Origin of the sequence: Kitasatospora papulosa, from assembly GCF_000717245.1 — a bacterium.
GTDB lineage: Bacteria > Actinomycetota > Actinomycetes > Streptomycetales > Streptomycetaceae > Streptomyces > Streptomyces papulosus.
Map to the genome: position 1 here is coordinate 1 of NZ_JNYQ01000012.1, position 56358 is coordinate 56358.

General features: G+C 72.3%; 50 protein-coding genes, 1 pseudogene and 1 riboswitch. Of the genes and pseudogenes, 25 read left to right on the top strand and 26 right to left on the bottom strand.

Annotation, left to right across the window (positions count from 1 at the left end; genetic code table 11):
- Positions 1-1003 (top strand): RICIN domain-containing protein (locus IA22_RS0125650; RefSeq protein ID WP_030124970.1); only part of this gene is annotated, 1003 nt, incomplete at its 5' end.
- 276 nt (positions 1004-1279) lie between these two features.
- Here IA22_RS0125650 and IA22_RS0125655 read toward each other — a convergent pair.
- Positions 1280-1918 (bottom strand): Dps family protein, encoded by a 639-nt coding sequence (locus tag IA22_RS0125655; RefSeq protein WP_030124971.1) that lies wholly within the window; start codon positions 1916-1918, stop codon positions 1280-1282.
- A 132-nt stretch (positions 1919-2050) separates the two neighbouring features.
- Positions 2051-2938 carry an SDR family oxidoreductase gene (locus IA22_RS0125665; RefSeq protein ID WP_030124972.1) on the bottom strand — a complete coding sequence of 296 codons (888 nt, stop codon included), beginning with the start codon at positions 2936-2938 and terminating at the stop codon, positions 2051-2053.
- A gap of 508 nt (positions 2939-3446) precedes the next feature.
- Here IA22_RS0125665 and IA22_RS0125670 point away from each other — a divergent pair.
- Positions 3447-4739, top strand: coding sequence for a YeeE/YedE family protein (locus IA22_RS0125670; protein ID WP_030124973.1), 1293 nt, complete (start codon positions 3447-3449; stop codon positions 4737-4739).
- Positions 4740-4895: 156 nt separating this feature from the next.
- On the opposite strand, the gene IA22_RS0125675 is transcribed toward IA22_RS0125670, so the two are convergent.
- The 3 genes from IA22_RS0125675 to IA22_RS0125685 all read right to left on the bottom strand — a co-directional run bounded on the left by IA22_RS0125675 (position 4896) and on the right by IA22_RS0125685 (position 7524).
- A complete protein-coding gene (locus IA22_RS0125675) occupies positions 4896-6074 on the bottom strand; it encodes an oxygenase MpaB family protein (protein ID WP_030124974.1) in 1179 nt (392 codons plus the stop codon).
- A 126-nt stretch (positions 6075-6200) separates the two neighbouring features.
- On the bottom strand, positions 6201-7256 hold the full coding sequence (locus IA22_RS0125680) for a polyprenyl synthetase family protein (protein WP_030124975.1): 1056 nt from the start codon (positions 7254-7256) through the stop codon (positions 6201-6203).
- Positions 7246-7524: a hypothetical protein gene (locus tag IA22_RS0125685; protein WP_030124976.1), complete on the bottom strand. Its 279-nt coding sequence runs from the start codon at positions 7522-7524 to the stop codon at positions 7246-7248. The genes IA22_RS0125680 and IA22_RS0125685 overlap by 11 nt, the downstream gene beginning before the upstream one ends.
- A gap of 227 nt (positions 7525-7751) precedes the next feature.
- On the opposite strand from IA22_RS0125685, the gene IA22_RS0125690 reads away from it, so the two are divergent.
- The 4 genes from IA22_RS0125690 (at position 7752) to IA22_RS0125705 (ending at position 11696) form a co-directional block, all read left to right on the top strand.
- The gene (locus IA22_RS0125690) at positions 7752-8519 is read left to right on the top strand and encodes a response regulator transcription factor (protein ID WP_014152511.1); all 768 of its coding nucleotides are present in this window, start codon (positions 7752-7754) and stop codon (positions 8517-8519) included.
- Positions 8500-10521 (top strand): sensor histidine kinase, encoded by a 2022-nt coding sequence (locus IA22_RS0125695; RefSeq protein WP_014152510.1) that lies wholly within the window; start codon positions 8500-8502, stop codon positions 10519-10521. Before IA22_RS0125690 ends, IA22_RS0125695 begins: the two co-directional genes overlap by 20 nt.
- Positions 10522-10622: 101 nt before the next feature.
- Positions 10623-11009 carry a hypothetical protein gene (locus tag IA22_RS0125700; RefSeq protein WP_030124977.1) on the top strand — a complete coding sequence of 129 codons (387 nt, stop codon included), beginning with the start codon at positions 10623-10625 and terminating at the stop codon, positions 11007-11009.
- Positions 11010-11096: 87 nt separating this feature from the next.
- Complete coding sequence (locus IA22_RS0125705) at positions 11097-11696, top strand: class F sortase (RefSeq protein WP_015579998.1); 600 nt, start codon at positions 11097-11099, stop codon at positions 11694-11696.
- A gap of 37 nt (positions 11697-11733) precedes the next feature.
- Here IA22_RS0125705 and IA22_RS0125710 read toward each other — a convergent pair whose 3' ends face one another.
- A complete protein-coding gene (locus tag IA22_RS0125710) occupies positions 11734-12900 on the bottom strand; it encodes a PP2C family protein-serine/threonine phosphatase (protein WP_030124978.1) in 1167 nt (388 codons plus the stop codon).
- A gap of 196 nt (positions 12901-13096) precedes the next feature.
- Between IA22_RS0125710 and IA22_RS0125715 the strand changes: the two genes are divergently transcribed.
- Entirely contained in the window at positions 13097-15445 is a 2349-nt protein-coding gene (locus IA22_RS0125715; RefSeq protein WP_030124979.1) for a GH92 family glycosyl hydrolase, read from the top strand.
- 77 nt (positions 15446-15522) lie between these two features.
- On the opposite strand, the gene IA22_RS0125720 is transcribed toward IA22_RS0125715, so the two are convergent.
- The 4 genes from IA22_RS0125720 to IA22_RS0125735 all read right to left on the bottom strand — a co-directional run bounded on the left by IA22_RS0125720 (position 15523) and on the right by IA22_RS0125735 (position 22347).
- Positions 15523-16350 carry an aldo/keto reductase gene (locus IA22_RS0125720; RefSeq protein ID WP_014152505.1) on the bottom strand — a complete coding sequence of 276 codons (828 nt, stop codon included), beginning with the start codon at positions 16348-16350 and terminating at the stop codon, positions 15523-15525.
- A 333-nt stretch (positions 16351-16683) separates the two neighbouring features.
- Positions 16684-19002, bottom strand: a complete 2319-nt coding sequence (gene metE / locus IA22_RS0125725; RefSeq protein WP_030124980.1) for a 5-methyltetrahydropteroyltriglutamate--homocysteine S-methyltransferase — start codon at positions 19000-19002, stop codon at positions 16684-16686.
- Positions 19003-19161: 159 nt separating this feature from the next.
- A riboswitch (cobalamin riboswitch) is annotated at positions 19162-19382 on the bottom strand.
- 73 nt (positions 19383-19455) lie between these two features.
- On the bottom strand, positions 19456-20352 hold the full coding sequence (locus IA22_RS0125730; protein ID WP_038273003.1) for a polysaccharide deacetylase family protein: 897 nt from the start codon (positions 20350-20352) through the stop codon (positions 19456-19458).
- Positions 20353-20451: 99 nt separating this feature from the next.
- Complete coding sequence (locus IA22_RS0125735) at positions 20452-22347, bottom strand: ABC transporter ATP-binding protein (RefSeq protein ID WP_051694844.1); 1896 nt, start codon at positions 22345-22347, stop codon at positions 20452-20454.
- Between the two features lie 453 nt (positions 22348-22800).
- Between IA22_RS0125735 and IA22_RS0125740 the strand changes: the two genes are divergently transcribed.
- Positions 22801-24339: a glycoside hydrolase family 43 protein gene (locus IA22_RS0125740; RefSeq protein WP_030124983.1), complete on the top strand. Its 1539-nt coding sequence runs from the start codon at positions 22801-22803 to the stop codon at positions 24337-24339.
- A gap of 21 nt (positions 24340-24360) precedes the next feature.
- Here the strand turns inward: IA22_RS0125740 and IA22_RS0125745 are convergent, their stop codons facing one another.
- Both IA22_RS0125745 and IA22_RS0125750 read right to left on the bottom strand, forming a co-directional pair.
- Positions 24361-24699 (bottom strand): GNAT family N-acetyltransferase, encoded by a 339-nt coding sequence (locus IA22_RS0125745; RefSeq protein WP_015580013.1) that lies wholly within the window; start codon positions 24697-24699, stop codon positions 24361-24363.
- The gene (locus IA22_RS0125750) at positions 24696-25673 is read right to left on the bottom strand and encodes a pirin family protein (RefSeq protein WP_030124984.1); all 978 of its coding nucleotides are present in this window, start codon (positions 25671-25673) and stop codon (positions 24696-24698) included. Before IA22_RS0125750 ends, IA22_RS0125745 begins: the two co-directional genes overlap by 4 nt.
- A 123-nt stretch (positions 25674-25796) precedes the next feature.
- On the opposite strand from IA22_RS0125750, the gene IA22_RS0125755 reads away from it, so the two are divergent.
- The 5 genes from IA22_RS0125755 to IA22_RS0125775 all read left to right on the top strand — a co-directional run bounded on the left by IA22_RS0125755 (position 25797) and on the right by IA22_RS0125775 (position 31148).
- A complete protein-coding gene (locus tag IA22_RS0125755) occupies positions 25797-26285 on the top strand; it encodes a carboxymuconolactone decarboxylase family protein (protein ID WP_014152498.1) in 489 nt (162 codons plus the stop codon).
- 162 nt (positions 26286-26447) lie between these two features.
- Positions 26448-27626, top strand: coding sequence for a polyprenyl synthetase family protein (locus tag IA22_RS0125760; RefSeq protein ID WP_030124985.1), 1179 nt, complete (start codon positions 26448-26450; stop codon positions 27624-27626).
- The gene (crtI, locus tag IA22_RS0125765; protein ID WP_030124986.1) at positions 27623-29161 is read left to right on the top strand and encodes a phytoene desaturase family protein; all 1539 of its coding nucleotides are present in this window, start codon (positions 27623-27625) and stop codon (positions 29159-29161) included. Before IA22_RS0125760 ends, crtI begins: the two co-directional genes overlap by 4 nt.
- Positions 29158-30144 (top strand): phytoene/squalene synthase family protein, encoded by a 987-nt coding sequence (locus IA22_RS0125770; protein WP_030124987.1) that lies wholly within the window; start codon positions 29158-29160, stop codon positions 30142-30144. The genes crtI and IA22_RS0125770 overlap by 4 nt, the downstream gene beginning before the upstream one ends.
- Positions 30141-31148 (top strand): DUF5914 domain-containing protein, encoded by a 1008-nt coding sequence (locus IA22_RS0125775; RefSeq protein WP_030124988.1) that lies wholly within the window; start codon positions 30141-30143, stop codon positions 31146-31148. The genes IA22_RS0125770 and IA22_RS0125775 overlap by 4 nt, the downstream gene beginning before the upstream one ends.
- Positions 31149-31151: 3 nt before the next feature.
- Here the strand turns inward: IA22_RS0125775 and IA22_RS0125780 are convergent, their stop codons facing one another.
- The 5 genes from IA22_RS0125780 to IA22_RS0125800 form a co-directional block, all read right to left on the bottom strand.
- Entirely contained in the window at positions 31152-32714 is a 1563-nt protein-coding gene (locus tag IA22_RS0125780) for an FAD-dependent oxidoreductase (protein ID WP_030124989.1), read from the bottom strand.
- Positions 32711-33445, bottom strand: a complete 735-nt coding sequence (locus tag IA22_RS0125785) for a methyltransferase domain-containing protein (protein WP_014152492.1) — start codon at positions 33443-33445, stop codon at positions 32711-32713. The genes IA22_RS0125780 and IA22_RS0125785 overlap by 4 nt, the downstream gene beginning before the upstream one ends.
- Entirely contained in the window at positions 33445-34650 is a 1206-nt protein-coding gene (locus IA22_RS0125790) for a lycopene cyclase family protein (protein WP_030124990.1), read from the bottom strand. Before IA22_RS0125790 ends, IA22_RS0125785 begins: the two co-directional genes overlap by 1 nt.
- A complete protein-coding gene (locus IA22_RS0125795) occupies positions 34647-35912 on the bottom strand; it encodes an NAD(P)/FAD-dependent oxidoreductase (protein WP_030124991.1) in 1266 nt (421 codons plus the stop codon). Before IA22_RS0125795 ends, IA22_RS0125790 begins: the two co-directional genes overlap by 4 nt.
- A gap of 153 nt (positions 35913-36065) precedes the next feature.
- A complete protein-coding gene (locus IA22_RS0125800) occupies positions 36066-37583 on the bottom strand; it encodes an alpha/beta hydrolase (RefSeq protein ID WP_030124992.1) in 1518 nt (505 codons plus the stop codon).
- A gap of 92 nt (positions 37584-37675) precedes the next feature.
- Between IA22_RS0125800 and IA22_RS0125805 the strand changes: the two genes are divergently transcribed.
- Positions 37676-38647: a MerR family transcriptional regulator gene (locus IA22_RS0125805; RefSeq protein WP_030124993.1), complete on the top strand. Its 972-nt coding sequence runs from the start codon at positions 37676-37678 to the stop codon at positions 38645-38647.
- 77 nt (positions 38648-38724) lie between these two features.
- Here IA22_RS0125805 and IA22_RS0125810 read toward each other — a convergent pair whose 3' ends face one another.
- Together IA22_RS0125810 and IA22_RS0125815 are read right to left on the bottom strand one after the other, a co-directional pair.
- Positions 38725-39153, bottom strand: coding sequence for a hypothetical protein (locus tag IA22_RS0125810; RefSeq protein ID WP_015580025.1), 429 nt, complete (start codon positions 39151-39153; stop codon positions 38725-38727).
- A 141-nt stretch (positions 39154-39294) separates the two neighbouring features.
- Positions 39295-40509, bottom strand: a complete 1215-nt coding sequence (locus tag IA22_RS0125815) for a phospholipase D-like domain-containing protein (RefSeq protein WP_030124994.1) — start codon at positions 40507-40509, stop codon at positions 39295-39297.
- Positions 40510-40647: 138 nt separating this feature from the next.
- Here IA22_RS0125815 and IA22_RS0125820 point away from each other — a divergent pair, with 138 nt between their 5' ends.
- The 5 genes from IA22_RS0125820 to IA22_RS0125840 all read left to right on the top strand — a co-directional run bounded on the left by IA22_RS0125820 (position 40648) and on the right by IA22_RS0125840 (position 45961).
- Positions 40648-41820 (top strand): epoxide hydrolase family protein, encoded by a 1173-nt coding sequence (locus IA22_RS0125820; RefSeq protein WP_015580027.1) that lies wholly within the window; start codon positions 40648-40650, stop codon positions 41818-41820.
- A gap of 130 nt (positions 41821-41950) precedes the next feature.
- Positions 41951-43363 carry a PepSY-associated TM helix domain-containing protein gene (locus IA22_RS0125825; RefSeq protein ID WP_030124995.1) on the top strand — a complete coding sequence of 471 codons (1413 nt, stop codon included), beginning with the start codon at positions 41951-41953 and terminating at the stop codon, positions 43361-43363.
- Between the two features lie 133 nt (positions 43364-43496).
- Positions 43497-44030, top strand: coding sequence for a putative immunity protein (locus tag IA22_RS0125830; RefSeq protein WP_030124996.1), 534 nt, complete (start codon positions 43497-43499; stop codon positions 44028-44030).
- A gap of 181 nt (positions 44031-44211) precedes the next feature.
- Positions 44212-44976 carry a hypothetical protein gene (locus IA22_RS0125835; protein WP_245229602.1) on the top strand — a complete coding sequence of 255 codons (765 nt, stop codon included), beginning with the start codon at positions 44212-44214 and terminating at the stop codon, positions 44974-44976.
- A 217-nt stretch (positions 44977-45193) separates the two neighbouring features.
- Complete coding sequence (locus IA22_RS0125840; RefSeq protein ID WP_030124997.1) at positions 45194-45961, top strand: sigma-70 family RNA polymerase sigma factor; 768 nt, start codon at positions 45194-45196, stop codon at positions 45959-45961.
- Between the two features lie 17 nt (positions 45962-45978).
- On the opposite strand, the gene IA22_RS34275 is transcribed toward IA22_RS0125840, so the two are convergent.
- Both IA22_RS34275 and IA22_RS0125850 read right to left on the bottom strand, forming a co-directional pair.
- Complete coding sequence (locus tag IA22_RS34275; RefSeq protein ID WP_030124998.1) at positions 45979-47025, bottom strand: DMT family transporter; 1047 nt, start codon at positions 47023-47025, stop codon at positions 45979-45981.
- Positions 47022-47630, bottom strand: coding sequence for a TetR/AcrR family transcriptional regulator (locus tag IA22_RS0125850; RefSeq protein WP_014152479.1), 609 nt, complete (start codon positions 47628-47630; stop codon positions 47022-47024). The genes IA22_RS34275 and IA22_RS0125850 overlap by 4 nt, the downstream gene beginning before the upstream one ends.
- A 146-nt stretch (positions 47631-47776) precedes the next feature.
- On the opposite strand from IA22_RS0125850, the gene IA22_RS0125855 reads away from it, so the two are divergent.
- Entirely contained in the window at positions 47777-48478 is a 702-nt protein-coding gene (locus tag IA22_RS0125855; protein WP_030124999.1) for a 2-phosphosulfolactate phosphatase, read from the top strand.
- A 26-nt stretch (positions 48479-48504) separates the two neighbouring features.
- Here IA22_RS0125855 and IA22_RS0125860 read toward each other — a convergent pair whose 3' ends face one another.
- From IA22_RS0125860 to IA22_RS0125875, 4 genes and pseudogenes are all read right to left on the bottom strand, one after another.
- Positions 48505-49041, bottom strand: a complete 537-nt coding sequence (locus IA22_RS0125860; protein WP_014152477.1) for a cysteine hydrolase family protein — start codon at positions 49039-49041, stop codon at positions 48505-48507.
- 118 nt (positions 49042-49159) lie between these two features.
- On the bottom strand, positions 49160-49531 hold the full coding sequence (locus IA22_RS0125865) for a VOC family protein (protein WP_014152476.1): 372 nt from the start codon (positions 49529-49531) through the stop codon (positions 49160-49162).
- A gap of 185 nt (positions 49532-49716) precedes the next feature.
- Positions 49717-50110, bottom strand: a pseudogene (locus IA22_RS37680) (ornithine decarboxylase); the annotation flags it as partial.
- Between the two features lie 39 nt (positions 50111-50149).
- Positions 50150-51037, bottom strand: coding sequence for an SDR family oxidoreductase (locus tag IA22_RS0125875; RefSeq protein WP_014152474.1), 888 nt, complete (start codon positions 51035-51037; stop codon positions 50150-50152).
- A gap of 152 nt (positions 51038-51189) precedes the next feature.
- Between IA22_RS0125875 and IA22_RS0125880 the strand changes: the two genes are divergently transcribed.
- The 4 genes from IA22_RS0125880 to IA22_RS0125895 all read left to right on the top strand — a co-directional run bounded on the left by IA22_RS0125880 (position 51190) and on the right by IA22_RS0125895 (position 54777).
- Positions 51190-52095, top strand: a complete 906-nt coding sequence (locus IA22_RS0125880) for a metallophosphoesterase family protein (RefSeq protein WP_014152473.1) — start codon at positions 51190-51192, stop codon at positions 52093-52095.
- A complete protein-coding gene (locus tag IA22_RS0125885) occupies positions 52092-52763 on the top strand; it encodes a 4'-phosphopantetheinyl transferase family protein (protein WP_030125000.1) in 672 nt (223 codons plus the stop codon). Before IA22_RS0125880 ends, IA22_RS0125885 begins: the two co-directional genes overlap by 4 nt.
- A 451-nt stretch (positions 52764-53214) precedes the next feature.
- A complete protein-coding gene (locus tag IA22_RS0125890) occupies positions 53215-53964 on the top strand; it encodes an SDR family oxidoreductase (RefSeq protein WP_014152471.1) in 750 nt (249 codons plus the stop codon).
- A 117-nt stretch (positions 53965-54081) separates the two neighbouring features.
- Positions 54082-54777: a TetR/AcrR family transcriptional regulator gene (locus IA22_RS0125895; protein WP_014152470.1), complete on the top strand. Its 696-nt coding sequence runs from the start codon at positions 54082-54084 to the stop codon at positions 54775-54777.
- A gap of 72 nt (positions 54778-54849) precedes the next feature.
- Here the strand turns inward: IA22_RS0125895 and IA22_RS0125900 are convergent, their stop codons facing one another.
- Positions 54850-55227, bottom strand: coding sequence for a tetratricopeptide repeat protein (locus IA22_RS0125900; RefSeq protein WP_014152469.1), 378 nt, complete (start codon positions 55225-55227; stop codon positions 54850-54852).
- A gap of 120 nt (positions 55228-55347) precedes the next feature.
- On the opposite strand from IA22_RS0125900, the gene IA22_RS0125905 reads away from it, so the two are divergent.
- Complete coding sequence (locus IA22_RS0125905) at positions 55348-56313, top strand: pirin family protein (protein ID WP_014152468.1); 966 nt, start codon at positions 55348-55350, stop codon at positions 56311-56313.
- Positions 56314-56358 lie beyond the last annotated feature (45 nt).

A 56358-nucleotide genomic window follows, 5' to 3' on the forward strand; every position in this document is an offset into this window, starting at 1 on the left:
GCAGGCCGACAAGTGTCTGGACGTGTCGGGTGGCAGCAGTGCGAACAGCACGCGGCTGCAGATCTGGACGTGCACCGGCGCCGCCAACCAGAAGTGGACCGCGCCGAGCGCCGGCGGGGAGACCCCCGGCCCGGGGGCGATGGCCGTCGCCCCGTACCTCTACAACGGCTGGGGCAGCCCGCCCAGCCCCACGACCGTGATGAACGCGACCGGCGTCAAGTGGTTCACGCTCGCCTTCGTCCTCAGCAACGGCTACTGCAACCCGCAGTGGGACGGGAACCGGCCGCTGACCGGGGGAGTCGACCAGCAGACCGTCAACACCGTGCGCGCGGCCGGTGGCGACGTCATTCCGTCCTTCGGGGGCTGGAGCGGCAACAAGCTGGAGAGCTCCTGCTCCAGCGCGGGTGAACTGGCCGCGGCCTACCAGAAGGTCATCAACGCCTACGGGCTGAAGGCCATCGACATCGACATCGAGGCGGCGGCATACGACAGTCCGGTCGTCCAGCAGCGCACGGTCGACGCGCTGAAGACGGTCAAGACCGCCAACCCCGGGATCAAGGTGTACGTCACCTTCGGTACCGGCCAGAACGGGCCCGACAGCAGCCTGATCGGCAAGGCGGCGGCCTCCGGGCTCACCGTGGACAGCTGGACCATCATGCCGTTCAACTTCGGCGGCGCGGGCCAGAACATGGGCACGCTGACCGTCCGCGCCGCCGAAGGGCTCAAGACGGCCGTCAAGAACGCCTACGGGTACTCCGACGACCAGGCCTACCGGCACACCGGAATCTCCTCGATGAACGGTGTCACCGACAACGGTGAGACCGTGACCGTGGCCGACTTCCGCACGATCCTCGGCTATGCGCAGCAGCGCCACCTCGCCCGGCTGACCTTCTGGTCGGTCAACCGCGACCGGCCCTGCACGGGAGGCGGAGCCGACACCTGCTCGGGAGTCTCCCAGCAGCCGTGGGACTTCACCCGGGTCCTCGCCTCCTACACGGGCTGACCCGCCCGAGGCGCACCCCCGCGTCCTCGCCGTGCACCGGGGCGAGGACGCGGGCGTGCCGGGTGACGGGAAGCGGGACCGCGCGGGCCCGGCACTTCTCCTGCGCGGCGCCTGCCGGCCCGACCGTCCGGCGGCCGTCAGACTCTTCCGGCGTGCTCCGAACGGGTGAGAGCAGAGGTGTCCGCGTCCGGTTCGGACCAGGAGCGGACCGGACGTGTCCGACAGCGCCAGGCCCGCCTCCGTGCCGTCCGGACCGGGCGGATCACCCGGTCCGGGTCACTTGCCGCGCTTGGTGACGGCGGACTTCTTGGCCGTGCGCCGGGGGCTGGCCGTCTGCTTCGCCGGGATCGTGTGCGACGTCCCGGCCGCGGCGGCTGCCTGCTTCTCGCTGCGGGCGTCCGTCGTGGCGAGCACCCCGGCGCTGTTCTCCAGGTGGGCGCGGACGAACCACTGGAACTGCTCCAGGGAGCGGAGGTGCTCGATGAGCAGGTCCTCGGTGACGGGGTCCAGGGAGGCGGCCTTCGCCGCGGCCTTGCGGTGATCCTCGATGATGCCGGTGTACACGAGGTCCAGCGCGCCGAGGTGGGCGATCGCGTCGGCCCTTCCCACGCTGTAGTCCTCCCACGTCCGCTCGGACACGAGAACGCCTGCGGTGCCGTGCGGCACACCGCCCAGCGCCGAGATGCGTTCGGCCGTGCCGTCGGCCATGTCCCTGACCGCGAGCGTCTGGGGGTCCAGCATCTCGTGCACGGCGATGAAGTGCGGGCCTGTCACGTTCCAGTGGATGTGCTTCAGCGTGAGCGCCAGGTCGTTGAGGGCGTGCAGGCGCATGCGCAGCACGTCGATCATCCGCCCGCCGTCCTTGGTGCTGAGGCCGGGAACGGTGTAGCGCGGGGTGGAGGTCTGAGGCGGCATGATGCTCCTGCTGCAGGGGACGGTCTACGCCATACCCCTGCCCTCGGACGTCATGCGACTACGCCTGTCCGCGCCGGACACCACTTGACCGGCGTATCAGGGACGACGCCGGCCGGCGCTCCCGCACGCGGTCTACCCCCCGGCGCGGCCTCCGGCGCCCAGGTCCGCACGGCCTCCGGCCCCCAGCAGCCCGGTGCCCTCGAACGACGTCTCCCGTTGCAGCCTGGGGATCTCCCGCTTCGAGAGGGCGGTGACCACCGGAGGCATCGCGGCACGCACCAGCTGGGTGACACGGAGCCACGCGGGCGCGTACACGGCGGCACTGCGCCGTTCGACCGCACGCGCGAGCGATTCCGCGACGGTCTCCGCCGGGTAGACCTTCCGTGCGGGCTTCGGCATGTGCGCCCTCAGCTCCCGCAGCACGGGGTGCTCGTCCGCGTCACGGATCATGTCCGTGTCGGTCCAGTTCAGATAGGCGATCCCCACCCCGACGTGCTCATGGGCGAACTCGGCGCGCAGCGAATGGGCGAACGACTCCACGCCCGCCTTGGAGGCGCAGTAGGCGCTCATCATGGGCGCGGCCCCGATGGAGGCCAGCGAGGCGATCTGCAGGTAGTACCCGCCTGTCGCCCTGAGATGGGGCAGGAAGGCGCGGGCGCTGATCGCGCTGCCGATCAGGTTGACCTCGATGACACGCCGCCAGGTCACCGGGTCGGACTCGGCGAAGGGACCGCCCTCGGCCAGGCCCGCGTTCGCCACCACGACGGACGCGGGCCCCATCCGGTCCCGGACCTCGTCGGCCACCCTGGCCATTCCGGCGTCGTCGGTCACATCGACCTCCCAGCACCGGGCCCCGGGGAGCGTCTCCCGTACCTGGGCCAGGGTCGACTCCTCACGTCCGAGCAGGGCCACCCTGGCTCCACGCCGTGTCAGTTCCCGCGCCATCGCCGCGCCCACACCTCTCGCGGCACCGGTCACGACGGCGACACGGCCTTGCAGGGGACGAGCTGAGCCGGACAAATGAACCTCCTCGACGGGTGCCACCCCAGCGGGTCCGCCTGCCACCGGGCTCACGAGCGGCCCGGAGCCGGCAGGGACCGTAGGGCGACGACCGGAAAACGTTGCATCTACGACATGTCCCATCTTGGTGCACAAGTGGGAAAGGCGCGTCTGCGGAGTGCTCCGGGGACCCGTTCCGTGGGGGAGCCCTCCCGGTCCGCCGCGGCGGGAGCACGACGCCCGGCCGTGCGCGACGACGTCGGCCGCGGCAGGATCGGGTTCCTGCGCTCCGGGGCGCTTGTCCAGGAAGCCTTCCGCATTCCGAGACGCCGGAACATCCGGAGCAGAAGCGTCCGTATATTCGCACGCATGTCTGTACCGGCCCCGACCCTGTGCCTCGCGCTGTTCGCGCACTCGGCATGGTGCGTCGACGACGGACTCTGTAGCGGCTGACGTCTCGCCGGCGGCACGTCCCGTGCTGCCGGCTCCCCAGCCCGCCGTCCGCCGCGCATCACCCCGGAGACCTCTCGTGACCACCGCGCCACCTGCCGGGCCGGCCGCGCCCCCGCGCGCTCTGCCCGCCCTGTTCGCCCCCTCTCCCACCTCGGCCCCGCGACCGGAGGCGCCGTCCCTGCCACCGGTGCGCAGGACGCCGCTCGTCGTGTCCGGGCTGCTCGCCGTCGCCCTGACCGCGTACGTCTGGTCGGCACACGGGACGAAACCCGGCGTACTGCTCCTGCTCGGGCTCGGTCTGGGCGTCGCCCTCTTCCACTCGCGGTTCGGCTTCACCTCCGCCTGGCGTCAGCTCATCGCCGTCGGCAACGGCACCGGCCTGCGGGCGCACGCTCTGCTGCTCGGTACCACCGCCACGCTGTTCGCGCTGCTCATCGGCAGCGGCACCGGACTGTTCGGCTCCCAGCCCGCGCCGTCCGCAGGGCCGATCGGGGTCGGACTGGTCGTCGGGTCCCTGCTCTTCGCCGTCGGGATGCAACTCGGCGGTGCCTGCGCCTCCGGCACCCTCTTCGCCGTGGGCTCGGGGCAGACCTCCGTGCTCCTGACCCTCGGCGGGTTCATCGCGGGCGCCACGCTCGCCGCCTGGCAGTTCGACCTCTGGAAGGACCTTCCCGCGTGGGAGCCGGTCGTCCTCTCCGAACACATCGGCTGGGCCGGTTCGTGGGCGGTGACGATCGCCGCGCTGCTTCTCGTCGTCCTCGTCACCCGACGCGTCCAGGCCCGCCGCAACCCGCCTCCCCTCGGACCTGTCCCCTCGGCCCGCACCGCGGCGGTACGGGCCCTCCGGGGGTCCTGGCCGCTGGCCGCCGGCGCCCTGGTGCTGGCCGTCCTCGGGGCCGGCGTCCTGGCGGTGTCCGGTGGCGCCTGGGGCGTCACGAGTGCGTTCAGCCTGTGGGGTTCGGAGCTGGTGGGCGCGCTGGGCGGCCACCCCGAGAACTGGACCTGGTGGCGGCAGCCCGGCAACGCGGAGATGCTCGCCGGCCCCGTACTGGCCGACAAGACGAGTCTCACCGACATCGGCATCATGATCGGTGCGGCCGTGGCCGCCGCCCTCGGCGGTACGTGGGCGCTGCACCGGGGGATCCCCTGGCGTACCGCCGTGGCCTCGGTGCTCGGTGGAGTGCTGATGGGCATCGGCGCCCGGCTGGCCGGAGGCTGCAACATCGGTGCCTACCTGGCCGGCGTGGCATCGGGCAGCCTCAGCGGCTGGCTGTGGGGCGCGGTCGCCCTGGCCGGGACCTGGCTCGGACTCAGGCTGCGGCCGCTCTTCGGCCTCGGTAATCCCAAGCCCGGCGACGGCGTCTGCTGAGCGGATCCGGACCGGCAACCGGCGGCCACGGTCCCCTCGGACGGGATGCTCCAGGACGGACGACGGGAGTGCACGGGGGCGGAGTCACCGATTGCGGGCCGGCCGAGCTGACGCGACGACCGTGGGCGGTCGGTCTCCCGGCCGGCGTGCGGCCGTCTACTGCCCGGGCGCCCGCCCGCGGACCGTGGGTGCCGGTGGGACCCACCGCCTGGTGCGTGGTACCGAGCCGGCGACGCCGTAGTCCTTCTTGAGGTGTTCGGGGATGGCGTAGTGCATGACGCGTCCACGGGTCAGCGAGGACAGCTCGAGAACGGTGGTGAGGTGGCCGAGCCGGTCCAGAGCCCAGGCTCCCAGCGGTGAACGGTCCTCGACGGTCTCCAGTACGCCGATCAGACGCGGCACGGCCTTGACGAGGGTGTCCCACGACGTGCGGGGCACGCCGAGCCAGTCGCCGCAGGTGTCGCCGACGAGGTGCCGGACGAGGGCGGACACGACCGGGTCGAAGAACGTGCCCGGCACGACCTCCTCGTAGAGGTCGATCAGTTGGCGGGTCAGGTGCGCGCCCTCCGGCGACGGGCCCATGTGCCGGAGCATGTACAGGTCGAGGAAGTGGCGGGCCTCGTCCAGGGTGCCGGGCACCGCGTCCTGGTCGACACCGAGCATGGCACCGACCACGCGCCAGGCGTAGTAGTACGACCGGGCCCCCTCCTCCGACATGTGGACACCGAGACGGTGCAGGCTGTCGAGCACGAGCAGGGAGAAGAACATCTGCCCGCCGATCATGTCCTCCTGGCAGATCGGCGTTCCGAGGGCCGCGGTGTCCCAGCGGCCCTCGCGCTCCAGATGGTGCCGGATGGAGGCGTGGAGGAGCCTCACCTTCTGCGCGGCGGGAAGGAAGCGGCCCCCGGCCTCGAAGGCGTCCGGCTGCATCAGATGGACGGTGAACTGGCCCGTCTCCGCCATCCGTTTCGAGGGGTAGTCGAGACCGTGGGTCGCGGACAGCAGTTTCGCCACGTGGGGGACGACGTAGCAGGCCGGCATGGAGGCGAAGGACAGGGCGGTGGAGATGTGCACGTTGTTGTCGATGAAGAACAGCCGTGCCCTCTCCATCTCACCCCAGTCGACCCAGGCCGGTGGTGCGCCCGTCACCTCGAGGTACTCGCGGGCGACGTCGGGCAGGCCGTCCGGCAGGGGAGCGCCGGCGGTGGAGACGTAACGCATCAGGGTGTTGAACTTCCCCACCTCCCCGCGTTCGAAGAGGGTGGCGACGGTGGCGTCGGCGAGTTCGTCACCAGCTCGGCGCATGGTGTCCAACGACGACTCGGTGTAGCGCACGGTGAGGCTCCCTGGGGCTGTGGGGGTGGTTCACGACGGGTACGGACGGGGGACGGGCTCCCCGAGGGCGAGGGCGAGGGCGAGGGCGAGGGCGGCGCGCGCCCGTGCCGCCCGCCGTGCGTGCGATCAGGCCCCACGGACCGCGACCGAGTGCGCCAGCGTGGTGAGAGCGGTGGTGGCGGGGGTGGACAGGCTCAGCGCGTCCAGGGCGGTGAGGGCTTCCTCGACCCGCTCTGTGATCATCTTCTCGACGCGTCCGGGAGCGTCGAGCCGGAGCATCAGCTCGCGAGCCGCGCGCAGACCGTCCGGCCCCGGATCACCCCGGCCCAGGAGGGCACGCAGCTGTCGGCGTTCGCCGTCGTCGGCGACCCGCCAGGTCTCCGCCAGAAGGGCCGTCGGGCGGTTGCCCCGCAGGTCGTCGGTGGCGGCCTTCCCGGTGTCCTGCGGGCTCCCGAACAGGCCGAGCAGATCGTCCCGCAGCTGGAACGCCTCACCCAGGGGGAGCCCGTACGCGGAGTATCCGGAGCGCACCCGTTCACCGGCTCCCGCGAGGGCACCGCCGATCAGCAAGGGCTGTTCGACCGTGTACTTGGCCGTCTTGTACCGGATCACCTTCAGCGAGTCGGCGGTGTCCGGAGGCGCTCCGGTGCGCAGGATCTCCAGACACTCCCCGGCTATCAGGTCCCGGGCCAGGGCCGACCACAGCGGCCGGGCCCGCGCGAGATACGCCGCTGGCAGACCGCTGGTGGCGAACAGCTGCCCCGCCAGGCCCATCAGCAGGTCTCCGACGAGCATCGCCAGCGACCTGCCGGCCGAGACGGAACGCGGGCGGCCGCGCACGGCACCCCGCAGCGCCATGTGCGCGGCGGGGAGCCCGTGGCGCAGCGGACTGTCGTCGATCAGGTCGTCGTGGACGACCGCGGCGGCGTGCACCAACTCCATGGACGCCGCCGCCCGGACCAGCGACTCGTCGTCCGGCTGCCCGGTCGCCCGCCAGCCCCAGTAGCAGAACGCCGCCCGCAGCCGCTTTCCGTGCGCGGCCGAGGACTCCAGTTGCCCGGCGACCGGATCCAGCACCGGGTCCACGGCTGCGAACCGCTCCGCCTCCCGGGCGACGAACACTCGCAGTACGTCGTCGACGCGTTCCTTGAACTCGGCCATGTCCCAACGGTCATGCGTCATCGGCGGCCCGCCGGACGACGGCTTCCCGAGCGAGAACCTCGAGGTGGGCCGGGGGAGCGGTGGACCAGCGGCCCAGCACCAGGCGGCCCCGGGCGATCAGGTCGCGCTCGGCCTCCGCCGCCAGTTCCGCGGTGTCGGAGCGCCGGAGCAACCCCCTCACCGCGCCCAGGGCCGAGCCCGCCGTGGTCACCGCCAGATCGGCCAGCCCCGCCACCAGCAGCACGGCCCGCCCGTCCGGCCCGGTGCGCCACTCCGCTTCCCGCGTCATGCCGTCTCCCCTCACCCGCAGAAACCCGGCGACGCCGGTCGCAGCGCCGTACTTCCGAGGATCGGGCCGCGGGCGGCACGCGGAAGGCGGAAGTCACCAACGAGTGAGGGCATCGCCCGGCCGTACGGTTCACGCCCACCACGCAGGCGTGGCGCCGAAACCTCGGCGTCCGCGTGTCGTCGAGCCGAACGGGCCCGGTGGGCGGGGGAATCGGCCCCGGCACCGGAATGGCCGGGGGCACCCGGGGCTCCCTTACGATCGTCCCCGTGTGCGCAAACGTCATAGTCGCGGAAGACGACGCGAAACAGGCCGAGCTGGTCCGCCGTTACCTCGAACGCGAGGGCCACGCCGTCACGGTGGTCTCCGACGGGCTCTCCGCGCTGGAACAGGCGAGGCAGGGGGCACCCGACCTGCTCGTCCTCGATGTGATGATGCCGCGGGCCGACGGGCTCGACGTGGTCCGCATCCTGCGTGCCGAGGAGCGCGAGCTGGCGGTCCTCATGCTCACCGCCCGGGCCACGGAGGACGACCTGCTGCTCGGGCTCGACCTGGGCGCGGACGACTACATGACGAAGCCCTACAGTCCGCGGGAGCTCATGGCACGGGTCCGCACCCTCCTGCGGCGCACCCGCCGGGACGGGGCCCGCGAGGACGGCGGCCAGGTGCTGCGGGTGGGCACACTCGCCGTCGACCCCGTGCGCCACGAGGTCTCGGTGGACGGCGTCGGGGTCGAGTGCACGCCGGGGGAGTTCCGCCTCCTCGCCACGATGGCGGCCGAGCCCGAACGCGTCTTCTCCCGTGAGCAGCTTCTCGCCGAACTGCACGGCTTCGACCGGTACATCAGCAGCCGCACGGTCGACGTACACATCATGAACCTCCGGAAGAAGATCGAGCGAGCGCCCCGGCGTCCGGTCCGGCTGCTCACCGTCTTCGGGGTCGGCTACAAGCTCATGGACCCGCAGAAGGGAGCCACGCGTGGCGCGGCGCGCCGATAAGGGCGGGCAGCGCCTGCGACCGCCGCTGCGCAAGAGTCTCCTCGGACGGTTCCTGGCGGTCTCGGCACTGGTCGCGGCCTGTTCGGTCGCCGCGACCGCGTGGCTGGCCGTGCAGACCACGTCCGGCGCGATCGAGCAGGAGCAGGGCCGCAACCTCGCCGCCGACACCCGGGTCCTCGACACCCTGCTCGCCTATGCCGCCCGGCACCCCACCTGGGACGGGGTGGGCGCCACGGTGGACGAGCTCGCCGACGCGTCCGACCGGAGGATCACGCTGACGACGCAGAGCCGGCAGATCCTCGCGGACTCCGCCGGTTCCTCCCCGCCCCCACCCAGCCTGCCGCCCCAGGCGTCGGCGGTCGTGGACCCGTTGTCCGTGGCGGACGTCTCCTCCGGTTCGGGCTCGGGGGCCGGCTCGGTGACGATCGCGGCACCCGGAACGGACGGGACGCAACGCCCGGGGACCGACCGGGTCGACCCGCGGGCCGTAGGGCCGTTCGAGCTGTCCGAGGCCGAGCGCACCTCGCTCCGGCGCACCGCGGACGAGGCGGTGCAGTGCCTCAGCCGGACCGGGATAGCCTCCGACGTCGTCGAGGGGCCGAGCGGCCGGCCCCGCATCCAGGTCGTGGGAAACGACCCCGACCGCCTGGACGGCAGCCGGTGTTCGACGGATGCGCTGGACCGCCCCACCGGGACCGAGGCCAAGGCGCTGGTCGCTCTCAACGAACTCGTCAACGCGTGCCTGGACCGGCAGGGACGCGAAGCCGTGGAGCTCGATCTCGACCTGTCGTGGAGGACGGGCGAGGAGCCTCTTCCCGCGACCGCCGTACCCGTGCCGACGCCCGCACCGAGCCTCAGTGTCCCGAGGGAGGCCATGCCGACCGAGGTGGCCACGCCCGCGCCCCTCGACAGCGACAACGACCGTGACATCGCCTCCTGCGTCGGCATCGCCCGCCAGGAGCAGCTCAGTTCGTACGTCGCCTCACCCGCCCTGCTCTTCATCAGCGACCCGGGCGGCGGCGAGGTGCCCGGCTTCGACCTGTCCCCCGGGAACACGGCGAAGATCACCGGGGTCGCCGCCCTCGTCCTCGCACTCACCGTGGGCGCCTCGGTGTTCGCGGGGGTCCGGCTCGTGCGACCGCTCCACGCCCTCACGGGAGCGGCCCAGCGCATGCGTGACGGCGAGGCCCCGTCGCAGGTCGTGGTCGCCGCGGACAACGAGATCGGCCGGCTGGCCACGGCCTTCAACGACATGTCCGCCCACCGCGCGCGGATGGAGGAGCAGCGCAAGGTCATGGTCAGCGACGTCGCGCACGAACTGCGCACCCCGCTGAGCAACATCCGAGGGTGGCTGGAGGGCGCCCAGGACGGCGTCGCCGACGCGGACGCGACGTTCGTCTCCTCGCTCCTGGAGGAGGCGGTGCAGTTGCAGCACATCATCGACGACCTCCAGGACCTGTCGGCCGCCGACGCCGGAGCCCTGCGTCTGCACCCCGAACCCGTGCGGATCGGGGACCTGCTCGCCCATGTCGTGGCGGCCCATCAGGCGCAGGCCGACGCTGCCGGCGTCGACCTCACCGTGACCGTCGCCGAGGAGCACGGAGCGGTCCCCGTGGTCGAGGCCGACCCGGTCCGGCTGCGGCAGGCGATCGGCAACCTGGTGTCCAACGCCGTGCGCCACACGCCCGCGGGAGGGCGGGTCACGCTGCGCGCGCACGCGACGGGGCCCGGGGGACCGGACGACGAGGTGCTGCTGGAGGTCGCCGACACCGGCAGCGGAATAGCTCCGGAGGATCTGCCGTACGTGTTCGACCGGTTCTGGCGTGCGGAGAAGTCACGCAGCCGGCGGACCGGAGGCAGCGGCCTGGGGCTGGCGATCGTCCGCAAGCTCGTCGAGGCGCACGGCGGAACGGCGGGTGTGGTCAGCACGGTGGGCAGGGGTTCGGTGTTCACCCTGCGGCTGCCCTGTTCCGGCCCTGATCCGATGAACACGGCGGCCTGACAGCTTCCTCACAACTTCACTCCAGTCTGAGGGCATGCCCGGCGCCCGACGCGCATCCGTGCGCGGGCACCACCAACGCCGGGCTGGAATCGGAGTCCTTCATGTCCCTTCGTCCCACCCTGAGGACCGCGGTCCTCGCCGCAGCCACCATGGGCGCGGTCCTCTTCCCGTCCATGGCCGCCGTGGCCGACAGCTCGCCCACGGCGGTACCCGCCGAGCGCCCGACCGAGCCTCCGGCAGCGTCCGAGCCCTCGCGGGCCACCCCCGTGCCCGAGCCGACCGACGCCGCCGAGTCGGCGACCCCGGCCCCCGCCGAGCCCGTGCCCGCCAGGACGGTGCCGCGCGGCGGTGTCGACGCCGGGGAACGTCCGGCCGGCGAGGCCGGGGGCACCGCGCTCTACGGGTCCGCGGCCGGTGCCGTGCTGCTCGCCGGAGCGGGTGTCCTCGTGATGCGCCGCCGCACCGCGGCACAGCGCGACCACGGCTGATCCTCTCCCTCTGGCGCCGCTCCCCGGACGGGAGCGGCGCCATCCGTCGTTCGACCCCCTTCGCCCGACCCCGCACCGGAGTACTCCATGCCCTTCACACCGAACTCGTCGTGGCGCACCGCGCTGTCCGCCGCCGCGGCCGGTCTGCTGATCACCCTGGCCGGCTGCGGCGCGCCCGACGCGCCCGAACCGTCCACCGGGGCGAAGGCCTCACCCGCACCCCGGGACGCGGACGTGCCCAAGGCACCCGCGCCCACGCGGCTGTCAGTCCCGTCGCTGGGCATAGACAGCGAGCTGCTGCGGCTGGGGCTCAACGAGGACGGCACGGTCGAGGTCCCTCCGGCCGAGAAGGGCATGACGGCCGGCTGGTACGCGGGCGGAGCCGTCCCCGGCGAACCCGGTGCGGCCGTGCTCATCGGCCACAACGACACGCGCTTCGGCAAGGCCGTCTTCCACGACCTGCACAGCATCACCAAGGGCGCGGACATCGCCGTGGCGGGCGGGGGAGGGAAGGAGACCCACTTCACCGTCACCGGGACGGAGACCGTCCGCAAGGACGAATTCCCCACCGACAAGGTCTACGGAGCCACCGGCGAACGCGTGCTCCGGCTGATCACGTGCGACGGGGAATTCGACGCAGCCGGCCACCCCGTGGACAACCTCATCGTGTACGCGACGCTGCGCTGACGGGGCGCGGGGAGTCGGTCCGCCCGCCCCCGAGTCCTCACGGCGACGCCTTCCCGCCCGACGGCGCATGCTCCACACGGGTGACGGCGACCAGAGCCAGATCGTCGGCGAGCACCCCGTCCGTATGGGTGTGCACCGCCCCGGCGAGCCTCTCCACGACGGCCGGTGGCCCGTCGCGCCAGCTCTGCCGCAGATCCTCGCCCGGTGTGTAGAAACGCCCGTCGGCGTCGCGGGCCTCCAGGAGGCCGTCCGTGCACAGCAGGAGCAGATGCCCCGGCCCGAACGGACGGGACTCGTCCTGCCACGGGCCGGTGTCCAACTCGCCGAGGCCCAGGGGGAGCCCGGCGTGCTCGGGCTCCCAGACCCGCAGCGCGTCCTCGCTCACGAGGAAGGCGGGACAGTGCCCGCGGCTGATGAGACGTACCTCCGTGCCGTCGTCCGGGATCTGTGCGATGGCCGCCGTGATGAAGTGCTCGCCGTCCACGTCGCTGCCACCGCTCACCGAGGCGGTCTCCCGTGTGTGACGGGACACCGCCTCGTCGAGGCGACGGGCCAGCTCCGGCAGGGTCGGCGTGTGGTGGGCGGCTTCGTGGAAGCTGCCCACCAGGGCGGCGACCCCGGGGATGGCGTTCAGCCCCTTGCCGCGTACGTCACCGATGAGCAGGCGCACGCCGTACGGGGTGTGCTCCGCCGCGTAGAGGTCACCTCCGACGGATGCCGCGGCGGACGCCGCCTCGTAACGGACCGCGATCCAGGTCTTCCCCCACCAGGCCCGCACGGGCGGGAGCACGGCGCGCTGGGCGCTCTCCGCCACCCGCTCGGCTCCCTGGAGCCTGCGCCGCAACGAAAGCCGCAGCCGGCACAGGGGCACGGTCGCCCAGGCGAGGACCACCATGGCGATGTAGTCGACCACCGCGTGACGGCCGTCGGACGACAGGTGTTTTCCGAAGAGGAGCACCAGCCCGGCCAGGCTGTTGAGGACGGCCACCCGGACCACGGCGCGCAGCGCGTACACACAGGCCGCGATCATGGAGCTCAGGATCAGGAAAACGTCCCCGCTGAACGCCCCCGGCGTCGGCAGGTCGACCGCGAGCGCCAGTACCACCAGGGCCAGGGGTGCGATCCGCGCCCACCAGGGCAGCAGTTCGCTCTCGTTCTGCGGTGCGTGCGACGTCAGCCCGGTCGTGGTGCGGTACGGGCTCACGTCATCGCCTCCGGGGTGCAGCGCGCGGACCGGTGCCCGGCAGGCCCCGTTTCCTCACTCGACCTTGGTGCCGGAAGCCCCGCCCCGCACGCCGAAGCCCGATGCCGCAACCCTTGACGAGTACACGTAGACGGGCAAAGAATGATCGCGAAGCACGCCTGACAACGTTGTCTACGTCTCGAGAGGCGCTCATTCCATGAGATGGACCCAGTGGATCCGCGGTGCGGGGACGGCGGCCGCCGCGGCGGCTCTCCTCGGTGGCGCCGTCGCCGCACCCGCCTCGGCGGACGGAGCGGGGCACGCCGGACGCGGCCGGCTCACCGATCTCGTCAACCCCTTCATCGGAACCGAGAACGAGGGCAACACCTACCCCGGCGCCGCGGTGCCCTTCGGCATGGTGCAGTTCTCGCCCGACACCGGGCACAACACGGGATACGACTACTCGGAGACCCATATCAGGGGTTTCTCCACCGTCCACATCTCCGGCGTCGGCTGCGGCCTCGGCGGGGACCTCCCGGTGCTCCCGACGACCGGTGACATCACGTCGACGGACAACGCCGTGTACGCGGCCGGGTTCAGCCACGACGACGAGAAGGCGGGACCCGGCACCTACCAGGTCGGCCTCGACACGGGCATCAAGGCCGAGCTGAGCGCCACCGAGCGCACCGGAGTGCAGCGGTACACCTTCCCCGCCACGGACAAGGCCAACGTCCTCATCAACGCGGGCCAGTCGCTCCACAGGACCGTGAACACCGAGGTCGAGATCCTCGACGACAGGACCGTACGCACGGCCATCACCGGCAGCGGCTTCTGTCAGGACACCAAGCCGTACACGGTGTACACGGTCACCCGCTTCGACCGGCCCTTCACCGTCTCCGGCACGTGGAAGGGCGAGACGGTCACCGAGGGGTCCACCGCCTCGTCCGCCGGGGCCGAGCGCAACGGCGCCTTCGTGCGGTTCGACACGTCCAAGGACCGCACCGTCGAGGCGACCACCGCGATCTCGTACGTGGACGCCAAGGGAGCGGCGCTCAACCTCCGCGCCGAAGGCGGCCGTTCGTACGACCGTGTCGCCCGCGCCGCGCAGGCCGCATGGGAGGACCGCCTCGACGACGTCCGGGCGAAGGGCGGCAGCGAGACCCTGCGCCGGACCTTCTACTCGTCGCTGTACCGCTCGTTCCTCGCGCCCAACATCGGCAGCGACGTCGACGGCCGCTACACCGGCTGGGACCAGAGGATCCACAAGGCCAAGGGCTTCACCTACTACCAGAACTGGTCGCTCTGGGACACCTACCGCACCCAGGCGCAGCTGCTGTCGCTGCTCGCCCCCCACGAGTCCCGTGACATGGCGATCTCCGTCATCAAGATCGACGAGGACAGCGGCTGGCTGCCGAAGTGGGGCTACGGCACGGTCGAGACGAACATCATGACCGGCGACCCGGTCACCCCCTTCCTCACCAACGCCTACCAGCAGGGCCTGCTCAAGGGGTACGAGGAGCAGGCGTACCGCGCGCTGAAGAAGAACGCCGACGGTGTGCCCCCGGCCGACTCCGCCCCCGTGGGCCGTGAGGCCAACAAGGAGTACCTGGCCGACGGCTTCGCGCCGTACATCAAGGGCCGGGCCCACGTGAAGCCCGGTGACTCCGACTACGACCACGGCGCCTCGGCGACCCTGGAGTACGCGCTGTCCGACGCGATGCTCGGCCGGATGGCGAAGGAGCTCGGCCACGACCAGGACGCCGCGCGCTATGCGGAGCGGGCCCAGAACTACCGGAAGATCTTCGACAGTTCGACCGGCTTCTTCCGTGCCCGCGACGCGAACGGCGACTTCACCGGCCCCGCCGACCCCGCCCGGAGCGAGGGCTTCCACGAGGGCACGTCCTGGCAGTACCAGTGGCTCGTCCCCCAGGACCTGCCCGGCGTGGTCTCCCTGATCGGAGGGACCGACGCGGCGAACGAGCGCCTCGACTCGTTCTTCGCCTACGAGCAACTGCTGCAGGACCCGTCGAAGACCGCCCGCGAGGTGTGGGTCAACGGGCCGTACGACTACTACAACGCGGACAAGTACAACCCGCAGAACGAGCCCGACCTGATCGCCCCCTACACCTACCTCTCCACCGGGCAGCCCTGGAAGACGACGGACGTGGTGCACGCCGCGCTCACCCTCTTCACGGACACCCCGACCGGGATGACCGGCAACGACGACCTGGGCACGATGTCCGCCTGGAACGTCCTCTCCTCGATCGGTGTCTTCCCGGTGCAGCCGGGGACGGACACCTGGGGCCTGTCGACGCCCGTCTTCGAGCGGGTCGACCTGACCCTCGACCGGCGTTACTACCCCGAGGGTGCCCTGACGGTGAAGGCGCCCGGCACCTCCGACTCGGCGCGCTACATCCGGTCCGCGCGCACCGACGGGGCCGCGTACGGGAAGACCTACCTGACCACCGAGGACATCCGCAGGACGCGGGAACTGTCCTTCGAGGTCGGGACCATGCCCTCCGGATGGGGCACCTCGGCGGACGCCGCGCCGCCGGCCCTGAAGTGACGATCTGAGGCCCACCGGCCGCATGCGCGTGGCCCGCCCCTCGACGAGGGACGGGCCACGGCACTGTGCCGGGACGCTCAGCCGTTGAAGCGGTCCGGGTCCAATCCGGTGCGCTCGTCACGGTTGAGGGCGTTGATCTCGCCGATGTCCCCTTCGGTGAGTTCGAAGTCGAAGAGGTCGAAGTTCTCCTCGATGCGCCGCCGGGTCACCGACTTGGGGAACACGATGTCCCCGCGCTGCAGGTGCCAGCGCAGGGTGACCTGCGCCGTCGACTTGCCGACCCGCTCCGCGATACGGACCAGCGTCGGATCGTCGAGCACCTTTCCCTGCGCGATCGGGGACCAGGCCTCCGTCGCGATGCCGTGTTCGGCGCCGAAGGACCTGACGGCGTCCTGGGTGAGGTAGGGATGGACCTCGATCTGGTTGACGGCGGGCACCACCACACTGCCGTCCAGCAGGCGGCGCAGGTGGTGCGGCTGGAAGTTCGAGACCCCGATGCTCTTGACCCGCCCCGAGCGGTAGATCTCCTCGAGTGCCTTCCAGGTCTCCACGAAGTCGCCCCTGTCCGGCAGCGGCCAGTGGATGAGGAAGAGGTCCAGGTAGTCCAGCCGGATCTTCTCCATCGTGCCCTCGAAGGCGTGGAGGGCGTCGTCGTACGCGTGGGCGCCGTTGTCCAGCTTGCTGGTGACGAAGACGTCGCCCCGGTCGAGACCGGAGTCCCGGACCGCCTCCCCGACCTCCTTCTCGTTGCCGTACATCTGAGCCGTGTCGATGTGCCGGTATCCGGCCTTCAGGGCCGCCAGGGTGGTCTCACGGGTTTCCTGCGGCGGGATCTGGAAGGTGCCGAATCCGAGCTGGGGGATCTCCACGCCGTTGTTGAGCGTGATGGCGGGTACTGAGGCCACGGGAGGCTCCTTCTCGTCGGTGTGAGGGTGCGGTGGTCGGTCGGGTTCCGGTTCACGGAATGCCTCATTCCGCCCTCACTGCGGCGTACCCGTCACCAAACGGGGCAAACAGCTTCAAAGTGCCTGATTGGTGAGGATGTACGGGGTGTGCGCGCGTGCCCACGCTCCGCACCTCGGTCGGGTCCTGCCGCCGCCCGGTGCGATGCCGCCGCTCCCTTCGCGTGTCCGGCCCGGGCCGGGCCGAAACATGGTCCGGCCGGGCGCCGGCGCCTGGTCCGCAGCTGTGACCGGCCCTGCCGGGGCGCGCGGACGCACCCCGGCAGAGCCTCGCCGTCAGTGGGCCGAGAGCTCGTCGCGGACGGTGCGGGCCGCAGCCACGAGGTTCTCCAGCGACGCGCGGGTCTCCGGCCAGCCACGGGTCTTCAGCCCGCAGTCCGGGTTGACCCACAGGCGCTCCGAGGGGATGGCTGCCAGCCCCGTGCGGAGCAGCGAGGCGGTCTCCCGCACACTCGGGACGCGGGGCGAGTGGATGTCGTAGACGCCGGGGCCCGCCTCACGCGGGTAGCCGTGGTCCGCCAATTCGTGGGCCACCTGCATGTGGGAGCGGGCTGCCTCCAGGCTGATGACGTCGGCGTCGAGGTCGTCGATGGCCTGGACGATGTCACCGAACTCGGCGTAGCACATGTGGGTGTGGATCTGTGTGTCCGGCCGTACCCCGCTCGTCGACAGCCGGAACGCCTCGGTCGCCCAGGCCAGGTAGGCGGGACGGCCGGCGGCGCGCAGCGGCAGCGTCTCGCGCAGAGCGGGCTCGTCCACCTGGATGACCGAGATGCCGGCCGATTCCAGGTCGTCGACCTCGTCGCGCAGGGCGAGGGCGACCTGGCGGGCGGTGTCGCCGAGCGGCTGGTCGTCGCGGACGAAGGACCAGGCGAGCATGGTGACCGGGCCGGTGAGCATGCCCTTGACGGGACGGTCGGTGAGCGACTGGGCGTACGTCGTCCAGCCCACCGTCATCGGTTCGGGGCGGGAGATGTCGCCGGCCAGGACCGGTGGGCGGACGTAGCGGGTGCCGTAGGACTGGACCCAGCCGTGCCGGGTGGCGAGGTATCCGCTCAGCCGCTCGGCGAAGTACTGCACCATGTCGTTGCGTTCGGGCTCGCCGTGCACGAGGACGTCGATGCCGGTCCTCTCCTGGTAGGAGATCACCTCGGCGATCTCCTTCCTGATCCGCTCGTCGTACCCGGCCGAGTCGGTCCTGCCGGTGCGCAGGTCGGCGCGCGCGGCGCGCAGTTCATCGGTCTGCGGGAACGAACCGACGGTGGTCGTCGGCAGCAGAGGAAGTCCGAGGTGGGCACGCTGGGCTGCGGCCCGGACCTCGTACGGCTGGGAGCGTCGGCCGTCGGCGTCCGTGACGGCGTCGGCCCTGGCCTGCACGGCAGGGTCGTAGGTGACGGGGGAGTCGGCGCGGGAGGTGAGGTCCGCCCGATTGGCTGCGATCTCGGCGGCGATGGCGTCGGTGCCCTCGGCCAGTCCCCTGGCCAGGGTGGCGACCTCCGCCGTCTTCTGCCGGGCGAAGGCGAGCCAGCGCAGGATCTCAGGGTCGATCTCCTCCTCGGCCGCCGTGTCGAGGGGGACGTGCAGGAGGGAGCAGGAGGTGGCGACGTCGACCCGGCCGGCGAGGCCGAGGAGCGTGGCGAGGGTGGCCAGCGATTTCTCGTAGTCGTTGATCCAGATGTTGCGGCCGTCGACCACGCCGGCGACGAGCCTTCGGCCGGGGAGTCCTCCGGCGGCCGCGAGGTCGTCGAGGTTGGCCGCCGCGGCGTCGGTGAAGTCGAGTGCCAGTCCGTCGATCGGGGTCCTCGCCAGGACGGGCAGGGCTTCCCCGAGCCGGTCGAAGTAGGAGGCGACGAGCAGTCCGGGGCGATCGGCGAGCCCGCCGAGCTGCGTGTAGGCCCGGGCGACGGCGTCGAGATCGGCCGGGGTGCGGTCCTGGACGAGTGCGGGTTCGTCGAGCTGCACCCACTCCGCCCCGGCCGCCCGCAGATCGGCGAGGACCTCGGCATAGACCGGAAGCAGACGGTCCAGGAGGGTGAGCGGCTCGAAGTCCGCGGCGACGCCGGGCGCGGGCTTGGCGAGGAGCAGATAGGTGACCGGGCCGACGAGGACGGGCCGGGCGGTCAGCCCCAGGGCGACGGCCTCGTCGAGTTCGGCGACCTGCTTCGCGGAGTTCGCGGCGAAGACGGTGTCCGGGCCCAGTTCCGGAACCAGGTAGTGGTAGTTGGTGTCGAACCACTTGGTCATCTCCAGCGGTGCGGCGTCCTGCGTGCCGCGCGCCATCGCGAAGTACCCGTCGAGCGGATCGGCGGCAACCGCCTCGCGATGGCGGTCCGGGACGGCTCCCACCATGACGCTGGTGTCCAGCACATGGTCGTAGCAGGAGAAGTCCCCGGTCGGGACCTCGTCGATGCCGGCCTCGCTCAGCTGCCGCCAGGTGTCGCGGCGCAGTCCGGCGGCGGTGGCGCGGAGGGCGTCCGCGGTGACCCGCCCCTTCCAATAGCCTTCGACGGCCTTCTTCAGTTCCCGGTTCTGTCCCTGCCGGGGGTAGCCGTACACCGTGGACCGCGTTGCCGCGGTCGTGTGTTCGGTGGTCACGGAGATCTCCTTCGCGAGATGAATCCCTGAGATCCCGGCGACGGGACGGGAGCGCGAAGGGGTGACCCACCTGGCGGAGGGCGTCGTGCGACGCGCGGATCCGCCCGGTACGTACGCCGACCCGCCCACGAGGTCACCGGGATGTCCGCGCACGGTTCGTCCGAGCGCGGGCAGTTGGCAGGTCTTCGGACTCGCGGGCACGCCCTCGAAGAGGACACCTAGTGGCCGTCGCTTCCCAGGCCCGGTTCGTCGGACCCAGTGCGTGATGACGGCGGTCGTTCCCGCTCACCGCTGCGGGGCAGTCCCGGATTTCCACCGGGTTCCCTCTTGCGACGCATCCCGTCTGGCGGACGGGGCGAACCAGCTGCGCCCACCAGCTTAGGGGGCGCCCGGGTGCGCGGTGCACCCGTTCCGGAATACGGATGGCGCGGGCGCCGTCCGCGTACCGAGGGCTCAGCCCCGATCGGTGTTCCGCGCCCAGACCCGTTGCAGGGCCCGATAGTCGATCACCGTGACGCCCTCCCGTGCGACGGCCTCCCGGGCCTCGGGCGATGTCAGGAACGCATGGTCCGTACGGCGTACCGGCCGCCCGCCGTCGAGGGTCTCGGCCCCCCGGCCGGCAGCGGGGTGGACGGCCCACTCGCTGAGCCCGGCCGGCAGGTCGTGGAGCAGCCGTCGGTAGTGCTCCGCCTTGCCTTCGGTCGGCAGGGAGAAACTGTCCAGGAAGTCATGGTCGACGACGGGCAGCCCTCGCCGGCGCATCTCACGGCGCCCGGGCTCCAGCCAGACCCGCACGGCGAGCCCGTACTCCGCGGCCAGTCCCACGGTCAGGTCCAGGATGTCGGCGCGCCCTCCGTCGGCCAGGCAGTGGAAGTCGAGGTGCGTCGGTGAGAGCCCGGCGTCCGCGACGGCGTCGATCTGCGCCCGGAACTCGGTCTCGATCTCGTCGGTCCGCGCCCGCCCCAGCAGGGCGGCGCGGCCGGCGGGGGTCGGTTCGAAGAAGGTGCCGGAGGGGTCCAGCAGCGAGGGAACCGTGTCCGCAGGGCTCAGCGGCCCCCAGCGGAGGTGGGACGACTCGCACACCAGCGTGAGGTGGACACCGAAGGGGATGGCGGAGTGCCGGCGGAGCAGCCGCATGGCGTCGGCGGCCGCCGGACACACGGTCATGAGGCTGCACGAGGCGGCGATCCCCTCCTCGATCGACTCGACCACAGCGGCGTTGATCGCGGGATGCATACCGAAGTCGTCGCAGTTGACGAGCAACAGGCGGGCGCCGGGCGGAAACCCGAGGACCTGGTTCGGCCACGGCGGGGGAGCGGTGTCCGGATGTTCCACGGGGATGCCGTCCATGCGCGCAGTCTGGTCCACGCACCGGCGGTCGCGCACCTGGATTCGGGTGCCCGTGCGGACGGGACCGCGCGGACCGTCCGCAGGGACACCCGGACCGTCCTACCTGTCCTGGGCGAGGGCTACCAGCTCGGCGAACAGGCCTCCCGCGTGAGCGAGTTCCTCGTAGGTGCCCTGCTCGACCACGCGCCCCGCGCGCATGACGACGATACGGTCCGCCAGGCGGGTGTTCTCGAGCTGGTGCGTGACGACGACCGTCATACGTTCCGCGGCGATGCGCCGGACCTCGAGGAAGATCCGGTGCTCCCCACGCGGGTCCATCTGGGACGTCGGTTCGTCCAGGATCAGCAGGGGTGTGCGCCGGTACAGCGCACGCGCACACGCGAGCCGCTGCCACTGGCCGCCGGACAGCTCGGCTCCGCCCCAGAGTTCCCGGGCCAGGAGGGTGTCGAGCCCGTGGGGCAGCTTCTCCACCGTCTCGCGCATGCCCACGGCGTCGACGGCTTCCCACACCGGCCCGTCGTCGTAGGTCCTGGGCTGGCCGAGGGTGACGTTCTCCCGGGCGCGTAGCGGCCAGCAGGCGAAGTTCTGCGGGACGAGGGCGGTGCGCCTCCACACGGCTTCGGGATCCGCGTCGGCGAGATCGGTGCCGTCCCACAGGACCCTGCCCTTGTCGGCCAGGAGGATCCCGGTGATGAGCTTGGCCAAGGTCGACTTGCCCGAGCCGTTCTCACCGACGACCGCGAGGATCTCGCCGCGCCGCAAGGTGAGCGACACGCCCGCCACGGCGGGTTCGTCCCGGCCGGGGTACCGGTGGACGACCTCGTCGAGCCGGATCTCGTCCACCCGGTCGGGCACGGTCGCCGTGCCGCGCTTCGGGGCGCGCTCGTCCGCCATGTCGAGGAAGGACCGCATGTCCGCCAGGTAGAGCGAGGTGTGGAACATCGCGGCCCCGTGGACGACGAACTGCGACAGGGCGGCCAGGGCGGTCTGCACGGCGACGACCGCGGTGGCCGCGACGGGCAGGGCGACCCGCCCCGAGACGGCCAGCCAGGCGAGTACGGCCCAGGTGCCCAGCAGGAACACGCCGCCCAGGGCGCTGGTCGCCAGGACGATGCGCAGCATGCGGGGCGCCGCGGTGAGGGTGCGCCGGTCGATGCGGTCGGACAGGGCGCGGTACCAGTGGATGAGGTAGCCGGTCATGCCGTTCGCCCGGACCTCGTCGCCGTGGCGGGAGTAGGTGGCCCACCAGCGCATCATGGAGCGCACGTTGCGGTCCGCGACGTTGTGGTAGTGCGTCTCGTAGTCCACGCGTGCCGACAGCACGGCGCCGAGGCCCGCCGGGAGCACGGCGAGCAGGAGCAACGGCAGCATCATCCAGTGCAGGGCCGTGATGACGCCGGTCGCCGCGACCATACGGATGAGGGCGGCCATGAACCGCTGGGCGTCCTGCACCATCGTCCGCGTCCGGGTGACACCGACCTCGGCGGCCTCCTGCCGGTCGGCGAACCCGTCCTCGCCGTACGCGGAGGCCTCCACACGGCAGACCGCGGAGACGAGCGAGAGGTCCGCCTCGGTCGTGAGCAGCGGGGTGATCCGCGCATCCGCGTACGAGGACAGGGCGGCACTGACGCGGCCGAAGCCGGCGGCGGTGGCGACCACGGCCAGCGCGGGCAGCGCGGAGTGCAGGCGTTCGGACACCGGGCCTGTGGCCAGCAGATGAGTCATGGCCCGCGCGGTGAAGGCGAGGACCAGGGCGGCCGCGGTGCCCGTGAGGAGCTGGCAGACCAGGAGCAGCACGGAGCCGGTCCTGTCGACGGCCCATGCCCTGCGTGCGGTGTGCGCGAGGATCGAGGGCAGGCGCATGCACAGCGCACCGAAACTGGCCTCGGCCAGGGGGTTCTTGCCGTGCTTGCCCTCGAAGGTGATGGTGGCCGGGGGCGGAGGGGGAGGCGTCTCCACGCCGGCGGCCGGGGAATCGGTGACCGTCACCTGCATCTCTCCTAGCGGGTCTCGTGCCGCGCCCGATCGGCCCGGCGGTGCACGGCATAACGACGCGCGCCGAGATTCGAACGCGCTCGATTCAGGACGTGCCGGACCCCGGGAACGGCAAGGTGTCCGCGGCCTCTTCGCCGTGCTGAGGCCTTCGGCAGGCGGCGCGGCATGGCCGAAACGCCGATGCCTGAAACGCCTGGGACGCACGAGGTTTTCGCCACCGTCCCACTCGCTGCCGGCCGCCGCGAGGAGCACGCGGGGGCAGATAAGTCGAAGCGCTTCGAAATTGCCTTGAGGGATGTCGCCAGCCGCAGCTGCCCGCGTACTCCGAGGAAAGTCTCGAAATCCCTTCCGGTCGACTCTATTGACAGCCCAACCGCCGACTGCCATCTTCGAAGCGCTTCAACGATCATGACCGTGGGACACGGTCCTGGCCCGAGCCCCCGAGGACAGATCATGGCGTTCTTCGACAATCCCGTGATACCCGGCTTCAGTCCGGATCCGAGCATCTGCCGCGTGGGCGAGGACTACTACGTGGCGACGTCCAGCTTCGAGTACGTGCCCGGCGTACCGCTGTGGCACAGCAGGGACCTCGTGCACTGGCGGTTGATCGGGCACGCGCTGGACCGCCCGTCACAGCTGACGCTGCCCGACGACGCCCCGTCCTCGTGCGGGGTGTACGCCCCCACGCTGCGGTACCACGACGGCCGCTTCTGGATGATCACGACGGTGGTGGCCGGTGCGGGCAACATCCTGGTCACCGCCGAGGACCCCGCCGGTCCGTGGTCGGAACCCGTGCCGGTCGGCATTCCCGGCATCGACCCCGATCTGGCCTGGGACGACGAGGGGAACTGCTGGTGCGTGTTCTCCCACGGCGGGATCCGCGGGGTGCGCATCGATCCGGAGACGGGCGAACTGCTGGGCGAGCCGGTGGAGATGTGGTCGGGCAGCGGGCTCCAGTACCCCGAGGGCCCGCATCTCTACCGGATCGGTGACTGGTGGTATCTGCTCCTGTCGGAGGGCGGGACGGAACGCGGGCACGCGATGTCGGTGGCCAGGGCCCGCTCGCTGCCCGGACCGTTCGAACCGCACCCGGACAACCCGGTGCTGTCCCACCGCAGTACGGGCCACCCGGTGCAGAACACCGGGCACGGTGATCTGGTGAGGGCGCACGACGACACCTGGTGGATGGTGCTGCTGGGCACCCGGCCCCGCGGTGACACCCCGAAGTTCCACGGCATGGGCCGGGAGACGTTCCTGGTGCCGGTGCGGTGGGAGGACGAGTGGCCGCTGCCGGGACCGCTGGAACTCCGCGCGGAGGCACCGCGGCTCGCCCCGCACGCCTGGCCCGCCGAGCCGCACCGCGACGACTTCGACGCGCCCGCCCTGGCGCCCTGCTGGGTCTCGCTCAGGCGGCAGGACCCGGACGCAGTACGCCTCGGAGACCGCCCCGGCCACCTGGTGCTGCGCGCCCGTGCGGACGGCATGGACAGGCCCGGAGCGCTGTTCGTGGGACGACGCCAGCGGGACGCTGACTGCGTCGCACGGACGCGGATCGACGTCGGTGACGAGGGCCGGGGCGGGATCGCCGTGAGGCTGGACGAGGCGCACCACTACCAGGTCGAGGTGGAGGGCGGCACCGTGCGGGCGGTCGCCCGCATCGGCCCGTCCCGTACGACGGTCGCCGAACGGAGGGTGCCCGCAGGACCGTTGACGCTGCGGGTCGACGTGACCACCGAGGACGTCCTGCCGCCCACCGTCACGGTACGTCCCGCGGACCCCGACGCGGAGGCCCCCTCCGGCCTCCGCGTCGGAGGCCCGGACACCCTCCGCCTCGGTTACGAGACCGAGGACGGCCACGTGGAGGTCCTCGCCGAACTCGACGGCCGTTACCTGACCACCGAGGTCGCGGGCGGCTTCACCGGCAGAGTCATCGGCATGTACGCCACCCGGGGCGAAGCGGCCTTCGACTGGTTCGAGCTGCGGCCGGCCTGAGGACCCGCCCCCGGCCGGGGGTCAGCGGGCCAGAGCGGTGTCCAGCCACTGCAGGACCTCGGGGGTGACCGGGTCGGTGATGTCGGCGAACTCCTCGTGCTTCTTGAGGAACTTCGCCACGTACGGGCAGACCGGCACGATCCGCCTGCCCGTGTCCCGCACATGGCTCAGGGCCTCCTGCACGAGGACGGAGGCAAGGCCCTGGCCCGCGAAGGCGTCGTCGATCTCGGTGTGGAAGAAGACGCGCTGCCCGTCGCGGTCGCGGTAGGCGGTGAAGCCCGCCGTCACCTCGCCGGCCAGGATCTCGTAGCGGTGCCGGGCGTCCACGTTCCGGACGAGGGGGGTGTCGGCCTGGGTCATCGTGTGCTGCCTTTCGGGCGGGTCGGGTTGCCACGCGGTGCGATGGTGGCGTTCGGGAGGGCCGGAGCGGGGATGCGGGCGCCGGGGTAGCCGTCGACGTGGCCGAAGCGGTCGGAGGAGGCCTCCCAGTCCTGGCGTGCCTCGACGATGTCCTCGTGCGTGCGGCCGACGAAATTCCACCACATGACGATCCGTTCCTCGAACGGCGTTCCGCCCACGAGGACGGCCCGCGCGGGGACGTCCGTCTCGTTGGCCAGGGTCATCGTGCGGTTCCCCGTCGCGGTGTAGCCGAGCTCGGCACCGCGCAGCAGCGTTCCGTCCAGACGGACGCTGCCCTGGTCGACGAGGAGGCCGTGCTCGAAGGCCGGATCGATGTCGAGCGTCGTGGTGGTCCGCGGTTCGAGGACGATCTCGGCGCCGAGCAGAGGAGTGAAGGCCGGGACCGGCGAGGTGTCCCCGGCGAGTGAGCCGAGGAACACCCGGATCACCGCTCCGTCCAGGTGGACGGGTGCCGGTACGTGGTGCCGGAAGTCGCGGCCGGTGTGCCGGTGCGCGTCGGGGAGTGCCACCCACAGCTGGACGCCGTGCAGGAGTGCGGTGCCGGGAGTGGAGACCTCGGTGTGGCTGATGCCGTGGCCACCGGTCATGAGGTTCAGTTCACCGGGGCGTACGAAGGCGTGACTGCCCAGGCTGTCGCGGTGCTCGATCTCCCCGCTGAACAACCAGCTGACCGTCTGCAGCCCGATGTGCGGATGCGGAGCCACATCCATCCCGCCCGTCTCCGCGACGTCGTCCGGGCCGTAGTGGTCGATGAAGCACCAGGCCCCGATGAGCGTCCTGGCCCGCTGCGGCAGCGTACGCCGCACCGTCATCGCCCTCGGGCCGCCCAGCGGGACGTCCCTGGGTGTGAGGACCTCGACGCCGGGGCCGGGGCCCGTCTCCGGTGCGACCCGGTCCGTGTCCACACCGCTCATCGCGGACCCCCCGCCGCGAGAAAGATGCTTACATGTTCAACAATCATGCTTGATCATACGTCGGCGCCCGCTCGGGCGGCCACGGCACGACGAGGGGCGGCACGCCCCGGTGAGGAGTCCAGGGTGAACGGTACGGAGGCGGATCGTGCGCACAAGCGGGTCTACGTGGACAAGCGGAGCCCGAAGGCCTACCACGCGCTGACCGCCACGGCCGAAGCGGTGCGCGCGGTCGCCCAGGAAGCGGGGCTGGAGCGCACTCTGGTCGAACTGGTCAACCTGCGGGTGTCGCAGATGAACGGGTGCGCCTACTGCCTGGACGTCCACACGCGGGCCGCGCTGCGCGAGGGGGAGACGACGCGACGGCTGGGCGTGCTGGCCGCCTGGCGCGACACCGAGGTGTTCACCACCCAGGAGCGTGCCGCACTCGCCCTCGCCGAGGCGACGACACACCCCGCCGACGCCGCCCTCCAGGAGGACGCCTACGCCACGGCACGCCGGACCCTCTCCGAGGACGAGATCTCGGCCGTGATCTGGGTCGCCGTCACCATCAACGCCTTCAACCGGGTCTCGATCATGAGCAAGCACCCCGTGCGCGGCGTTCCCCGGCAGTGAGGTGACCTGAGACTCGGCCCTTCCGAATCCCGCTGCCCGCCGTTCGGGTGAACTCCGCTGCGCCCCCGCCGTACGCAGGGCAGGCATAGACACATCCGCGGTCCTCGCGGCCGGAAACACCGGTGGACGCGGAAGCGGACAACCGAGCGAAAGGGGCTGTCCATGCTCGGTCCAGGGGCGATGCGGGCAGGCACCGGCGGGGGTGCCGGCCCCGAGCCCGGCACGGGGGGCCACTGTGTCCCGGACACGGTCGGCGGAACGGCGGCAGCGGTCGACGCCGTCCTTGTGGAGCACCTGCGCACCAGGCTGGGCGAGGCCCGTCGGACGGACGCCGTGTTCGCCGACGAGGTGGCGTCCCGGGTCGCAGCGTTCGTCCTGCAGGGCGGCAAACGGCTGCGGACGGCCTTCCTCCGATGCGGGTGGCTGGCGGCAGGAGGATCCGGCGACCCCGGCACCCCTCTGCGCGTCGGTGCCGCACTCGAACTGCTGCAGGCCTGCGCGCTCGTCCACGACGACGTCATGGACGAATCGCCGGTGCGCCGGGGCGCTCCCGCCGTGCACGCGCAGTTCGCGCGCCTGCACCGGGAAGGCCGCATGCGCGGCTCCGCCACCTCCTACTCCGCCACGGCGGCGGTCCTGGCCGGGGACCTGGCCCTGGTGTGGGCCGACGACCTGCTGACCGAGACCGCTCTGAGTTCCCCGTACGGCGGCCACCTGCACAGGGAATGGCAGGCGATGCGCGGCGAGATGGTCGCAGGGCAGTACCTCGACATGCGGGCCCAGGCGACCGGCTCCTCCGACGAGACCCAGGCCAGGAACATCGCGACGCTCAAGAGCGCGCTCTACACCGTGGAACGGCCGCTCGCGCTCGGCGCCTGCCTGGCAGGGGCCGGTGCCCCCGTCATGGACGCGCTGCGGTCCGCCGGACGGTGCGCCGGACTCGCCTTCCAGCTCCACGACGACCTGCTGGGAGCGTTCGGGGACCCCGCCGTCACAGGGAAGCCCGCGGACGAGGACCTGAGGACCCGTAAGCTCACCGGCCTCCTCGCGGCCGCTCTCCGTCTCGCCGGCGAGTCGGGCGACACCGACGCACTGGCCGTACTCGGTCACCAGGGGCCGGAACCCGGTGGCGGAACGGCCGACCGGATGCGCGCCGCACTGGAACGCACGGGCGCGCGGGCGGCGGTCGAGGAGGAGATCGCCCGCCTCTCCGCGTCGAGTCTTCGCCACTTCGCGGACACGGGGGCGGACGACCGCGCGCAGGAGGAGTTCGCCGCGCTCGTGGCACGGGCCGCGGGCACCGCCGCTCCCCACCCCGTCCCCGGCGGGGAGGGCGCATGAGGACCGTGCCGGGCGCCACGGACCACGTGGTGGTCGTCGGGGCCGGTCTGTCCGGTCTCGCCGCCGCACTGCATCTGCTCGGTGCGGGACGCCGGGTGACCCTCGTGGAACGGGACGCCGGACCCGGCGGCCGCGCGGGACGGCTGGAACTCGGCGGCTACCGGGTCGACACCGGACCGACGGTGCTGACCATGCCCCATCTCGCCGACGAGGCGTTCGCCGCCGTCGGCGACAGTCTCCACCGGCGCGTCGAGCTGATCCCGCTCCACCCCGCCTACCGGGCCCGGTTCGCCGACGGCACCGGGATCGACGTACACACGGACGGCGACGCCATGGAAGCCGAGGTACGCAGCTTCGCCGGGGACGCGGAAGCGGCCGGCTACCGCCGGCTGCGGCGCTGGCTGGAGCGGTTGTACCGGGCGCAGATGAGCCGCTTCATCGACACCAACTTCGACTCGCCGTTCCAGCTCCTGCACCCGGATCTCGCCCGGCTCGCCGCCCTGGGGGGCTTCGGGCGGCTCGATCCGCAGATCGGCAGATTCCTCAGCGACCCGCGGCTGCGCCGGGTCTTCTCCTTCCAGGCGCTCTACGCGGGAGTCGCCCCGGCCCGCGCTCTCGCCGCCTACGCCGTCATCGCCTACATGGACACGGTCGCGGGAGTCTGGTTCCCGAAGGGCGGCATGAACGCGCTGCCCCGCGCGATGGCGGACGCGGCCGCCGACGCCGGGGGTGAGTTCAGATGGTCCGCGGAGGTCGAGGCCCTGGAACGCTCGGCGGGACGGGTGCGGGCCGTCCGGCTGGCCTCCGGCGAACGCATCGCCTGCGACGCGGTCGTCCTGACACCGGACTTGCCCGTCGTGCACCGCCTCCTGGGCCGGGCGCCACGCCGCCCCGTGCCCCTCCGCCACGCACCGTCGGCCGTGGTCCTGCACGCCGGCACGGACCGCACCTGGCCGGAACTGGCACACCACACGCTCTCCTTCGGTGCCGCCTGGGAGCACACCTTCGACGAACTCACCAGGACCGGACGGCTCATGAGCGACCCGTCGCTGCTCATCACCCGCCCGACGACGCACGACCCGTCACTCGCACCCCCGGGCAGACACCTGCACTACGTCCTCGCTCCGTGCCCCAACACCACGACAGGCCCGTCGGCGGGAACCTGGCGCGGCGGCCTCGGCGAGCGCTACCGGGACAGCCTGCTGGCCGTGCTGGAGCGCCGGGGGCTGCACGGCTTCGCCTCGTCCCTGGACCGGGAGCTGCTGGTCACCCCGGCGGACTGGACGGCCCAGGGCCACGCGGCGGGCACCCCGTTCTCGGTGTCCCACACCTTCGCCCAGACCGGCCCCTTCCGGCCGCGCAACCTCGTACGCGGCTACGACAACGTCGTCCTCGCCGGATGCGGAACCACACCGGGGGTGGGTGTGCCGACCGTCCTGCTGAGCGGCAAGCTCGCCGCCGCCCGCATCACCGGTCTCGCCCGTACGACGGCGGCGCGCCGCCGTCCCCCCGTCCTCGAAGGGCAGAGCCGATGAGCCGCCGTGAACTGGATGCCGCCGGGATCTCCGGACCCGACCTGCGCGACGCCTACGCCCGGTGCCGGAAAATCAACGCCCGGCACGGCCGGACCTACTTCCTCGCCACCCGGCTGCTGCCGGTCGAACGACGCTGCGCCGTGCACGCGCTGTACGGCTTCGCCCGCTGGGCCGACGACATCGTGGACGACCTCGACCGCGGGCAGTCACCCGAGGAGCGCGACCGGCTGCTGCGGCTGCTGGAGAGCGACCTCGTCCACGGACTGCGCACCGGCGGTGGCGGGCAGCCCGTGGTCAGAGCCGTCGCCGACACCGCCGCGCGGTACGCCATCGACCACGGCCTGTTCGCCGACTTCCTGGCGTCCATGCGCAGCGACCTGACCGTCACCGACTATCCGACGTACGCCGACCTGCGCGCCTACATGCACGGTTCCGCGGCGGTGATCGGCCTCCAGATGCTGCCCGTACTCGGGACGGTGGTGCCCCGTGAGGAGGCCGCTCCGCACGCGGCGGCACTCGGGGTCGCCTTCCAGCTGACCAACTTCCTCCGGGACGTGGGCGAGGACCTGGACCGCGGACGCGTCTACCTGCCCGCGGACCTGCTCGCCGCCCACGGGGTGGACCGGCCTCTCCTGGAGTGGAGCCGCCGCACCGGACGGCACGACCCGCGCATCCGGAACGCCTTCTTCGAGGCCGACGCGGTGATCCGGACCGTGTACCGGGAGGCGGAGCCCGGCATCGCCATGCTGGAGCCCCGCGTACGGCCCTGCATCCGTACCGCGTTCGTCCTGTACCAGGGGATCCTTGACGCGGTCGCCGCCGACGACTACCGGGTCGTGCACCGCCGTTCCGTGGTGCCGCGCCGCCGGCGGGCCGTCGTCGCCGCGGCCGGGCTCGCCCGGATCCTGGGGGCACGGGTGCGGACGCGGACGACCGCCCCGGAGCCGGGCGTGGTCGCCGGGGCGGAGGGCTCCCTGCGATGAACGGCCCCCGGGCAAGGACGATGTGGACGTCACCGCTACGGGTACGGCGCGTGCCCCGCTGGGACCGGCAGGCTCCGACCTGGCGCGAGGCGAAGCCCGCCGTGATCGCCGAGGCACTGAAGCGGTCCGCCGCCCGGCCGTCCGGCAACTGGTACGTCGTCGGCGCGTCCCGGGAGCTGGAGGCACGGGACCGCCCCTACGGCCGCACGATCGCCGGGACGGAGGTCGTCCTGTGGCGGACGGGGGACGGAGAGCTGCGCGCGGGGCCGGGGGAATGCCCCCATCTGGGCGCGCCGCTGCGGGAAGGCCGGGTGGCGTGCGGGACGCTCCTGTGCCGCTGGCACGGACTCGGCCTGGACGGCGGCCCGTTCGCCGGCTGGGAGCCCTATCCGCTGCACGACGACGGGGTGCTGGTCTGGGTGAGGCTGGACCGGGCCGGTGGCGAGACCCCGCTGGACCGCCCGGTCGTCCCGGCGAGGCCCCTGCCGGGAGCGGCCGTCGACGCGGTGTACACCGCTGTGGGCAGGTGCGAACCCGAGGACGTCGTCGCGAACCGCCTCGACCCCTGGCACGGCTCCTGGTTCCACCCGTACGCGTTCGTCGGTCTGAGGGTGGCCGGCACCCCGGAGGACGGCGAGGACGACGCGTTCGCCGTCGACGTCTCGTTCAAGGTCGCGGGCCGGTTGGTGGTGCCGGTCCGGGCGGAGTTCACCGCGCCCGGACCGCGCACCGTGGTCATGCACATCACCGACGGCGAGGGCACCGGTTCGGTCGTGGAGACCCATGCCACGCCGCTCACCGCACCCGGCGCGGCGGAGCCGAGGACCGCGGTCGTCGAGGCCGTCGTCGCCGCCTCGGACCGGCGAGGATTCGCCCTGGCACGCGCGGCGGCTCCCGTCCTGCGCCCGTTGATGCGCCGGACCGCGGGCCGGCTCTGGCGGGACGACCTGGCGTACGCCGAGCGCCGCTGGTCGCTGCGGAGCACCGGGCGCTTCCCCGGCTGAGCGTCAGGGCGCCGCGAACCGCCCCGCGAGGGTACGCAGTACCCGGGAGCGACCGGCACGCGGGACGGTCCACAGGACCTGGCCCCGGATGCCCCAGCCCGCGAGCAGGGCGTTGGCGGCCAGGAAGCCCGAGGTCGCCGCGCGCTCCATCAGAGCCACGGGGAGACCGGTGCGGACCATGTCGCCGGCGAGGGTCACACGGGGATGAGGTGTGCGCACGGCCGGCCGGTGGCGGTAGCCGCCCACGGAGAACACGGGGCAGTCGTCACGCCACTCGTGGCGGACGTCCACGATCCGTGCTGCCGCGGTCTCGGGATAGATCTCGTTCAGCCGGTCGAGCATCCGGCGCTGGACCTTCTCGCGTTCCGTGCCGCCGTCGACGGCGTAGGCGTGCAGTTCGACCACCGAACCGCCCGTCCGCGCGGCCCAGCGAGCCGATTCGCCCTCCCAGCGGTCGAGGACGCTGATGTTGTCGAGCCCGTCGAACCCACTGGTGCCGAGGAACCCCGGCCGGTCCTCGCGCACCGGGCGGTCGAGCCACAGCCGGGACACGAGGAACGGCGGCGCCGTACGCAGGGACTCGACACCGGCCCGCCAGGACGCGTCCCCCAACTGCTCCGACGCACCGACGACATGACGCAGGCCCTGCGTGTCCAGCGCCAGGACCACCGCCTGGTGGCGGTCCACGGCGCCCTCGGTCTCCACGGTCAGGTCCCCTCCGGTGGCCGGGCGGACGCGGTGGACCGGGGTTCCCGTGCGCACCTGGGCGCCGAGCCCTCGCAGGTGGCCGCCGAGAGGTTCCCAGAGGGCCTGCGGGAACGGCTCGCGCGGCACGTCGAAGAGGAGCCCCTCGGACGACCCGAGGAAGTAGATGTGGAACATCAGCAGCAGTTCGGCGGCGGACAGCTCCCGCGGGTCGGCGAAGAAGCTGCGGGAGAACACCTCGAAGGCGAGATGGCGCGCGGCCTCGGGGAAGCCGATCCGCCGCAGGAAGTCCTCGGCACCGACCCCGTCGAACCGCTCGTACACCTCGGGGACCCGCACGTCCAGGAGGGGCAGCGCCTCGCGGGGGTTCATCGCCGCGAGGTCGCGCAGGCCGAACGACGGGCTGAGCGCGACGAATCCGAGCGCGCTCCACGGCGGGGTCCTCGGCACGCGGGCGAAACCGTCCGCCATGCCGTTCCGGTGCAGGAGCGGGTAGTCCGGCAGCGGTGTGAGCATGGACAGAGTGGGGTCCGTACGACGCAACAGCCCGCGCAGGTTGTAGTACTGGCGGAAGAAGGCATGGAATCCGCGGCTCATCGTCGCCGAGGACCCGTCGCCCAGACGGACGGGCCATCCGGCCAGACGGCCGCCGAGGGACTCGCCCTGCTCGTACAGCGTCACGCGGACGCCGCGCTCGGCAAGGGCCGTCGCCGCCGCGAGACCGGCGACACCTCCGCCGATCACCGCGGCCGACGGGGCGTCGCCGGTGAAGCGCTCGCGGCCCGGCTCCGGCACGATCACCTCGGCCCGTCGGTCACGTCCGTGCCGGGCGGCCCCGGGACGTCCTCCACGCGCGCTCACGCGGCATCGGTCCGGACGGGATCCGCGCCGTTCCGGGCGAGGAACGCGTGCACGATCCCCGTCTGCCAGCCGCCGACGGGAACGGTCCGCACGAAGGGGAACCCGGCCCGGGCGACCCGGCGCGCGAAGGCGGGCGCCGTGTCGAACGCGAGGACACTGCGCCAGAGGTGGTGGTACAGCTCCCGGTCACCCGTCAGCGTGCCCGCCGGGACGATCACACCGCGGCAGACCGTGTTCCACACGGCCCGGTGCACGCGAGAGCCGCTGAGGCTGTACTCGTGGGCGAGCAGACGGCCGCCGGGACGCAACAGGGCGCGCACGGCCCGGAGGACCTCGCCGGGCTCGGCGACGTTGCGGAAGAGGTAGGCGGCGAACACGGCGTCGTAGGAACCGTCGTCGTCGGTCGTGGGCAGCTCCTCCGCGGACCGGTGCAGGAAGCGGACGTTCGCCGGCCAGCGCTTGGCACGTGCCCGCTCCAGCATGCCCGCCGAGGCGTCGACCGCGGTGATCCGGGCGTACGGGGCCGCCCGCAGCAGCGCCCGTGTGGACGCGCCCGTTCCGCAGCCGAGGTCGAGCAGGCGCAGTCCCCTTCCGCCGCGCGGCAGCCGCAGGCGGTGCGCCGAGCGCAGGAGATCGGAGCGGTAGCCGGGATTCAGCGCGGTGAGCCGGTCGTAGGTGAGCGACGCGTGGTCGAACGCGCGCGCCAGGTCGTGGTCCCGCAGGAGGGTCATCAAAGGCTCTCTTCGGATCGGCCGGTGGCCCGGCGGACGAGGAAGGGGAGTTCGGCAGCGGTACGGAGCATCGGTGCCACCGGCGTGCGGAGGCCGATCCCGAACTCCTCCCACGGCGTGCTCCCGCCGTCGAGGAAGCGCAGCAGCCGCTCCATGGGGACGCGGCGGAAGAGGTCGGTGAAGAACCGGGGCCCGTCCACACGGCCCGTGTCCAGCGCCCGGAGCAGCACGGCGTCCATGGCGAGGGCCCTGCGGCCGTGCGGCGGCGGGACGTCCGGGCGCCCACGGCCCAGGGCCGAGGCGACGGCTCGGCCCTGGCGCTGCACGGCGGCGAACGTGTACCCGGTCGCCGGACGGGTGGCGCCCCCGGCGGCCCCGATCCGGAAGACCGCCCGACCGGCCCGGCGGGGGAACCGCGCGTCGGTCATGGGGATGACGCCCTGTTCGGCCGACTCCACGGTGAACCGCCCGAGCCCCAGGACGTCCCCGGCGTACTGCCGCAGCGAGGCCTCGTACGCGGCCGTGGGGAGGGGGGCGCGGGAGAACTCGGTGTACTCGACCAAGGCCCGGTCGGCGGCCAGTGGCAGGACGTAGCCGAAGGCCAGACCGTGGCCGGGCTGCGGGACCCGGAAGTCCATGAGGTCGGCCACCCCGGGGTCGAAGCGGGGGACGGCGGTGCGCACGAACCACCCGCGGAAGTGCTGCAGGAGAAGAGTGCGGTGCGGCGGGGTGTCCCGCACGGGCCGTGAGTCGAACACGTGTCTGCCGCGCAGGACGAGCGGCCGCCCGTCCGCCGCCGTGCAGCGCACCTCCGCGCCGTACGGCGCGTCCCGTACCTCATGGGCCGTGGCACGTACGACGCGGGCGGCCGGGGCCGCCGCCAGACGGGCGTGCACCAGGCGTTCGAACGGACCCGAGCGCACCATGCGGTACCGCAGCGGCGCGGGGTCCGACTCGACGACGGCACCGTCCGGCCCCCGTACCCGCAGTCTCCGCCAGGAGGCGACGACGGCCTCCTCGAACTCACCCGTGCCCGCCTCCCAGTAGCACCAGGTGCGTTCGGCCGGGCGCAGCGGTCCGTCGGGCGCCTCGACCAGGGTCACTCCCGTACCGGTCCTGGTCAGCCAGTGGGCCAGGCAGAGCCCGGCGGCGCCGCCGCCCACGACGACGGCGTCGTCCACCCGTTCCTGGGGGTGCCCGGTCACGTCCCGGTGGTCCGCGCGGCCGCGCGGTCGGCGAGAACCTCGCGTGCCGCCCTGCTGCCGGAGGCGAGCGCTCCCTGCACGGACCCGGTGGCCCGGTGGTCCCCGCAGACGTACCTGCCCGGTGCGAAACGGGTCGTACGGCTCAGCGGCCACGGAGGCCGCATCGCGGGCAGGGCGCCCTCCACGGTGTAGGCGGCCAGCATCTCCCAGGTGCTCGTGTCCGCGTCGTAGAGCTCGGCCAGCCGCGCCCGGACGGTCCTCTCCCCGCCGGGCGGGCCGGATCCCAGGACGGAGGTCGACACGAGCGCCGTGCCACGAGGCGCGTAGGAGGGGGCGACCTCGGTGAGGACGCAGCTGTTCAGGACGGCGAGACCGCTGTCGACGACCAGGGTGGGTTCGGTCAGCGGCGACCGGTCGGCCGCGTGGTAGTACGTCGTCACCGTACGGCCGTCCGGCACCGGAAGGCCCGGCAGCAGACGGGCCGCCGTGGCGGAGTCCGTGGCCACGACGACCGCGCCGCCGGGGCGCTCACCGCCGTCCGCCAGGAGGACCCCGGAGTCCGTGACGCCCGTGACGGCCGAGTCCAGCCTGAGCGCGCCCTCCGGCAGCCCGGCGGCGAGCTGGGCCGGCACGGCGCCGATGCCGTGGGCGGGCAGGCAGAGCGTGCCGCGGGCCATGCTCCGCCAGACCAGGTGCAGGAAGCGTGCGGACGTCTCCAGCCCCTCCTCCAGGAACACCCCGGAGAGGAACGGCCGCAGGAGGTCCTCGATCGCGAGCGGCGACAGCCCGGCGCGGACGAGCGCCTCCGCAGCGGTGCGATCGGTCATCCGTCCCACACGCTTCGCGGGGAGCAGGACGTCGCGCGCTGTCAGCGCCGCCAGCGCGGCGAGGTCCCGCGCGGGGAGCACGCGCCCCGGCAGGAGCGCGCCGGCGTCCCCCGGACGCCGGGTGGGGTCGGTGAGGCGCACCCGCCCCGAGGACGTGCGCGCGACGAGTCCCGGGGTGAAGGGGCGCAGGCGCAGGGCGCGCAGGTCGAGACGCCTCTTGACCTGCGGGTAGGACGTGTTGAAGACCTGGAAGCCACGGTCCAGCAGGAAGCCGTCGCGGCGGTCCGTGCGCATCCGGCCCCCCACCCCGTCGGAGGCCTCCAGCAGCTCGACGCGCAGACCCGCGCGGATGAGGTCGAGCGCGCAGGCCAGGCCCGCCAGACCGGCGCCCACGACGACGGCGTCCGGCGGTCGTGGGTGCTGTCGGTTCGTCATCCGTGCCCCTCGGCTTGGTCCCCCCGTGCGGCTGACGGGTTGTCAAGCCGATCACGTTCCGGGCCCGGAAGCCAGCCGCCGCCACGGACACCGCACCATCGTGTGACCCGTCTGCCGGACGCGACCGGCCGCCGGACGTGCCGGGCCGGCCGGTCAGGCCGTCAGATGACGCAGCACCGCGCCCATCGCGCGACGAACGGCCTCACGTGACTCGTCCGTCCGGTCGACCGTCTCGAAGGAGTGATGGCCGTTCGGCACGTCGATCACCTCGACGGCGGCCCCGCACGCGCGGGCAGCGCCCAGGAACCGCTCCACGGTGGCAGCGATCCCGTCGGACTCCAGCCCGGCCCGGACCAGGACCAGGGGCAGGGAGTCCGCGCGAGCGACCGCGTCCACCGGGTGGAAGCGGTCGGCGAGCCGCCCCCAGCTCGGCAGGGGCGCCATGACCGGGTAGTCGGCCGCCAGGCAGCGCAGCCACGGCGGGGGCTTTCCCAGCCAGTCCGCGGTGAGCGGGCCGGCGCCCGAGAAGAACCAGAGGGCGACCCGGTCCGCGTCCACCCTCGGATCGGCCCTGACCCTCTCCACCGCGTCCGCCACGTCGTCGGCGGCCACCGCGTAGTCGGTGACGGCGTGCAGCCGGTGGTCGAGGGTCACACCCACCACCCCGTGGTCGGCGGCGTAGCGCGCGTACCCGGTCAGCACCGGCCAGTCCCGCGGGGTCGGGCGGGCGTCGGGGGGCACCGGGCCGCCGTGCACGAAGAGCAGAGCGGGGCGGGGGCCCCCGGCGGAAGGCGGCAGATACAGGTCGATGGTGCCGGTGCGCTCGCGGGGCAGTTCGGGCACGTCGAGCAGGAACGGTTCCGGCTGTACCGCGCCCGCCGGAGTCAGCCGGTGCCCCTCCCCGGCGGCCGCCCTGAGCAGCGTGACGGCCAGCGCGTCCGGGTCGGACAGCATCGGCCAGTGGCCCGTGGGTAGTTCGAAGAAGGTCACCCGGGGGTCGGTCAGCGCCTGAAGGGCCGGTTCGCCGAAGTCCACCCGGGCCTGGACCATCGCGATGCTCGCTCCGCCGCCGGTGCACAGCACTCCGGCCATCGGCACCGAGGCTGCCGCGCCGGTCAGCTCCAGCGGCCGGAGCAGCGTGCCCAGCGGCTGGGGCGAGGCGAGGGCGGTGAGCCGGTCGAGCGCCGCGTCGGGGATCCCGGCGGTGCTGCCCCAGCGGTGCCACGCGTCCCTCGCAGGAGGCGGCAGCGCCGCTCCCGCGCCGTGCGCCCCGCCGCCGGCCAGTCGCAGCACCTCCTCGCGCAGGCCCTGGTCGGCCACCGCCGCCAAGGCCGGGGCACCGTCCTGGGGCAGCCCCGAATCCAGGTACACGACCCGTGCGACCGACCCGGCGCGCCGGTCCGCGGCACCCAGCACCGGATGGATGCCGTAGTCGTGGCCCACCAGCACGACCTCCCGGCCGTCCGGCCCCACGGTCCGGTCGACCACCCTGAGGACGTCCGCGATGTGCGTCTCCAGATCGATGTCCCCACCGTCGGCCGGGTGTCCGCCACCGAGCCCCGACAGGGCCACCGCACGGACCTCGGCACCCGCCGCGGTCAGCCGCGAGGCCGTGTCGTCCCACACGTGAGGGCCGGTGAACACACCGGACACCAGGATGAACACGGTCATGGTCGTCTCCTCGGTACGTCGTCGTCCGGAGGGACCCGATGACCGGGCCCCTCGCCCGGGTACCGTAGGAACTCCCCCTGAGGGAGGTTCAAGTGTTCTCGTCGGACGACGGACTGTGCGGCATCGGCGAGCTCGCCGAGCGGGCGCGTGTCAGCGTCAAGACGGTGCGCTTCTACTCCGACAACGGCCTGCTGCCCGAAGCGTCCCGCAGCGCCGGCGGCCACCGCAGGTACGGTCCCGACTCGCTCGAGCGGCTGCGGATGATCCGCTCCCTGCGCACCCTGGACCTGCCCGTCCCCACCGTGCGCCGCATCCTCGACGAGGGGGACACGGCGGGCCGGGCGGGCGGCGCCCTGGAGGACGCCGTCGCGGGGCAGTTGCGTGTCCTCGGTTCCCAGCTGACGGCCATGCGGTGGAGGGAGGCCGCCCTCCGCTCCGTCCAGGAGTGCCCGACGGCCGAGCGCCCCGGACGGCTGGCCCTGATCGGCGCGCTGACCACGCCGCCGGACACCGCGCCCCTGGCCCGGTTCTGGCGCGCGTGGCTTCCGGCGCGGATGCCGGCCCGCGCTGTCACGGCCTTCCTCGAAGCCGCCGTCCCGCAGCCGCCCGAGGACCCCGAGCCGGTCCAGGTGATCGCCTTCGCCGGACTGTGCGCCCTGGTGTCGCGTCCCTGTGAGGGGAACGAGGTGACCCAGCCCCACGCCCACGAGGCCGCCGGGGCGCGGGAGTCAGCCGTGCTGTACGCGGGCCTGGCCGAGGCGTACGACCTGGCCGGTGCCGAGATGCGGCGGGGGAGGGAGCCGTACGCGGGGGACGCGCTCGACGGATTCGTCGACGCCTACGCGAGCGTCCACCGGACCGCGGACACCGGTGCGTTCAGGTCGGGGCTCGCCCTCCGACTGGCCGCCGATCCGCGCATCGACCGCTACTGGGAGCTCACGTCGGAGCTGGTCGGCCGCCCGTCGGGGCGGCCCGAGCCGACGCCCGGATCGGCGCACGACTGGCTTCTCGCCGCGCTCGACGCCCAGCTGGCGAAGGAGCCGCCCGTCCGGCACGCCCCGTGACCGGCACGCCGGCCCGCCCTCGGGCGGCGAGGGACAGGTACCACGTGCCGTCCCGTCCGCCTGCCGGCGCCGTCCCGTCACTGCGGCCGGCCGAGCGCCCACCCCGACACATCGGCCAGACGGCCGCGCCACAGGGGCAGCCGCAGCGACCCCGCGCCTCCGGACATCAGCGTGGCGTCCCTGAGGTGGATCCACCGCGGCAGCTGCGACGACACGTCCCCGCCACCCAGCTCCCTGATGCCCTGGTCCACCGTCTCGGGGAACTCGGCGATCAGGTTCGCGCCCTCGCCCTCGACCTGGCGGAGGCTCCGTGCCCAGTCCGCCTTCCACGCCTCGTGACCGATCACGTCTCCGTGGAGTACGCCACCGGCCAGGGCGAGGGTGATCGGCAGACTGGAGCGCTGCTCCCTGTCCAGCAGCTGGATCAGCAGCTGCAACTGCAGATCGGGCACCGGCTCCGTCACCACCGGTGTCGCTTCCAGCCGTGTCTCGACGCTCTCACTCATGGACCGCTCCCTTCACCTGACAAGCGGCAGGTGACAGCCCGTATGCCCCGGTCGGCGGCCGTCACACATCCGTGTACCGGCCGACCGGGGGCGGCACGGGTACGCGACCACTTCTCGTGGTCGCGTACCGGCGTCCGACCGTCACAGGAAGCGGCGGATCGGCAGGACCGCCACCTCGCGCAGCCTCTGCACGGGGGAGCGGCGCTTCCAGCGGGCCCCGTCGATCAGTGTGCTCTTCTTCACGTCCTCCTCGAAGTGACCGTCCAGCGTGGCGGTGAAGTCCCGGTCCAGCACCGCCAGCATCACTTCCTCGTCGTGCTCCAGCGAACGGCGGTTGAAGTTGGTCGAACCGATCAGCGAGGCGACACCGTCCACCGTCAGCACCTTGGTGTGCAGCATGGTCGGCTGGTACTGGTAGATCTTCACGCCGCAGGCGGTGAGGTCCTCGTAGAAGTTCTGGCCCGCCAGCTGGCACACCCGCTTGTCCGTGTACGGCCCGGGGAGGAGGATCTCCACGGACACGCCCCGGCGGGCGGCGGCGCACAGCAGCTCGACGAAGTACGCGTCGGGCGCGAAGTACGCCGTGGTGAGCCGGATCCGCTCCTCGGCGGACTCGAGGACGACGCGGAGCAGCGTCTGCATGTCCTGCCAGCCGAATCCGGCCGATCCACGCACCACCTGGACGACGGCGTCGCCGTGCTGCGTGGCGTCGACGAACCTGTCACGGTCGGTGAACAGCTCGTCGTGGCACTCGGCCCAGTTCTGCGCGAAGGCGGCGGCCAGACCGTCCACCGCCGGGCCCTGCACCCGCACGTGGGTGTCCCGCCACTCGGTTTCGTCGCGGGCGTCGCCGCACCACTCCTCGGCTATCCCGACCCCGCCGGTGAAGGCCGTCTCCTCATCCGTGATGAGGACCTTGCGGTGGCAGCGGTGGTTCTGCTTGAGCGGCGACAGATACAGCGGCTTGCGGAACCAGGCCACCTCCACCCCCGCCTCCTCCATCATCGCCAGCTGGTCCTTCTCGATGAGCCGGGACCCGAACCCGTCCAGCAGCAGCCGGACGCGCACACCGGCCCGCGCACGCTCCGAGAGCGCCTCGGCGAAGTCGCAGGCGATCTCCCCCCGCCAGTACACGAACGTCATCATGTCGACGGTGTGTTCGGCGGCACGGATGGATTCCAGCATCGAGGAGAAGATCTGGTCCCCGTTACGGAGGGGGACGAGCTTGTTGCCCTCGGTCGCGGCGATGCCGATGAGGCGTTCCAGCCTCCGGCGCAGCCGCTGCGCGCGATCCGCGTACAGAGAGGCATCGTCAGGTCTGGAATGTTCGATCTGCTGGTCTATGTGACTGGACATCTCTCACCTTGTGTAATGACGGCAACGGGGCAGGGCGACTGTACTCCTGGGGGTGTCGCACCCTCCCGGGCCCGCTCGCCCGGCCGAAAGCCGTGGGAACGGGTGATCCGCAGCGGGGCGCGACCCTAGGATGCGTCCATGCCGGATCCTCTGCCCCGCCCTGAGCCGTTCATCCAGCAGGCCGCCCCCGCGGTGCTCGAAGACCTGCGCACGCGCCTGCGCGCGACGCGCTGGCCGGACGCGCCTGAGGACGCCGGGTGGTCCCTCGGGGCGGACCTGGACTACCTCCGGGAGCTCGTGGACCACTGGGCGGAGAGCTTCGACTGGCCGGCGCAGGAGGCGGCCCTCGCCCGGCTCCCGCGCTTCAGGGTCCCGGTGGGCGGCCTCGGGATCCATTTCGTGCACGCCCGCGCCGTGGACCCCGTCGGGCCGGTCCTGCCGCTGGTCCTCAGCCACGGATGGCCGGACTCGTTCTGGCGCTACTCCAAGGTCGTCCCGCTCCTCACCGACCCCGGCGCGCACGGTGGCGATCCCGCGGACGCGTTCGACGTGGTCGTGCCCGACATGCCGGGCTTCGGGTACTCCGACCGGCCCACCGGCCGGCCCCTCGACTCCATCGACGTCGCGGGTCTGTGGGCCGAACTCATGACCGTCCTCGGCTACGAGAAGTTCGGCGCGGCGGGCGGGGACGTCGGCAGCCACGTCAGCCGCTACCTCGGCCTCGACCACCCCGACCGGGTCGTCGCCGTCCATCGCACCGACGGCGGGCTGCCCGTCTTCACCGGTGACCCGGCGGAGCTCTCGCCGGAGGAGCGGTCCTGGATCGACGGCACGACGGCCTGGGGCGCGAGCGAGGGCGCCTACGCCGCGATCCACCGCACGAAGCCGCAGACCGCCGCCTTCGGACTCAGCGACTCACCCGCCGGCCTGGCGGCATGGATCGTCGAGAAGCTCCGGAGCTGGAGCGCCTGCGGCGGTGACATCGAGCGGAGCTTCACCAAGGACGAGATCCTGACGAACGTCACGCTCTACTGGGTGACGGAGACGATCGGCTCGTCCATGCGGATGTACCGGGCGAACGCCGCGATCCCGCCCGCACAGCACGCCCGGCGGGTCGAGGTGCCGTCCGGCTTCTCGCTCTTCTCCGGCGACGTCGTCCGCCCGCCGAGGCAGTGGCTGGAGCGCACCACGAACATGGTGCGTCTGACCGAGCCGGCGCGTGGCGGGCACTTCGCCGCGTTCGAGGAGCCCGAGCTCTACGCGGAGGAGATCCGCGCCTTCTTCCGCCCCTACCGCGCGGCGGCGGGCTGAGACCCGGCCGTCCGCACCGGTGCGCGTGGCCCACATCACATCGCGCGCCGGGAACTCGCACGCCCTCCTCTCCGACTACTCGACCGGCTGACCACGGGTCCGCCCGTCCCGCGCGTAGAGGAGACCATTCATGTCCGTCGAGCCGGCCGTCCGCACCCCCGGTGACCCGCAGGAGGGCGGGAGGCCCGATCCGCCGGGGACGCGTTCCGTATGGGCGCCGCTCCGGCCGCTCGTGCGGAGACTGCACTTCTACGCCGGAGTGCTCATCGCACCGTTCCTGCTGGTCGCCGCCACCACGGGCCTCCTGTACGCGGCCTCGTACCAGGTGGAGAAGATCGTGTACGCCGAGGAGCTACGGGTGCCCGTCGGCGGGAGCGAGCTGCCGGTCTCGCGACAGGTGACCGCGGCCCGGAAGGCGCATCCCGAAGGAGAGGTCGCCGCGGTCCGGCCCTCGTCGGAGGACGGCGCGACCACACGGGTCCTCCTGTCCGGAGTTCCGGGGGTGGACCCCGACCACACGCTCGCCGTGTTCGTGGACCCGTACACAGGCGAGGTGACCGGAGCGCTGGAGCAGTACGGATCCACCGGAGCGCTCCCCCTGCGCACCTGGATCGACGAACTCCATCGCGATCTGCACCTCGGTCAGCCGGGCCGTCTCTACAGCGAACTCGCCGCCAGCTGGCTCTGGGTGACAGCCGGCGGCGGGGTGGTGCTGTGGTTCGGTCGGCGTCGGGCACGACGGAGGATCCGCGGGGCGACAGGCCGTCGCCGCACCCTCTCGCTGCACGGAACGGTCGGCGTGTGGGCGGCGGCCGGTCTCTTCGTCGTGTCGGCGACGGGCCTCACTTGGTCGACGTACGCGGGACAGAACGTCACGGAGCTGCGCGAAGCCGTCGGCCAGACCACCCCGGTCCTCGACTCGGGCTCGTCGTCCGGCGGCGAACACGCCGAGCACATGGGGGCGGGCGCCCCCGCGGGGGCGCCGGGCGAGGACATCGGACTCGACGCCGCTCTGAGCACGGCTCGGGCCGAGCGTCTCTCGAACCCGGTGGAGATCGTTCCTCCTGCCGACTCCTCCGGGTACGTCGTGCGCCAGATCCAGCGGAGCTGGCCCGAGAAGCAGGACGCGGTCGCCATCGACCCGGCGACCGGCGAGGTCACCGACGTGGTGCGCTTCGCCGACTACCCGGTTCTCGCCAAACTGACCCGCTGGGGCATCGACGCGCACACCGGCGTCCTGTTCGGGCTGCTCAACCAGCTGGCGCTCGTCGCCCTCTGTTCCGGTCTGATCCTGTTGATCGTCCTGGGCTACCGGATGTGGTGGCAGCGCGGACGGGGCTCCGCCTTCGGCCGTCCGCTGCCGCGGGGCGCGTGGCAGAAGGTCCCGCCCCAGGTGCTCGTGCCGCTGATGGCGGCCGTGGCGGTCCTGGGGTACTTCGTACCGCTGCTCGGCATCCCGCTGGTGGCGTTCCTCGCCCTGGACATCGTGCTCGGTGAGTACGCCTACCGGCGTGGCAGGCGCAGCTACGCCACCGCCGACTGACCGGCGGACCGGACCCGCTCCGGATGCGGGCCTGCCCGTGCCGGCCCGTGACACACGTGGAGACGGCGGGTTGTTCACAGGTGCGGGCGGCCCGCGGCTTCCCGGCGGAGGCGGCGTACGACAGGATGGAGCTGTGCCTACCGACTCGGACAGGATCGAGCTGAGCGACGACGAACTTCGGGAGATCGCGGGCTATGCGGCCGACTGCGCGCGCACGGTGCTGCCGATCTACGAGGGCGGCCTTCCCGCCGACACCCGACCCCGCGACGCGGTCGACGCGGCGCGGACCTTCGCCGAGGGCGGGCCCCGTACGAACCGCTTGCGGCAGAGCGCGTGGGCGGCGTACAAAGCCGCGGCAGGCGCCGAGTCACCCGGCGCGGCCGATGCGGCACGCTCGGCCAGCCATGCGGCCGCCGCCGCGTTCCTGCATCCCAAGGCGAGTGCCCATCAGGTGAAGCATGTCCTCGGAGCGGCGGCCCACGCGCTGCGGGCGCGGGAGCTGGCAGCCACGGAGGGCCGGCCCGGCGTGGCGGAGAGCCTCGACCGGGCCCGCCGGGACGCGCCGGCGGCCGTCACCGCCGTCCTCGGCCGCCTGCCCGGCGCACCCTCCGGGGGCGGACGTGTGGGAGAGCTCATCCGTGAACTCGACGCCCTGCTCCGTGACTGAGGCCTGATCAGGTGCGGCGGGGACGCGGTGGAGAGTGTCTCCGTGCGGTACCGCGGGCGACGTCCGACCTCCGTCCCTCGCCGGGCCGCGGAGCACGCGCACCCGGCTGCGCGGGTCCGGACACGGGCGGAAGGACGGTGCCGCGATGAAGCCGGGCCGGTACTCCCGCGCCGTGCGGGCCGTGTTGTTCGCAACCGTCTGCGTGCCGCTCGCGGCGACGGGGCACGTCCTCATGTCGGGCACACCGGTGTCCGGGCCGGTGATCTTCGCAGCGCTCGGAGGCACGGCCGCGGCCGCCTGGGCCCTCGCCGGCCGTGAGAGGGGACTGCTCGCCGTCACCGCGGCCGCCGTGGCGGCACAGACGGCTCTCCACCAGGGATTCGCCTTCGCCCAGTCCTTGTCGGCCCAGCCGCCTCCGCTGCCCACGCAAACGTTCGCCCGCCAGTGGGCCGAGAGACTGCTGTGCGGGGACGGCGCCACCGTGCTCTCCGAGCGGGACGCGGTCGCGGTCGTCACGGACGCCGGGCTGGGGAGCGTCATCTCCCGTCCGCCTCCCGGGACCTTCGCCCCTGCCGCCGGTCCGGCCGGGCACGGCCTCCACGCGATGCACGGCATGCCCACCGACGCCGCCGGGACGGTGCAGGCGGCGCACGGAGGGCAGGGCGTGGTCGCCGCGGCGCCGACCGGGATGCTCGGGGCGCACCTGCTGGCCGCCGTGCTGTGCGGCCTGTGGCTCGCGTACGGGGAACGGGCCCTCTTCCGGGTACTGCGTGCCCTCGCCTGGCGCCTCCGGACGCCGCTCCACCTCCTTCTCCGTCTTGCCGCGCCCCCGGAGCGTCCAAGCCCCCGCGTCCGGTGGCGGCGTACACCGCAGTCGCTCACGCGGCTTCTGCTGGTCCACAGCATCACCTCGCGGGGTCCGCCGAGAGGAACGGCTGTCGCCTAGGCCTTCCGTGCGGAGCCGTGCCTGACCCTGCACGGCGTCCCTGTCCCGTCCGGCCCTGTCCGGGCGGACGGGCCCGGCGGCAGTGGGCTTCCCCGAGCGCGCGTGGAGCACCGAGCCGCGCCTCGGGCATCGGTGCTGCCCGAGGGCAGGCCGTCCCCCTTCACCGGCACGCCTCGGGCGTCGCCGGACATCACGCGTCTGTAAGGACCTTGTGGCGATGACTCATGTCCAGGACCCGTCTGCCGGCGGAACGCCGGCTCCGACACAGCCCACCCGCGCGTCCGACGCGACGGCGACCCGGTACACGGCCGCCTCCGACGCGGCGGCGACACGGCTGGCTCTCGCGGCCCGGGACGGGGACCCCGTCAAGGCGGACCGTTTCGTACGCGCGCTGCACAGCGACGTCTGGCGCTACGTCGCCCACCTCAGCGGGGAGACCCAGGCTGCCGACGACCTGACCCAGGACGTCTTCCTCCGGGCGCTCACCGGCCTGCCCGGGTTCGAGGGCCGCTCGTCCGCCCGCACATGGCTGCTCTCCATCGCCCGCCGAACCGTCGCGGACAGCTTCCGCCGTGCCGCCGCCAGGCCCAGACTCGCGGACCGTGACGACTGGCAGAGGGCGGCGGAGCAGGCCCAGCCGTGCGGCACTCCCGGCTTCGACGAAGGCGTCGCCCTCGCCGAGCTGCTGTCGTCGATCCAGGCCGACCGGCGTGAGGCGTTCGTCCTCACCCAACTCCTCGGCATCCCCTACAAGGAGGCCGCCACGGTCATCGGCTGCCCTGTGGGGACGGTGCGCTCGCGCGTCGCTCGAGCGCGCATCACGCTGATCGAACTCCTCACGGACGGCCCACCCACGCCCGATGACCTGACATCCGACCCGGCATCGACCGGCACGCAGCGGCCGGTGCGGCCGCTCCCCGTCGCGCGTATCTCGTCGCAGCCGGAGCAGCGCCCGGCCCCGGACATGCTCGAGATACCGGGGTGATGCGCGCGATCACGGTCTCAGTGCCCTTCCGCGCGCACGTGTTCCCCGGCCGGAGCGCGGTGGGGCACGGGCACGTCCGCATCCTCCTCCAAAGCCGGGAGAGGGCGCGGAGGGGTCGTCGCGGCCCGGCGACCGGCCACGCCGGGGAACGGCACGGTGAGCACGCCGAGGCAGCAGACGATCAGAGCGACACCGGCCCAGCCGGCGGGGCGGAGGCGTTCACCGACGACCAGGACAGCCAGCACGGCCGCGACGGCGGGCTCCAGAAGGGTCAGGGTGGTGGCGGTGCTGGCCCGTACGCGGGCGAGACCCCAGCCGAACAGGACGTAACCGAGGAACATGGGGACCAGCGCCATGTAGGCGCCGACGGCGGCAGCGGACCAGGAGTCCAGCAGTGGCGCGCCCGTGGCCGCCAGCACCGGTACGAGCAGCAGTCCGCCGATCCCGAAGACGGTGCCCATGGCCGCCCCGGAGGTGAGGCCGCGTCCGATCAGGCGGTGGGCCGCCCAGGAGTAGACGGCGTAGGTGAGCCCTGCCGTCAGACCGAGAACCACGCCGAGCACGGTCGAACCGGCGGAGCGTGCGCCGGGCCCGGAAGACGCTCCGGCAGTCGCCTCGGCCGCGCACAGCAGCACCGTCCCGGACAGTCCGAGCACCGCACCCGTGATCCAGCGGCGGGTGAGGCGACGGCCGTCGACGACCCGCTCGATCAGCGCGGAGGCGAGGGGGGCGGAGCCGATCGACACCACGGTGCCGGTGGCGACCCCGGCCAGGTGCATGCTGCTGTAGAAGGCCGGCGGATAGGCCGCCACGGCCAGGGCGCCGAGCAGCACCACACCGCGCTCAGCGCGCAACAGGGGTGCCTCACGCCGGATTCGGGGAGCGGCGACGACGGCTTGGAGCAGTCCGCCCAGCCCCATGGCGACGGCTCCGATCGCCAGCGGGCCCACGTCCGGTGCGAGCGCCGCGGCGGTACCCGTGGTGCCCCACAGCACCGAGGCGAGCAGCACGCACGCCGACGCCGCACCCACAGGCGCGGCCCCGCGTCCGGCGGTCCCGGTCACAGACGCTCCAGGAGATCCGAGGCCATCGTCCGCGCGTGCTCCACACGGGCTGCCGAGCCCTCCAGACCGGCCCGTGCCATGGCCCCTTCGAGGAGGAACGACAGGTGCTCCGCCACGGGGCCCACCTCCTCGGGTCGGCCGGCCAGCAGCTGCGCCACGTGTGCGGAGAGCAGCGCCTCGACGTGCTCCTTGTGACGACGCACCACAGCCCGGCCCTCGTCACCGGCCGGCAGCTCGGCGGCGGCGTTGAGCAGGCCGCAGCCGCGGAAGCCGCGCTCGTACGCGAACCGCGCGTGGTCGGCGTAGGCGTCGAAGACCGCCAGTACGCCGTCGCGGCCGTCCCGGGCGCTCTCCATCCGGCACCTGTACAGGTCCAGCCACTCCTCGTGCCGTGCGTCCAGGTAGGCGAGCACCAGATCGGCCTTGGAGGAGAAGTTGTTGTACAGGCTCATCTTCGCGACGCCCGCCTCGGCGGTGATCGTGTCGATGCCGGTGGCCGACACGCCGTCCGCGTAGAAGCGGCGCGCGGCCGCGTCGAGCAGCTTCCGGCGTGCGGCGCCTTGCCGCTTCCTGGGCTGTGGTGCTGCCTGGACGGGCCCGGTCATCTCACGCGCTCCTTGATTGGGTAGGTCAGTCTACATATTTAGGAGGGCTGCGGGTCCCGACCGGTTCCGGGGGTGCCCGGCCGCCTCGACGTGATGCGGGTCACTCTCCGGCCGCTCCGGGCCGGGCATGGCCGACCATGACCCGCATGGACTCCCGTTTCGTCGGCATCGCCGAGTTGGCCGAGACTCCGTCCGTGGCGGTCGTCGTCGACGTCATGCGAGCCTTCACCGTGGCAGCCTGGGCCTTCGCCCGGGGAGCGGAAAAGATCGTTCTCGCGGGGTCGCTGGACGAGGCTCTGGCCCTCAAGGCGCGCCACCCCGACCGGCTGGCGCTCAAGGACGGCGCGTCCGCACCCGGGTTCGACCTGGTCAATTCGCCGGGCCTGCTGCGGTCCGTCGACCTCGGCGGACGCACCGTCGTGCAGAAGACCACGGCCGGGACGGTCGGCGCCCTGGCGGTCGAGGACGCCTCGCTGGTGCTGTGCGCCGGCTTCGTGGTGGCGGAGGCGACGGCCCGGGTGCTGCGGGCACGCGAGTGCGACGAGGTCACGTTCGTGGTCACCGGCGAGGACGGGCAGGCCGACGAAGACCTGGCCTGCGCCCAGTACATCGCTCGCCGGGCCGCCGGGGAAGGGAGGGACGCGGCCGAGTTCCTCCGCCGTGCCGCCGGGTCACGGGCCGCGGCCGAACTGGCGGAGGGCGTACGTCAGGGAGTCCATCCTGACGATGTCGCACTCTGCCTGGAGCTCGACCGCTTCCCGTTCGCCATGGTGGCGGCCTCCGAGGACTCGCACATGGTCCTGCGCCCGTGCACCGTTCCGCGGCCGCCGGACGAGGGCGCGGTCTGAGCGCCGTTCCGGAGCGGTGCACCGGCTCAGAAGTCGACCGCCGACGCCTTGCGGATCGACGCGTCCATGTTGCGCTCCATCATCCGGAGGGCCGCCCGGGCCAGGTCCTGGTGGATATGGGCGACCGCGTCGTCCGCAACGGTCACCGCGAGGTGGCGGATGTGCGCATCGAGAGCCGAGTACAGGACGCACTGCTCGGTGACCTGACCGCAGAGCACCACGCGGCTCACGTCGAGCTGCGACAGCAGGTAGGTCAGGGGCGTCTCGTAGAAGATCGAATGCCTGGCCTTCACGACGAACAACGAATCGCCGTCCGGAAGCAGGGGCTCCACCAAGTCCCTGTGAGGACCGGCGAGGGTCGCCTCGATGATCTCGCCGTGGTGGGAGCGCCACTCGCCGAAGTTGTCGTTCGCATAGATCACCGGTACCCCGTCGGCCCGGGCCCGTTCGATCAGCCCGACGATGTGGGGCAGAGCCTCGCGCACCGACGGGATGAGGATCTCGGCATCCGGGTGGCTGTACGTGTTGAGCATGTCGATGACGACGAGGGCGCTTCGGCTCATGGTCGTCCATTCTGGTCGTGCCGCGGTGCCAGGCGAGCAGGCGACACGGCGCGTCGGCCCGCGGCGAGGGAAAGGGCGGCGGTCGGCACCGGCCGCCCGCCCACCCGGTGACGGGCGATCAGTGCCAGCAGAGGCAGAACGGATGTCCCGCCGGATCGGCGTACACGCGGAACGGGCGCTCCCCGCCCCGGTCGTCGAGATCCAGCGGCGTGGCGCCCAGCGTCAGCACCTCCTGCTGCGCACGCTCGATGTCCGTCACGTCGAGGTCCAGGTGCTCCTGCTGGGAGTTGCGATCGCCGCGCGGCCACTCCGGCGGCCGGTGGTCCGGTGCCTTCTGGAAGGCGATGCGCGCACCTCCCGGAGCGTAGAGGTCGTACCAGTCCGGGTAGTCGTTCCTGACCTCACCGCCCAGGACGCCCCGGTAGAACTCGGCCAGGGACCTCGGGTCGGGGCAGTCGAGAGCGACGAGACCGTAGGTGGCGACGGGCATGTCCGTTCCTTTCGTCGTGTGCGGCGGACATCCGCGTGTCTCCTCGCCGCGCGCATCCGTGTGTTCCGTCGGCGTTCACGCCTCCGTGCCCTCGCCCTCCTTGCAGACGCGCACCGTCCGCAGAGTGGGATCGGCCGCGTCGGGCACGTTCATGCCGGCGGCGACTCCCGTACGCAGGTACCGCAACGCCGGTGGCACACCTCGGCGATGGCACACAGGTCCGCCGCGGAACTGTACGGGGTGGGGCTGGTGACCAGGGCCCCGCAGGCGTCCGGGTGCTGGTCGAAGGCCCTTTCGTACGCTTCGGCGGACGGGGGATGGGCCAGATGACGCTCGGTGTCCCACTTCGGCCATCAGTGCCTCCGCCCGCCGGAGCACACCGGAGGTCTGACGGCGGTCGTCCAGCCCGCCGATGGCGAGCAGGTCCCCGAAGAACACGGCGTCGCCCAGGACGGCGCGTACCGCCGGATCGGCTCCACGCGCCCGTTTGTGGCCGGGCGGGGTGAACGCCAGTTCTCCCTTCCCCTTGTAGGCTGCCAGTGCGTCGAGAACAGGGGCTTCGCGGTGATCTGCGCGCATGTACGGCGCCTTCCCTCGGGTCCGACGGGTGAATCAGAGTCAGGGAAGCGGCGTCCCGCCTGTCGCGTTCATGATCTCCCCGGTGATGAAGGACGCGTTCGACGAGGCGAGGAAGACGTAGGCCGGTGCCATCTCGGCCGGCTGCGCGGGCCTTCCCAGGGGGCTCTGCTTTCCGAACTCCGTGGTGTCGGGCATCGTCGCGGGGATGAGAGGCGTCCAGACGGGCCCGGGCGCGACGGCGTTGACGCGGATTCCGTCCGACGCCAGCATCTGTGCCAGGCCCTGGGTGAAGGTGACGATGGCTCCCTTCGTCATGGCGTAGTCCAGGAGGTGAGGGCTGGGTTTGTACGCCTGCACCGAGGTGGTGTTGATGATGGAGCCGCCGGACGGGATGTGCGGAAGGGCGGCCTTGCACAGCCAGAACATGCCGTACAGGTTCGTACGCACCACGCGGTCGAACTGCGCGGTCGAGATGGCGGCGATGCCGTCCGGCTGCGACATCTGGTAAGCGGCGTTGTTCACCAGGACGTCGATCCGGCCGAACTCCGACACCGCCCTCTCGACGAGAGCCAGGCACGCCCCTTCCTCGCGGATGTCGCATTCGACGGGAACAGCCCTTCGCCCGGCCTGCTCGACGAGCCGAGCGGTCTCCTCCGCCTCGCTTTCCTCCTCGGGAAGGAAGGTCAGCAGCACGTCCGCCCCCTCACGTGCGAAGGCGAGGGCGACGGCGCGGCCGATGCCGGAATCCCCGCCGGTGACGACCGCCTTGCGGTCGAGCAGGAGCTCATGGCCCCGGTACGAGTCCTCGCCATGGTCCGGAGGCGGATCCATGGGGCCGGTCCGGCCGGGATGTTCCTGCTCCTGCTGGGGGAATTCGGGCCGCGGATGGAGCTGGGTCGGGTCCTGCGGTCGCTCGGCGTCGGGCATCGTCGCCTTCCCTTCTCCGTCGTCGTCTGGGGCGTCGTGCATGAGTCGCCGCGTTCCCTCGACGCGGTCGGTCAATCATCGCGAGCGGACGAACTGCGGGCATGTTGAGCAGTGCGGCCCCAGAAGGACCATGGAGACGCTAAATTCGAACAATGAGCTCACCCGCCGGGCCCGCGCCGCACACGTCGAACGGCGGTGGCAGGCTTCTCGCAGTCAGCGATCTCCATGTCGGCATCGCCGACAACCGTCCCGTCGCCGACCGGTTGCACCCGTCCGGCGACGAGGACTGGCTCATCGTCGCGGGGGACGTGGCGGAGGAGGCCGAAGAGGTCGAGCGCGCGCTGGAACTGCTCGCAGGCCGGTTCGCCCATGTGGTGTGGACCCCCGGGAACCACGAACTCTGGACGGTGGACAAGGACCCCGTACGGCTCCGCGGCCAGGAGCGGTACGAGCACCTCGTCAAGGTGTGCCGGGAGCTCGGCGTGACGACGCCCGAGGACCCCTACCCCCACTGGCAGGGCGACGACGGTCCGGTTGCGGTCGCCCCCGTGTTCCTCCTGTACGACTACTCCTTCAGGGTTCCGGGCGTGACGTCGAAGGAGGAGTCCCTCGCGCGTGCCCACGACGCGGGTGTCGTGTGCACCGACGAGTACCTGCTGCACCCCGACCCGTACGCGACCCGGGACGACTGGTGCCGGGCGCGGGTGGCGCTCACCGAACAGCGGCTGGCCGCCCATGACCCCGACGTGCCGCTCGTGATCGCCGGGCACTGGCCGCTCCTGCGTGAACCCACGTCGGTGATGTGGTACCCGGAGTTCGCCCAGTGGTGCGGCACGGAACTCACCGCCGACTGGCACCGTCGCTTCAACGTCGCCGCGGTCGTCTACGGACACCTCCACATCCCCCGTACGACCTGGCACGACGGCGTACGGTTCGAGGAGGTGTCGATCGGCTACCCCAGGGAGTGGCGGAAGCGGGGCCATCCGCGTGGACTGCTCCGGCAGATCCTTCCTTACGGGGGACAGGAGCCCCCGGCCACGAAGGGCGAGGGCTCGTGATCGAACGTCTTCTTCCCGCGTACGTCGCCTGCTCGGACACGCACGAGACGGATGCGCCGGAGGGAAGCCTGTACCCGGAGGAGGTCCGGCAGGTGGCCTCCAGCGTGGACCGCCGGCGACACGAATTCGCGGCCGTACGCGCCTGTGCGAGAAAGGCCATGGCCGACCTGGGACTGCCTCCGGCGCCGGTGCTCTCGGGGCATCGGGGCATGCCCCGGTGGCCCGAGGGAACCGTCGGCAGCATGACGCACTGCGAGGGGTACCGGGCGGCGGTACTGGCCAGGACGTCCGACGCGCGCGCGGTCGGTATCGACGCGGAGCCGAACGCGCCGCTTCCGCCCGACGTGTGGGAGGTGATCTCCCTGCCTTCGGAACGGGCGAGGAGGCCCTTGGGCGCGGACAGCGGGACGGTTCACTGGGACCGCCTTCTGTTCAGCGCCAAGGAGAGCGTCTTCAAGACGTGGTTCCCGCTCACCCGGATCGAACTCGACTTCTCCGAGGCGGACATCGTCTTCCGCTCGAGCCCCGACAGCGCCACGGAAGGCACCTTCACTGCGGAACTCCTGCGGGTCGCACCCGGGATGCCGAGCGCGTACGAGGGCCGATGGCTCGTCGACGACGGCTTCGCGGTGACCGCGATCGTGCTTCCCGCGACTCCATTCGTCTGACGGCAGCCGCGGCGCGCCGGCGTCGCGACGGGGCGCGGTGAACGGATGCCGTCGGCCGGTTCGGGCGGGGGAGGTGCGCGTCGGCCGCCGTTGACGTGCCTGTGGCGGGCGTCCTCGGCCTGTCTGTCCTACGCCTGACCTGCGCCTGTGCGACGCCTGTATGGACCGCCCGCAGGCAGGCGTGAGCGGTCGTACGTCCATAAGTTGATCATGACGTGGCCGGCACGTGCTGCGGGGCCGTCGCGGTGCCGTGCCGTGCCGTGCCGTCCGTGTCGTGTCGTCCACCGTGTGTCAGGGGAGGTGTATCGGCGCTCGCGCTCGGGGGCAGCGTCAGCGGTGCTCCGGGGTCCGCCACGATCGAGCGATAGCGGCGATAACGTAATGGTGTTAGCGTTGATTTTGCCCAGGTCCGTGGAACCGGCGGATCGTCCATGTCCTCAGGAGCATCGTCATGACCGAGCAGCACACCACCAGCACGCGCAGGGTCGCTCTTGTGACCGGGGGCTCGCGAGGTATCGGCCGGGAGAGTGCCGAGCGGCTGGCGTCCGACGGATTCGCGGTGGTCATCAACTACGCGGGGAACAAGACCGAGGCGGAAGCCGCGGTCGCGGCCGTCGTCGCTGCGGGTGGCCAGGCCGTCGCGCACCAGGCGGACGTCGCGGACGAGGCGGCGGTCGCCGCGCTGTTCGACGCGGCCGAGGAGGCCTTCGGTGGCGTCGACGTGGTCGTCCACGCCGCAGGGATCATGTCCCTCTCGCCGCTGGTCGATCTCGACCTGGACGCGCTGGACGGGATGTACCGCACCAATGTCCGCGGCACCTTCGTCGTCGACCAGCAAGCGGCACGCCGACTGCGGGGCGGCGGGGCCATCATCAACTTCTCCAGCTCGGTGCTGGCGCTGGCCATACCCGGATACACCGCCTACGCCGCCACCAAGGGCGCTGTGGAGGCGATGACGCTGATCCTCGCCCGTGAGCTGCGTGGCCGGGACATCACGGTCAACGCGGTCGCGCCCGGGCCGACCGCCACCGCCTTGTTCCTGGACGGCAAGGACGAGGAGACCATCGCGAGGATGGCCGCGCAGCCTCCCCTCGAGCGGCTCGGTGCCCCCGAGGACATCGCGGAGGTCGTGTCCTTCCTCGCCGGCCCCGCCCGCTGGGTCAACGGTCAGGTGCTGCGTGCCAACGGCGGCATCATCTGAGGCGGTGCCCCTGGTCCGCCCGGTCCGCGGGCCGGGAGGGCAGGCCGGTCACGGAATGGCTGCCGTCCGGTGCCACCGTCCGATCCGCGCAGCACGCGCCTTGATAGCGTCCCTCCGGTGAGTACACGAGCGCGCATCCTCGAAGTCGCGGCCCGGCTGGTCGCGGAGTCTCCTGACGGGGAGATCTCCACGCGCGCCGTGTGCGAGGCGGCGCAGGTCGGCGCGCCGGCCCTCTACCGGCACTTCGGGGACAAGGAAGGTCTGCTCTCGGCCGTCGTCGATCACGGCTTCGACGCCTACCTGGCGACCAAGCGGGAGCGAGGCGACACCACCGATCCCGTCGAGGACCTGCGGAACGGATGGGACAGCCACGTCGACTTCGCTCTCCGCAACCCCAATCTGTACCGGCTGATGAACTCACCGGCGATGCGGACACCGCCGGGATCCGCCATCGAGGCGCACCGCATCCTGACGCACGACCTCGAGCGGGCCGCCGCGCAGGGCAAGCTGCGCGTCGCCCCCGAACTGGCCGCCCAGATGATCATGTCCGCCACCACGGGTGTCGCGCTCATGCTGGTGTCCCGGCCCGTGACCTTCCCGGACGTCGGCATGTCCGCGCGCGTGCGCGACGCGGTGCACGCCGCTGTATTCACGGCGGACGTGTCCCCGGGTGCGCCTGTGGAGACCGCGGTACCCTCCGCGGCGGCGACGCTGGGTGCTCTGCTGCGCCGGTCGCACGGATCCGGGCTCAGTACGGCCGAATCGGCGCTGATGACCGAATGGCTGGACAGGGTCTCGAACGCCGAACGCTGAGCGGGCCGGGGAGACGGGTGCGGGGAGCGGCGTGTCCTCCGCCGCTCCCCGCACCCGCAACCGGTGGGATCGTCACCCCTGGATCCGCTGCTCCTGCGCGTGAAGCTCGGGCCCGAGATCCCCTGCCATCGCCTGGACCATCCGCAGGTGCGTGTCGGCCTCCGACTGCCGGCCCTGGCGCTCGAGGGTGCGCCCGAGCATCAGGCGGGCGTAGTCCTCGACGGGGTTGCGCTCCAGCACCTCACGCAGTTCCGTCTCGGCCTTGCCGAGCCGCGCCGAGTGGTAGTAGGCGCGCGCCAGCAGCAGCCTCGGGGCCACCTGCTCCGGCACCTCCTGCACCAGCCCGCCGAGGATCCGCGCGGCCGTGAGGTACTCCTTGGCCTCGAAGAACATCTGCGCCCGGTCCCAGCGGTCGGCGGGCGTGCCGAACTCGTAGTAAGTGTCTTCCATTTCTCCTCCTCGGCCGCAATGCTCTCGGTGGGCTGAACACCCCGAGGTAGTTAAACATTCCACTAAATATTCGGCGTGGGGACCGGCGCTCCACGGCCCTGCCGGAATAGGTTGTGCGCCATGAGCAATCTCGATCGCCAGGCCACTCCCTCCGTGTGCGGGGGACGCGGCTTCGTCGTCGCCGAGCCGGTGCGTGAACTCCTCACCCCGCGCCATGTCCAGCTCGGCGAGTCCACCGAGGTGCGCAGGCTCCTTCCCAACCTGGGGCGACGCATGGTCGGCGCCTGGGCGTTCGTGGACCACTACGGTCCCGACGACATCGCCGACGAGCCCGGAATGCAGGTCCCGCCGCACCCCCACATGGGCCTGCAGACGGTGAGCTGGCTTCACGAGGGGGAGGTCCTGCACCGTGACAGCCTGGGCAGCCTCCAGCAGATCCGGCCGCGCGAACTGGGTCTGATGACGTCGGGCAGGGCCATCAGCCACTCCGAGGAGAGCCCGAAACCGCACGCCAGGTTCCTGCACGGCGCCCAGCTATGGGTTGCCCTGCCCGGCTCCGACCGCCATGTGGAGCCCCGCTTCGAGCACCACACCGGTCTGCCCGCCGTCACGGCACCGGGCCTCACCGCAACCGTGATCCTGGGAGAGCTCGACGGTGCCGCGTCACCCGGTACGGCCTACACGCCGATCGTCGGAGCCGACCTGACGCTGACCGCCGGGGCCGAAGCTCGGCTGCCGCTGGACCCCGACTTCGAGTACGCCGTGCTGTCGATGTCCGGCGAGGCCGAGATCGACGGCGTTCCGGTCCTGCCCGGATCGATGCTCTACCTCGGCTGCGGTCGCACCGAACTGCCGCTGCGCGCCGCCTCGGACGCCGGGCTGATGCTGCTCGGCGGTGAGCCGTTCGCGGAGGAGATCGTCATGTGGTGGAACTTCGTCGGGCGCTCGCACGAGGAGATCGAACAGGCGCGCCAGGACTGGATGGAAGGGCCCCGGTTCGGCGAGGTGAAGGGCTACGACGGAGGTCGGCTGCCCGCTCCCGAACTGCCGCCCGTGGCGCTGAAACCGCGAGGAAGGGTGCGCTGAGCCGCACCGATGTGGCGCGCGAACGGACGTGGCCCGGACGCGCAG

Excerpts from the sequence above, each read along its gene's own strand:
- IA22_RS0125655 (WP_030124971.1), bottom strand. The coding sequence starts at position 1,918 with ATGCCGCCTCAGACCTCCACCCCGCGCTACACCGTTCCCGGCCTCAGC.
- IA22_RS0125680 (WP_030124975.1), bottom strand. The coding sequence starts at position 7,256 with ATGACGCATGACCGTTGGGACATGGCCGAGTTCAAGGAACGCGTCGAC.
- IA22_RS0125685 (WP_030124976.1), bottom strand. The coding sequence starts at position 7,524 with ATGACGCGGGAAGCGGAGTGGCGCACCGGGCCGGACGGGCGGGCCGTG.
- IA22_RS0125690 (WP_014152511.1), top strand. The coding sequence starts at position 7,752 with ATGGCCGGGGGCACCCGGGGCTCCCTTACGATCGTCCCCGTGTGCGCA.
- IA22_RS0125700 (WP_030124977.1), top strand. The coding sequence starts at position 10,623 with ATGTCCCTTCGTCCCACCCTGAGGACCGCGGTCCTCGCCGCAGCCACC.
- IA22_RS0125705 (WP_015579998.1), top strand. The coding sequence starts at position 11,097 with ATGCCCTTCACACCGAACTCGTCGTGGCGCACCGCGCTGTCCGCCGCC.
- IA22_RS0125715 (WP_030124979.1), top strand. The coding sequence starts at position 13,097 with ATGAGATGGACCCAGTGGATCCGCGGTGCGGGGACGGCGGCCGCCGCG.
- IA22_RS0125730 (WP_038273003.1), bottom strand. The coding sequence starts at position 20,352 with ATGGACGGCATCCCCGTGGAACATCCGGACACCGCTCCCCCGCCGTGG.
- IA22_RS0125735 (WP_051694844.1), bottom strand. The coding sequence starts at position 22,347 with ATGCAGGTGACGGTCACCGATTCCCCGGCCGCCGGCGTGGAGACGCCT.
- IA22_RS0125740 (WP_030124983.1), top strand. The coding sequence starts at position 22,801 with ATGGCGTTCTTCGACAATCCCGTGATACCCGGCTTCAGTCCGGATCCG.
- IA22_RS0125745 (WP_015580013.1), bottom strand. The coding sequence starts at position 24,699 with ATGACCCAGGCCGACACCCCCCTCGTCCGGAACGTGGACGCCCGGCAC.
- IA22_RS0125750 (WP_030124984.1), bottom strand. The coding sequence starts at position 25,673 with ATGAGCGGTGTGGACACGGACCGGGTCGCACCGGAGACGGGCCCCGGC.
- IA22_RS0125760 (WP_030124985.1), top strand. The coding sequence starts at position 26,448 with ATGCTCGGTCCAGGGGCGATGCGGGCAGGCACCGGCGGGGGTGCCGGC.
- crtI (WP_030124986.1), top strand. The coding sequence starts at position 27,623 with ATGAGGACCGTGCCGGGCGCCACGGACCACGTGGTGGTCGTCGGGGCC.
- IA22_RS0125770 (WP_030124987.1), top strand. The coding sequence starts at position 29,158 with ATGAGCCGCCGTGAACTGGATGCCGCCGGGATCTCCGGACCCGACCTG.
- IA22_RS0125775 (WP_030124988.1), top strand. The coding sequence starts at position 30,141 with ATGAACGGCCCCCGGGCAAGGACGATGTGGACGTCACCGCTACGGGTA.
- IA22_RS0125785 (WP_014152492.1), bottom strand. The coding sequence starts at position 33,445 with ATGACCCTCCTGCGGGACCACGACCTGGCGCGCGCGTTCGACCACGCG.
- IA22_RS0125795 (WP_030124991.1), bottom strand. The coding sequence starts at position 35,912 with ATGACGAACCGACAGCACCCACGACCGCCGGACGCCGTCGTCGTGGGC.
- IA22_RS0125800 (WP_030124992.1), bottom strand. The coding sequence starts at position 37,583 with ATGACCGTGTTCATCCTGGTGTCCGGTGTGTTCACCGGCCCTCACGTG.
- IA22_RS0125810 (WP_015580025.1), bottom strand. The coding sequence starts at position 39,153 with ATGAGTGAGAGCGTCGAGACACGGCTGGAAGCGACACCGGTGGTGACG.
- IA22_RS0125815 (WP_030124994.1), bottom strand. The coding sequence starts at position 40,509 with ATGTCCAGTCACATAGACCAGCAGATCGAACATTCCAGACCTGACGAT.
- IA22_RS0125820 (WP_015580027.1), top strand. The coding sequence starts at position 40,648 with ATGCCGGATCCTCTGCCCCGCCCTGAGCCGTTCATCCAGCAGGCCGCC.
- IA22_RS0125825 (WP_030124995.1), top strand. The coding sequence starts at position 41,951 with ATGTCCGTCGAGCCGGCCGTCCGCACCCCCGGTGACCCGCAGGAGGGC.
- IA22_RS0125840 (WP_030124997.1), top strand. The coding sequence starts at position 45,194 with ATGACTCATGTCCAGGACCCGTCTGCCGGCGGAACGCCGGCTCCGACA.
- IA22_RS0125850 (WP_014152479.1), bottom strand. The coding sequence starts at position 47,630 with ATGACCGGGCCCGTCCAGGCAGCACCACAGCCCAGGAAGCGGCAAGGC.
- IA22_RS0125855 (WP_030124999.1), top strand. The coding sequence starts at position 47,777 with ATGGACTCCCGTTTCGTCGGCATCGCCGAGTTGGCCGAGACTCCGTCC.
- IA22_RS0125860 (WP_014152477.1), bottom strand. The coding sequence starts at position 49,041 with ATGAGCCGAAGCGCCCTCGTCGTCATCGACATGCTCAACACGTACAGC.
- IA22_RS0125865 (WP_014152476.1), bottom strand. The coding sequence starts at position 49,531 with ATGCCCGTCGCCACCTACGGTCTCGTCGCTCTCGACTGCCCCGACCCG.
- IA22_RS0125875 (WP_014152474.1), bottom strand. The coding sequence starts at position 51,037 with ATGCCCGACGCCGAGCGACCGCAGGACCCGACCCAGCTCCATCCGCGG.
- IA22_RS0125880 (WP_014152473.1), top strand. The coding sequence starts at position 51,190 with ATGAGCTCACCCGCCGGGCCCGCGCCGCACACGTCGAACGGCGGTGGC.
- IA22_RS0125890 (WP_014152471.1), top strand. The coding sequence starts at position 53,215 with ATGACCGAGCAGCACACCACCAGCACGCGCAGGGTCGCTCTTGTGACC.
- IA22_RS0125900 (WP_014152469.1), bottom strand. The coding sequence starts at position 55,227 with ATGGAAGACACTTACTACGAGTTCGGCACGCCCGCCGACCGCTGGGAC.
- IA22_RS0125905 (WP_014152468.1), top strand. The coding sequence starts at position 55,348 with ATGAGCAATCTCGATCGCCAGGCCACTCCCTCCGTGTGCGGGGGACGC.